The organism is Amycolatopsis sp. EV170708-02-1 (assembly GCF_022479115.1).
In the GTDB taxonomy this organism is placed as follows: domain Bacteria; phylum Actinomycetota; class Actinomycetes; order Mycobacteriales; family Pseudonocardiaceae; genus Amycolatopsis.
Genome location: NZ_CP092497.1, coordinates 2,802,081 through 2,859,217 on the forward strand (window position 1 = coordinate 2,802,081; position 57,137 = coordinate 2,859,217).

The following is a 57,137-nucleotide window of genomic DNA, read 5'->3' on the forward strand; positions in this document are numbered from 1 at the left end:
GTCGAACCATTCGGCGAGCTTGCGCGCGGCCGTTTCGGAGCCGGCGAGATCCGACAGGGGAGGCACGGTTTCCTCGGCCGCCTCTTCGATCCGCTCGTCTTCGACGATCTCGGCGTCGATGAAGTCTTCGTGCGGGGTGGAGGGCGTGCTGCGCACCAGCGTCGTCCCGGCGCGGGCCGGGGCCGCGGCGGGCGCGGCCTCGCCGGTGCGGGCGCCGTCACGCCAGCTGACCACAGTGGACGGTCCGACGGCGACCGGGCCCGACGGCTCGGTGGCGGTGACGGTGAGAAGCTCGTTGGTCCACGTCATCCCGATGGCGCGGGACAACTGACCGCGGACCGCGGAGACGTCGGAACCCGGCGCGGGCGCGAGATCTTGGGGGAGCAGGGAAACCGCGTCGCCGACGGTCAGCACCTTGCCGATCAGGGCGAGCCGCAGGGTGTGCGGGGAGAGCGACACGCTCGCGATACGCGAGCCCGCCACGGTGACCGTTTTCGCGGCCGACACCTCCGCCGGCGCGACGACCACCTCCGAGCCTTCGGTCACGCCGAGGTTCGACATCGTGACGTCGTCGAGGAGGATGACGCCCGGGATCCCCTCGGCGTCCGACGGGGCGGCCAGCGCCGAGCTGACCCTGGCGCCGGTGACGCGGACGGCGTCCCAGGCCATCAGGCCGAGCGCGTCGAGGACTTCGGGGTGCAGCCGGACGACGCCGCGGCGGGAATCCAAGGCGGACGGGGTGTGCCGGACGGTCAGCGTGATCTGGGGTGCGCTCACCCCGCCACCCTATCTACGCGGACCGTGTCCAGCGGTCGAAGGACAGGATCTCCCCGGCGGGTCGCCGGGCGGCCGGGGAGAAGTCGCGCTGGGTCGTGTACCCGACGGCGAGCAGGCTGATCTGCGCGACGTCTTCCGGGATTCCGAGCAGCTTCGCGACCTCGGCCTCGCGCGCGGGCAGGTGGTAGGCGCAGATCGAACTGCCGAGCCCCTTCGACCGCAGCGCGAGCTGGAAACTCCAGATCGCCGGGTACACCGAGCCGTAGTACCCGTTCTGGACGACGGGATCCTCCGGCGGACGGCCGACCATGCACGGGATCGCGAGGGCCGGGACGCGGCCGAGGTTGTCGACGAGGTGCCGGGCCGACCGCATGACGGCCTCGCTCGCCAGGTGCCCGTACTTCGCCATGGTCGGAATGGCCTCCGCCCGGACGATCTTCGCGATCTCCGCGCGCAGCTCCGGGTCCCGGACGATCACCCAGCGCTGGGCGTCGAGCAGCATCCCCGCGGCGGGTGCCTGCTGCGCGATGCGGACGCAGTCTTCGAGAAGTCCTTCCTCGACCGGCCGCTCCAGGTCGAGTTTGCGGCGGACCGAGCGGGTGGTGGTGAGCAGCGTTTCGGTGTCCATGACCTATCCCTCCAGGTGGCTTACGGCGTAAGCATACGATGTAAGTACTTACGGCGTAAGGGGGTGCCGGTAAACTGGAAGGCATGGCGCTGAGCAGGGAGAAGGTGCTCGACGCCGCGTTGCGGCTGGCGGGCGAACACGGACTGGCCGGATTGTCGATGCGGAAGCTGGCCGCCGACGTCGGCGTGGAGGCGATGTCGCTCTACAACCACGTCGCGAACAAGGGCGACCTGCTCGACGGGCTGACCGCGCGGGTCTTCGAGAGTGTGCCGCTGCCCGGGCCCGGACCTTGGGACGAGCGGCTGCGGGCGCTGACCCATGGGCTGTACACGGCCTTTTCGCGGCATCCGGTGGTGGTGCGCGCGCTGGCGACCGACGCGGCGAATCCGCGTTCGGCGGGCGCGCTGAAGTTCATCGACGCGATGTTCTCGGCGCTGCTGGACGCCGGGTTCGACGAACGCGGCGCCGCGCGGGGCTACCGGTCGCTGATCGGGCTGGTGTTCGGCGCGGTACTGACCGAGACGGTGGGGCTTTCCGGTGTCCCGGACCCGTCGGAGCGGGCCGAGCCGGTGGTGGCGTGGTTCCAGCGGTCGGTGACCGCGGACGGGCTGCCCTCGCTGCACCGGGCGCTGCCGTCACTGCTGGAGGGCGACTGCCTGCGGGACTTCGAGTTCCAGCTGGACCTGGTGATCGGCGGGCTGCGCGCTTCGGCCGGGTGACCTTCGCTTGGCTCGCGCTGGGCTGGCGCGGGTGTCGCGAAAGCCACTTTCGCGACATCTGATGTCCCGAAAGTGGCTTTCGCGACACCCGCCACGGGCAGCGACCCCCAAGTTGCCCAGGGACGGGCGGGGGCGGTCACCCGAGGTTTTCGGCTGTCCTTAAAGGACGTCAGGCGGGGTCCTTCACGGACCTCGCGGCGGCAACCCCTCAAACCGGAAGGCATTCGGGCCCAGGGGCGATCAAGGCCGAAGCATGGCCTCGCGGTCGGGGCGAATCAGCGTTTCCGCAGGCCGATCCGCCGCCATGAGCGGCGCCGCGGGCCCCGGCCGTTGTCGCGGTCCTTGTCGGTGCTGATGGTGCGCGGAGCGCGCGCGACATGCTGTTCGCCGCGCTGCAGCCGCACGCGCTGAGCGGCGCCCGCCACCACGCGCCGCAGCGGCGGCCGCAGGCCCAGACGGCGACGGCTCGAACGCCGCCGGATCGCGCGCCGTTCCCGCGGCGGCGCCATCCACGCCTCCGGATGGTTCGCCAGCCAGCGGTGCCGGTACACCGAGTACGGGATGTGCGCCAGGTACAGGATCAGCGCGATCGCCAGCGCCACCAGCGGGAACTGGATGATCGCGGCGGCCAGCAGGCCCACCCCGACCAGCAGCGGCGCGATCGCCTTCGGCGGCGCCTTCACGGTCTTCAGCGAGAGTGTCGGGATCCGGCTGATCAGCAGCGCGGCGACGGCGATCGTCCACACCCACACCACGTACTGGTGCGACCACCAGCCCTGCCCGAACTGCAGCTCCAGGATCAGCGGCAGCATCGCCAGCAGGCCACCGGCGGGCGCGGGCACGCCGACGAAGAACTCGCCCGCGTACGGCGGCTGCTCGGTATCCTCGATCAGCGTGTTGAACCGCGCCAGCCGCAGGATCATGCAGACCGCGAAGATCAGCGACGCCACCCAGCCGATCCGCTCGCCCTCCGCGTGCCAGACGTACAGCACCAGCGCGGGCGCGACACCGAACGAGATGCCGTCGGACAGCGAGTCGAGCTCCTGGCCCATCTTCGACGTCGCGTCCAGCAGCCGCGCGATCCGGCCGTCGAGACTGTCGAGCACCGCGGCGATCCCGATCGACGCGATCGCCATCGGATAGTTGCCGATCAGCGCGAACTGCACCGACGACAGGCCGGCGCACAGGGCGAGCACCGTGATGGCGTTCGGCAGCAGCCGCACGCCGGGAGTGGTCACGCGGACCATGGATCAGCCTTCCGGGTGCGGCGCCGTGGGCAGCTCGGCGATCGGCGTCTCGCCGCCGATCGTGCGCTGGCCCTTCGAGACGAGAACCTTGCTGCCCGGCGGCAGGTACAGGTCGACTCGCGAGCCGAAGCGGATGATGCCGTACGTCGCGCCGACGCCGACCTTGTCACCCTCGCGGATCTCACAGAGGATGCGCCGGGCCACCAGGCCTGCGATCTGCACCACGACGAGCTCGTGACCGTCGTCGGTGCGCATGAGCACGGAGTTGCGCTCGTTGTCCTCGCTCGCCTTGTCCAGGTCCGCGGACAGGAACTTCCCGGGCCGGTACGCGACCCGCTCGATCACCCCCGACGCCGGGACCCGCTGGACGTGCACGTCGAACACCGACAGGAACACGCTCACCCGCATCCGCGGTTCGGCGGGCAGCCCCAGCTCGGGCGGCGGCACGGCCTCTTCGATCAGCGACACCAGACCGTCCGCCGACGCGACCGCGAGGCCGGGCTGAGCGGGCGGGACACGCTTGGGCTCACGGAAGAACGCGGCCGTGGCGGCCGTCGCGAGCGCGCCGACGACGCCGAGGCGCTTGGAGAACCTCCGCAGCACCAGCGTCGCGGCGAGACCGCCGAACACGAACGGCCTGCCGGCCGGGTGCATCGGCGGAACGGTCTCGCGGGCCAGCTTCACGGCGTGCGCGAGGGGGTTACCAGTGGCTTCCGGCCGGTTGCCGCTCATTGGTCGGGTTCACCGCAGTTCGTGTCGGGGGGTCGGGACAGGAAGAGCCACCACGCTACCGCCCTGTCCGGAGACGGGCCGTGGCCTCCCCCGGAAGGGTTTCCCCGCGCCGGGTGGGAGGGGCCACATCCCGGTAACGGAAGGTCGAAATACGCGATAACTCTAGGTAATTGACGCCGATAGCAGACCTTGAGGACTCTCGAATGCCCGCCAGCCCGGACCCCGCAGGCGAGCGACTCGCCGAGCTGTTCCGCGCCTGGAAGAGGGACATTTCGGCGGCGCCGATGCCTCCGCTCGTCGATCCCGTCCGCGCCGTCTCGGTCATCGCCGAAGCACGCGCGTCCGGGCGCATATGCCCCCCGACGGCACATGCGACCGGACGCGGCCACTGGAACCGATCGAACAGCCCACTTTAGTTCGTCGCGCGCCGGTGATCACCGGTCGCGAGAAAACCGTTACCAACGGTTACTCCGTTGATCACCGCCGATACGAGTCGCTCCGCCCGGAGCCGCGCACCAGCCGCAGCAGGGCGAGCAGCACGATCGAGCCGAGGATGGCGACGCCGAAGCTGGGGAAGTCGAACTCGAAGGTCCGTTCGGTGCCGGTGGCGAGGCGGTAGATGAAACCACCGAGGGCCGCGCCGAGTACGCCGATCAGGATGCTGAACAGGCAGCCGCCCCGCCGGTCCGGGCCGCCCACCACGACATTGGCCAGCCATCCCGCGATGGCGCCGAACACGATCCACGAGAAGAAACCCATGCCATCGAGGTTACCGACCCGGATGGAGTAGCACACAAGGGGACTTGTACAAGAACTCTTGTGCAACTACTGTTGTGCTTTATGTCCGACAGTGCTGATCGTGAAGTGCGTGAAGTCCACGATTCGAAGGTGCTCGCCGCGATGTCGCATCCGCTGCGGCGCCGTCTGCTCGACGTCCTCCGCCTCGACGGCCCGTGCACGGCATCCGTGCTCGCCGAGCGGACCGGGCAGGCGGTCGGGAACGTCAGTCACCACCTGAAGGTGCTGGCCGCCAGCGATCTGGTCGAGGAAGCGCCGGAACTCGCCCGCGACCGCCGTGAGCGCTGGTGGCGCCGCGTGGGCTACGCGGTTTCCTGGTCGCCTTCGGACTTCCCCGACGACCCGGTCGCGGCCGCCGCCGAATCCCTCGCCCTCGAACGTCAGGTTTCCATGGCGCGCCAATGGTTCGCCGAACGCGACACCTATCCGGAGGAATGGCATCGCGCCGCTTTCGCCACCGACAGCTGGGCGAAGATGTCGGTCGCCGAACTGGCCGAGCTCGAAGAGAAGGTCCACGAGCTGATCAAGTCCTACAGCGGCCGTGAACTCCCGGACGACGGCCAGGAACGCCGTCCCGTCTTCATCTCCACCCGTGCCGTCCCGGCCCGCCCGTGACCACCCGCGAACGCGGCGGTCTGCTGCGCTCCAGGGACTTCCGGCTGCTGTGGACCGGCGAGACGACCAGCGTGCTCGGCAGTTCCATCGCCGTCGTCGCGCTGCCGCTGGTCGCGGTGGTCACCCTGCAGGCGAGCACGTTCGCGGTCGGGCTGCTGACCGCGGCCGCCTGGCTGCCGTGGCTGCTGATCGGCCTGCCCGCCGGCGCCTGGGTCGACCGGCGGCCGAAACGCCCGGTCATGCTGGTGTGCAACGGCATTTCCATGCTGGTGTTCCTGAGCGTCCCGGTCGCGGCATGGTCCGGTCTGCTCACGATGACCCAGCTGATCGTCGTCGCCTTGGCGGGTGGCGTGGCGAAGGTGTTCTTCAACGTCGCGTATCGCGCGTACTTGCCTTCGCTGGTCGAGAAGGACCAGCTGCAGGAAGCCAACGAGAAGCTGCAGGGCAGTGAATCCGCCGCGCAGATCGGCGGACCGGGGCTCGCGGGTCTGCTCGCGCACTGGTTCGGTGCCGTCTCCGGAGTGCTCGCCGACGCCGTCAGTTTCGGGATTTCCGTGCTGTGCCTGCGATCCATCCGGCACCGCGAACCCGAACGCCCGGCGAAGACGCGTTCACGGCTGCGGGACGAGATCCGCGACGGCCTCGTTTTCGTCGTCCACGACCCGTATCTGCGTGTCCTGGCGGTCTTCGGCGCGATCTCGAACGTCGCGCTCATGGGATACCAGTCGATCGAGGTCGTGTTCCTCGTCCGCGATCTCGGCGTCGGAGAAGGCGCCGCCGGGCTGGTGCTCGCGCTTGTCGGCGCGGGAGGCGTTTTCGGCGCCGCGCTGTCCGGCAAACTCGCCGCGCGCATCGGCACCGCACGCGCCTTCGTGCTCTGCGAGGCCTTCGGCGCGCTGATGATGCTGCTCGGCCCGCTGGCGAACGGCGGCTGGGGGCTCGCGTTCTTCGTCGCCGCCGGGTTCTCGGTCAGCGCGGGCGTCGTCGGCTCGAACGTCCTCAACGCCACCTTCAAACAGCGCTACGTCCCGGCGGCGATGTTCGGCCGGGTCACCGCGAGCATGTCCGTGCTCAGCTTCGGCGCGATCGCGCTCGGCGGCCTGCTCGGCGGGATCCTCGGCGAAACGGCAGGCGTGCGGCAGACGCTGGGCCTGATGGCCGGGCTGGAGGTCGTCGCCGTCTTCGCCCTGCTGTTCACGCCCGTCGGCCGGTGCCGCGACTTCCCGTCGGATCGCGTTTAGCCCGCGAAACGCAGGTCAGAGCAGGAGGACGTCCACCTCGTCGCCCTGCTCGGCCGAGTCCACCTCCTCCGGCAGCACGATCAGGCAGTTCGCCTGCGTGAACGACGCCAGCAGATGCGATCCCGGCCCGCCGCGCGGACCGACGATCCCGGTGACCTCGCCCTCGGAATGCGTGTAGAAGCCCCGCCGGAACTGGCGCCGTCCGGCGGGGGAGGTCATCGCCTCGGTCAGCCGGGCCCGCACCTTCTGCCGGTCGACCCCGGTGTGCCCCATCGCCGCGAGCAACGCCGGGCGCAGGAACGCTTCGAAGGACACGAGCACGCTCACCGGATTGCCCGGCAGCGTCACCACCGGCACGCCGTTCCAGCGTCCGCAGCCCTGCGGGCCGCCCGGCTGCATCGCGACCTTCCGGAACTCCACGCCCTGCCCGGTCAGCGCGTCCTTCACCACTTCGTACGCCCCCGCGCTCACCCCGCCCGAGGTCACCAGCAGATCGACGTCCGCCAGCCGTGGCTCGATCACCGAGCGGAACTCGTCCACGTCGTCGACCACACTGCGCACCACCTCGGCCTCGCAGCCGAGCGCGCGGATCGCGGACGCCAGCATGATGCTGTTCGACTCGTAGATCTGCCCGTGCCGCAACGGTTCCGGCGCGTCGACGAGTTCGGTCCCGGTGGACACCACGAGCACCTTCAACGGCCGGTACACGGGAACCTCGGCGAGCCCGACGGCCGCCGCGAGACCCAGCTGCGCCGGGCCCAGCACCGTCCCCGCGGAAAGCGCCACGGTGCCCTCGACGACGTCTTCGCCCTGACGGCGGATATGCGCACCTGGGACGGCTGTCCTGAGAATCCGGACGTCTGTCATACCGCCGTCCGTGTGCTCCACCATCACCACCGCGTCGGCGCCGGGCGGCAACGGGGCGCCGGTCATGATCCGGTGCGCGGTGCCCGGCTCCAGCTTCGTGATGTCGACCCGGCCCGCGGGGATGTCTTCGGCGACCGGCAGCGTCACCGGCGCCGTGCCGGCCGTCGCTATGTCCTCGGCGCGGACGGCGTATCCGTCCATCGCCGAGTTGTCGAACGGCGGCAGCGAGACCCCCGCGCGCACGTCCTCGGCAAGGACGAGCCCCGCGGCGGAGGCGAGCGGAAGGCGGATGACGGGGGCGTTTCCGAGCAGGCCGGTGACGGTCTGCCGGTGGGCGTCGACGGAGATCACCGGACCATCCTCCTCGGTCGGGGGTCGCATGCAAGACTCTGCGCGTCACAACCACCACCGGGGAGAAGAAGACATGCAGGTTCAGATCCGTCACCAGCCCTCGTTCGCGGTGGCGAGGCTCATGCTCGCCCCGGGTGAGCCGGCGCAGGTCGAGTCGGGCGCGATGATGGCGACGAGCTACGGCGTGCAGGTCCAGTCCCAGGCGCAGGGCGGGATCATGAAGGGGCTCGGCCGTGCCTTCCTGTCCGGCGAGTCGTTCTTCATCTCCACCTACACCGCCCCGCAGAACGGCGGCTGGGTCGACGTCGCCGCGAACCTGCCGGGCGACATGCAGATCATCAACCTCGACGGCCGCACCGGCTGGTGCGTCACCCGCGGTTCGTGGCTCGCGTCGTCGCACGGCGTGCAGACCGAGACCAAATGGGGCGGGCTCAAGAACCTCGTCGGCGGCGAGGGCGGCTTCCTGACCCACGCGACGGGACAGGGCCCGCTGGTCGTGGCCTGCTACGGCGCGCTGGAGACGGTGACCCTGCAACAGGGCGAGGTGATCACCATCGACACCGGGCACGTCGTCGCGTTCGCCGACACCCTGCAGTACCAGATCCGCAAGGTCGCCACCGGCGTCATCCAGTCGATGAAGAGCGGTGAAGGCCTCGTCTTCGACTTCGCCGGGCCTGGCCAGTTGCTCACCCAGACCCGCAACCCGTCGGCACTGTCCGCCTGGGTGATCGCCCAGGTCCCCTCCCGCTGACCGCATGCGGGTCCAGACGAGGCACACCCCGAACTTCGGGGTCGCACGAGTGCTGTTGTCCCCCGGCGAGGCCGTCCAGGCCGCCGGGGACACCATGCTGGCCAGCAGTTTCGGCATCACCGAAACCGTGCCGTCCCGCGGTGGTTCGCGGGCGGGCAAGGCCGCCCCGTCGGTGTTCAACGCGCCGGAGGGCGGCGGTTGGATCGACTTCGCGCCGCTGGCCGCGGGCGACGTCTACCCGCTGGAGTTCACCGGCGGCGGTGGCTGGTGCGTGAGCCGGGACGCGATCCTCGCGCGGCCGGCCACCGTCCGGCACGATCCGGGCTGGGCACCGCTGCAGAAGCTCTTCGGCGCCGATTCCGGTTTCCTGGAGCACTACAGCGGAAGCGGCCCGCTCGTACTGGCCGCGCAGGGCCCGGTCGACGCCTTCGAACTCACCGCGGGCGAACTCGTCACCGTGCGGCCGGACTTCCTGCTGGCCTACCCGGACACCGTGCAGTGCCGTCTCCGCGCGGTGGACCAGTCCGGCCCGCAGTCGGTCCGCACCGGCGAAGGGCTCGCGCTGGACTTCGCGGGACCAGGACGCGTCCTTGTGCAAGCGCGCAATAGGCGGCTTTCCCGCGGATGACCTTCGGACGAATTGAGCATTGCCGACGCCGGTAATTCGGGTAGCGTGAACTGCACTCGAAACCGCCGGCCGGGGCAGAGAAGGCCGACGGATCCTGTGCTGAGGGAGTGCGCCGTGGCAGTCGGCACCGTCAAGTGGTTCAACTCGGAAAAGGGCTACGGATTCATCGAATCCACCGAAGGGCCCGACGTCTTCGTCCACTACTCGGCCATTCAGGCCGACGGATTCCGGACGCTCGACGAGGGTGATCGCGTGGAATTCGAAGTCCAGTCCGGCCGCGACGGGCGGAGTCAGGCCGCGGACGTACGCAAGGTCTCGTAAGGGGACTTCGGGCGACCCCCGGCGGCGCCCGGAACTGGCGCGTTAGGCTTCGCGGCGTGACAGGCGATGAGTCGGGGGACCTGACGGGTCGCCGGCTGGGCAACTACCGCATCGACGGCGTGCTCGGCAAGGGCGGCATGAGCGTGACCTACAAGGCCACGGACGTGCGGCTCGGGCGCAAGGTGGCACTGAAGGTCATCGGTGATCACCTCGGGGCCGACGCCGAATTCCGCGAACGCTTCGTCGACGAGGCGCGGAACACGTCCGCGATCGACCATGCCAACGTCGTGCCCTTGTACGACTTCGGCGAGCTCGAAGGCATGCTCTACATCGCCATGCGGATGGTCGACGGCGGCGACCTCGCCGGGCTGATCTCCGGCGGCCCGATCGCGCCCGCCCGCGCGCTGAACATGCTCGACCAGGTCGCCGACGCGCTCGACACCCTGCACAACCGGGGACTCGTGCACCTCGACGTCAAACCGGCGAACGTCCTGGTCACCAGCAAGGAGACCTCGCGCGAGCACGTCTACGTCGCCGACTTCGGCCTGACCCGCCGCGGCGCCACCGGGCACCGGACCCGCGGTGGCGACTTCCTCGGCTCGCCGACGTACGCGGCGCCCGAGCACCTGCGCGGCGAGCCGCTCGACGGCCGCACCGACCAGTACGCGCTCACCTGCGTCCTCTACGCCTGCCTGACCGGCAGCCCGCCCTTCAAGGGTGACGTGCAGACGGTCATCAAGGGGCATCTGAACGGCGAGCCCCCGGCCATCTCGCGGATCGTCGGCCTGCCCGCCGGCATCGACGAGGTCGTCCGGAAGGGAATGGCGAAGAATCCCGCCGATCGCTACCCCAACTGTGTTGAGATGATCGCGGCCGCCAGGCGCGCGCTCGGCCCGCTCGCGACTTCGAACGAGCCTCCCGGCGCGCCCGGGCAGGCGGCGGCCGCGACCGTCCAGCAGCAGGCGCCACGGCAGAACACGCCGCCACAGGGAGAGGGGGGCCCCGTGCACCCGTACGGAGGACAGCAGCAGCCCGGCTACGGCCAGCAGGGACCCGGACCGCAGGGTCCCCGCCGCAGGGCCCGCCGCCCGGTTACGGCCCGCCGCCGCAGCAGGGTGGCTTCCAGCAAGGCGGGTTCCAGCAGGGGCCGCCCCCGGGTTACGGCCCGCCGCCGCAGCAGCAGGGCTTCCAGCAGGGTGGGTTCCAGCAGGGTCCGCCACCGGGCTACGGGCCGCCGCCGCAGCAGCAGGGCGGTTTCCAGCAGCAGCCCAAGAAGGGCGGCGGCGCGAAGTGGATCTGGATCATCGTCGGTGCCCTCGTGGTCGCCGGCGCGATCGTCGCCGCCATCTTCATCTTCGGTGATTCGAGCGGCGGAAACGGCCCGCAGACCACCGCGCCGAACATCCCGGTCGGCCCCGGCGGCTCCCAGTCGCAGGCTCCCGGCTCGTCGCTGAAGCCCCCGCCGTCGTCGATCCCCATCAAGCCGAGCAACTGACGAGCTGAGCCGAAGGGCGCTTTCACCGCATGAGACGTGGCGAAAGCGTCCTTCGCCGCGTCTTATGCGGGCATGGTCCCCTTCGGCCACGCCACCGCGCTGACCTGCGGTTCTTGCACTCTCCCCTGGGGAGTGCTAAACACGACATTGGCACTCGACGCCGTCGAGTGCCAGGCAGAGCGGTCACCGACCGCTCGCCTGAAGGTCGGGACGGTGAGGCCGCACCCTTGATCGGGTGGGTCGTCCGTCGCGGGCACCGAGCCTGGCCGAGGAAGAGTCCTGCCGCCGCGCTGTAGTAGGCGTGCGGCGGCGCCCAATACCGGAGGACCACACCGCAATGGCCAAACTGATCGCGTTCGACGAGGACGCCCGCCGCGGTCTTGAGCGCGGCTTGAACACCCTCGCCGAAGCCGTCAAGGTGACCCTCGGCCCGCGGGGCCGGAACGTCGTGCTCGAAAAGAAGTGGGGCGCGCCGACGATCACCAACGACGGTGTCTCCATCGCCAAGGAGATCGAGCTCGAGGACCCGTGGGAGAAGATCGGGGCCGAGCTCGTCAAGGAAGTTGCCAAGAAGACCGACGACGTCGCGGGTGACGGCACCACCACCGCCACCGTGCTCGCCCAGGCTCTCGTCCGCGAGGGTCTGCGCAACGTCGCCGCCGGGGCCGACCCCATCAGCCTGAAGCGCGGCATCGAGGCGGCCGTCGAGGCCATCACCGAGCAGCTGCACAAGGCCGCCGTCCAGATCGAGACCAAGGAGCAGATCGCCGCCACCGCGTCGATCTCCGCCGCGGACCGCACCATCGGCGAGCTCATCGCCGAGGCGCTGGACAAGGTCGGCAAGGAAGGCGTCGTCACCGTCGAGGAGAGCAACACCTTCGGCCTCGAGCTCGAGCTCACCGAGGGTATGCGCTTCGACAAGGGCTACATCTCCGGTTACTTCGTGACCGACCCGGAGCGTCAGGAAGCCGAGCTCGAGGACCCGTACGTCCTGCTCTTCGGCTCCAAGATCTCCACCGTCAAGGACGTCCTGCCGCTGCTGGAGAAGGTCATCCAGTCCGGCAAGCCGCTGCTGATCATCGCCGAGGACGTCGAGGGCGAGGCCCTGGCCACCCTCATCGTCAACAAGATGCGTGGCACCTTCAAGTCCGTCGCCGTCAAGGCCCCGGGCTTCGGTGACCGCCGCAAGGCGATCCTGCAGGACATCGCGATCCTGACCGGTGGCCAGGTCATCTCCGAGGACGTCGGCCTCAAGCTGGAGAACGCGGACCTTTCCCTGCTGGGCAAGGCGCGCAAGGCCGTCATCACCAAGGACGAGACCACCATCGTCGAGGGTGCGGGCGACGCCGACCAGATCCAGGGTCGCGTCAACCAGATCCGCGCCGAGATCGACAACTCGGACTCGGACTACGACCGCGAGAAGCTCCAGGAGCGTCTGGCGAAGCTGGCCGGCGGCGTGGCCGTCATCAAGGCCGGTGCCGCCACCGAGGTCGAGCTGAAGGAGCGCAAGCACCGCATCGAGGACGCGGTGCGCAACGCCAAGGCCGCCGTCGAAGAGGGCATCGTCGCCGGTGGTGGCGTCGCTCTCATCCAGGCCGCCGAGGCCGCCTTCGCCGGTCTGAAGCTCGAGGGCGACGAGGCCACTGGTGCCAACATCGTCAAGGTCGCCGTCGAGGCGCCGCTCAAGCAGATCGCGATCAACGCCGGCCTCGAGGGCGGCGTCGTGGCGGAGAAGGTCAAGTCCCTCCCGCAGGGCCACGGCCTCAACGCCGCCACGGGCGAGTACGAAGACCTTCTGGCGGCCGGCGTGCCGGACCCGACGAAGGTCACCCGCTCCGCGCTGCAGAACGCCGCTTCCATCGCGGCGCTGTTCCTGACCACCGAAGCCGTCGTGGCGGACAAGCCGGAGAAGGCCTCGGCCGCTCCCGCCGACCCGTCCGGTGGCATGGGCGGCATGGACTTCTGAGTTCGAGCCTGTAGCACCACCGGAAAGCCCGGACGCGCCTCGCGCGTCCGGGCTTTTCCTTTGCCGTTGGCGGCGGTGGCGTTTCCGGTCGAGGTGGTCGTGCTCGGCAGCGGTGCTTCGGGCGCGTTTGTGACGTGGCACCGAACTCGCGTGATCGAAGCCGTAACTCGCGTGATCAGCGGCGTAACACCCGAGTGCCGCGTCCAATCACGCGAGTTACGCGCCTGATCACGCGAGTTACGCCTTCGATCACGCCGCGCCTGTGTTCCCAGTCCCTCAAGGAGGCCTTCACGGACTTCGGACCAGTCGCTACGACTGCCCGTCCACCGCGTACTTGCCGCCTTGCTTCCGACGGTCCGTCTCGTACGGATTCGTGGAGTTCGGCTCCGCGGGCTTCCTCGGTTCGAGGCCCGTCCGGTCGGTGCCGCCCGCCTCCTTGCCCGGGTTTTCCCTTTCGACCGTCTCGGGGTTGGGGTCGATCTTCACCCGGTCCTTGTTGGCGCTTTCCCAGGCGTCGAACAGCTTCCGGAGGTCGTCCGAGAGTTCGCCGTCGACTCTCGCGTAGGCCTCGGCCGCCTTCCTGAGCTGCTCACCGGCGACGAGGAACCGAGCACAGCTCGTCCTCATGAACTGCTCGACGGCGTCACGGATCTCCAAAGTCGTGTCGTCGCCCGTGCACGTCTGCTCGTCTCGGCCCGCGAGGTGCCGGTCGGCGCCGTCGGCCTCGGCCAAGATCCGCAGTTGTGCCGAATAGGCTTCGGCGGCTTCGAAGCAGGTCTGCGCCACACGCAGCAAGAAGTGGACCTCGACCCTGATCCCCTTGTACTTCGCGCGGTCGGTCTGGTTCGGCAGCGTGTTCGCGGTGAGGTCGTAGAGCTCCAGCTCGTAGCTGTGCACCCCCGCGATCGCCTTCTGCAGGGCCAGCACGTTCGTGCCGAAGTCGGCTTCGAGACCGGACAAGGCGTTGTGCTCGTCTTGGATCGAGGTGGTGAGCTTCTGCAGGATGTCCTGGAGGGACATGGCGTCCTGTTCGACGGTGAGTCCCTTGATGATCCCGCCGGCGAAAACGGCCAGATCGAGGACGGCGCCGACCGGGCCGAGGACCTTCCCGCCCGCCTCGTCGACGGTCTTCACGACCTTGCTGAGTTTCGCTCCCGCGGACAGCAGATTGGTCGCGATCCCGTGGAGCGTTTTCGCCCCGTCGACCTTCTCCAGGATCGCGTCCGCGGTGAAGACCTTGAGGGTGACCTTTTCGTCCAGCTTCTTGGTGGCCCAGTTGAGCCGTTTGACGATGTTGAGCCGGGTCGCCTGGATCGTCGCGGCGCGGGCGGAGTAGAGCGTGGACAGGCTGGCGAGGATGAGCGACTGGTGCGCCATGGTCGGCGCGATCGACGCGAAGAACCCTTCACGGAAGGCCTTGGCGGCGAGTCCGGTCCACTCGATGAACCATTCCTCGTTCGCGCTGGTCGTACCGGCCAGCCATTCGACGTTCCGGACGACCGTGCCCTGGCCGAGAAGTTCGGCCACCCGCCCGTTCTTGTCCTGGAAGCCGAGGTTGCCGGCGACGTTCAGGAACGTGTTGTGGGCGGCCTCCAGCTTCGCGAGGTCGGGCCCTTCCAGCTGCGGGACGAACTTGGCGACCTCCTGCCGCCGGTTCCAGGCCAGCCGCTCGATCTGCGCCAGGTTCCGTTCGACATGGCACTCGACGTACTTCTGGGTCTGCGGGTTCCAGCCGTCGCAGTGGACGTCCTTGTAGTGGCCGTGCCTGCCGTCCATGACCCAGGTGAGGTATCCGCAGAAGTCGTCGGCGCCCGAGAGGTGGCCGTAGGATTCGGCGGGCCACTGCCAGGCCCAGGGCTCCGTGGAGCACGGGACGGCGGTCGAAAGCCCCGTCATGGCGTCGACGGCGTCTTCCATCCAGCGCTTGGTGAGCGCCTCGCAGAAGTCGTCCAGCGCGCCTTCGAGCATTCGCTTGTACTCGCTGAGGCTCAGATACCCGGCCATGGAGGCCCCCGCTTCCCACTCCCTGTGACAAAGTCAGGGGAAGTGTAACGGGGTGGCCGTGATCCCGCGTCCGAAAAGCGGAAAAGGGCCCGGACATCCCCATGTCCGGGCCCTTCTTCATCCCCCTGGTCCCCAGGCGGATCGCGTTTAGCGGGCTGAACGCGATCCGGCGGACGCCACGCCCCCTGCGCGCGGCGTCCGCCCCGATCAGGATTCGCCCGGCTGTTCCGGAGTCAGCAGCCACGCGGCGGCGTAGAGCGGGATCGCGAAACCGGCGGTGAAGAAGACGCCGGCCACGAGGGCGATGCGCAGGATCGCGGCGTCGACGCCGAGGTAGGCGGCCCAGCCGCCGGCGACGCCCGCGAGCATCTTGTCGGTGCGGCTGCGGTAGAGCTTCTTGGTGGCCTGGGGGGTGTACACGCTGTTCGTCATGGCTCCATGTTCGCGCCGGAACGACCCCCGGCACATCGGGGACCGGCCCCGACCCGACCCTGGAATCCGACCCTGAGGGGCCGGAAAACCGGATGCCCGGCGCCCCCGCCCGCGGGTATGACTTGTCCGGTGAAACACGACAGCCCCGCGTTCGCCGCCATCGCCGAGCAGGGCACGATCCTGCGCTGCCAGGTCGGGTCCGGGCTGCACGGCACCGCCGTGTCCGGCCAGGACGACCGGGACGAGCTCGGCATCTGCGTCGAGCCGCCGGACCACGTCATCGGCCTGAAGCGGTTCGAGCAGTACATCTTCCGCACGCAGCCCGAGGGCGTCCGATCCGGCCCCGGCGACCTCGATCTGACCGTCTATTCGCTGCGCAAGTGGCTGCGGCTCGCGCTCAGCGGGAACCCGACCGTCCTGCTGCCGTTGTTCGTACCCGAGTCCGAGATCGTGGTGATCGACGAGCTCGGCGCCGAACTGCGCGAGCACGCGCACCGGATCGTCTCGCGCCGGGCCGGGCTGCGGTTCCTCGGCTACTCCCGTGCCCAGCGCGAACGGATGCTCGGGCTGCGGGGCAAGGCGGGAAGGCCGGAGCTGATCGAGAAATACGGCTTCGACACGAAGTTCGCCATGCACATGGTGCGGCTCGGCGTGCAGGGCGTGGAGCTGCTGGAGACCGGCCGGATCACGTTGCCGGTCCCCGAGCCGTGGCTCGGCTGGCTCCGGGATCTGAGGCAGGGCAAGAAAACCCGCGAGGAAGCGCTGGAAGCGGCCGAGTCGTTGGAGCACCGTCTCGACGAGCTGGTGCGCGGGGCGTCGCCGCTGCCGGAGGAGCCGGACGCCGATTGGGCCGACGCTTGGCTGGTGCGGGCTTACCTCAAGGCGTGGAAGATGCCTTGATGACCATCAAGGCGAAAGCGCTCACGTTCGGGGTCGCGGTGCTGACCGTGCTGGGAATCGGCACGGCCAGCGCCGCGCCTGAAGGCCATGGCGCGCGAAGCAGGCTCGACGTCGTCCAGGCCCGCGGGGAGATCCGCGTGTGTTCGACGGGGGATTATCGCCCGTTCACCTATCGGGACGCCGACGGCGCGTGGAGCGGGATCGACATCGACCTCGCGGGCGACCTCGCCCGGCGGCTCGGCGTCCGGCTCCAGCTGGTCCAGACCACTTGGAAGGCGATCGCCGACGACGTCGGGCGGAAATGCGATCTGGCGATGGGCGGGGTGTCGGTGACCTTGGACCGCGCGAAGAAGGGCTTCTACACCGTTCCCTATCTTCGCGACGGCAAGACACCGATCACCTTGTGCGAGAACGAAAAGCGGTTCCAGACCCTGGAGCAGATCGACCAGCCGGGCGTGCGGGCGATCGTGAATCCGGGCGGTACCAACGAACAGTTCGCCGACGCCAACCTGAAGCGGGCGACCATCGTGCGCCATCCGGACAACAACACGATCTTCGCCGAGATCCTCGCGGGCCGGGCCGACCTGATGATCACCGACGCCACCGAGACCCGCTGGCAGGCGAAGCAGCATCCGCGGTTGTGCGCGGTGCATCCCGGCGAGCCGTTCACCTTCTCGGAAAAGGCGTACCTCCTGCCGCGCGACGTCGTGTTCAAGGAGTGGGCCGACCAGTGGCTGCATCTCGCCCTGAACGACGGCACGTACGCGCGTATCGCGAAACCCTGGCTCGGCTGAAATCGGTTTGAACCACTTTCGTTATCCGGCCGTATCCCTGGATGTGGGTGAGGAGGAACCAGACCGGAGGAAGACACCGATGATGAACAGCGCCGGGAAACACCGCAAACGCGCGACGATCGGCATCGCGTCCGTGCTCGGGGTGGCCGCCATCGCCGCGGCGATGTTCGCGATCAGCACTCCGGACGGACAGGCCGCGGAAAGCTGCCAGGGGCTCGACGCCGCCCTCCGCAACAACCTGAACTTCATCGCGGGTCAGCAGGCGGATCCGGACGCCCTTTCCGGTGCGCGGATCGCGAACAGGCAGGCCGTCGTCGACCTCATCCAGCAGCGCCGCGAAGCCGCCGGGTGCACCGAAGAAGTGCGGGCCGACGGCGGGAAACAGGCCGCGGACGACGCCATGGCGGTCGAGGACGAGGCGGCTCCGAAGGAAGCGGCTCCGCAAGACGAAGCAGCCCCGCAGGAGGAAGCGGCCGCGGGGGAGGGCGAGGTCGTCTGCCCGGGCTCCACGGTGACGCTGTCCGGCGAGGGCGGCGCTCCCGCGGCGTCCAGCAGCGAGTTCCCGGCGGGCACCAAGCTGAAGGTGACGAACCTGGACAACGACAAGTCCACGACCGTCGAGGTCACCGGCGTTTCGGGCAGTTGCGCGCTGCTGAACAACGCGGCCTTCGAACAGGTCCGCGAACCGGGCAAGTTCCTGATCCGCCGCGCCACCATCGAGCGGGTCGGCTGAAACACCCGCACCGGGGCGGGGAAGACGCGGACGGTCCCGGTGCGGAGGCGGCACGAGTCCTCCTGGTCCCCTCGGCCAGGAGGGCTCGTGGTCGTTTGTATCTCGCTTGTACGCCCTTTCGGGACGCTTCTCGCGAAACGCCGAGAAAGGACATCCGATGAGATTCAGACGAGTGCTCACGGCGGCCGCGACCGCCTTGCTGGGCATGGCCGGGCTGGCGATCACCGCGACGTCGGCCGAAGCCGCCGTCGGGCCGCGTCCCAACTTCCAGCTCCCGTTCCCCTGCAACCAGGTGTGGAACGGCGACAACGACAACAGCAGCGCGCACCGGGCCTACGAGATCGACTTCAACCGGGGCGGCTCCGCGGACGCGGACCTCGGCGACACCGTGGTCGCGGCGGCGGCGGGCAAGGTCGTCATCTCGGCGCACCAGGGTTCGGCGAACGGGTTCGGCAACCTGGTGAAGATCGACCACGGTGGGGGATGGTCGACCTACTACGCGCATCTGAAGGTCCGTTCGGTCGCGCTCAACGCGCAGGTCGCGCAGGGGCAGAAGATCGGCGAGGTCGGCAACACCTCCAAGCCGGGCAACAACATCAGCCCGCACCTGCACTACGAAGTCCGCACCAACGACTCGTCGTGGCCGAGCAACATCAAGCCCGCGTACTTCAACGGCGTGAAGTTCGGCTACCCCAACGCCAACGTGACCTCCAAGAACACCTGCAGCGGCACCGGGAACCCGAACCCGTACGACGCCGTCGAGGTGTGCGGCGACGGCTACAAGGTGATCGACTCGCAGGCCGTCGGCAGCGCCGCGACCGCGTACCTGCTGTACAACGCCACGAACAAGAACAACTGCGTCACCACCATCAAGTCCACCTCGGTCGGCACCGGCAGCGCGGTCTCGGCCTTCCTCGAAGTGCAGGGTTCGGCCAGGAAGACCGACTCCGGCAGCTTCGAGTACTACGCGGGTCCGGTGAGCGCGGCCGCCGGCGCGAAATGCGTCCGGTGGGGCGGCTCGGCGGGGTCCGCCAGCTACGAATCGCCTTTCGAGCACTGCAGCTGAACACCATGAAAGGTCCCTTCCTCGCGAAATTCACGAGGAAGGGACCTTTCATGACATCCGGAGGTGGGCGCGGACGCGGGTGAGACGGGCTTCCCAGGCCTCCCGGACGTCCGGAGCGGCGGCGTGGGCGGAGAACAGATCGGGAGCGGGAGGTTGCCGCGGCACCGGCAGTCGTCCGTCCACAGGGGACAGTGACTCGCCACAGACGTCCCCCGTGAGCAACGACATCGTGCCCAGCCCGCACGCGAAGTCCAAAGTGGGCAGTGCACCCGCGAGCGCCAGCCCGGCGGCGAGCCCGACGCTCGTCTCGACGGCGGACGAGACCACGCACGGCAGGCCGCACGCTTCGGCGACCTCCAGTGCGCGCCGCACCCCTCCCAGCGGCGCGACCTTCAGCACGGCGACGTCGGCGGCCCCCGCGACGGCCACCTTGAGCGGATCTTCGGCCCGGCGGATCGATTCGTCCGCGGCGATCCGCACCCCGACCCGGCGCCGGACGGCGGCCAGTTCGTCGATCGACGGGCAGGGCTGCTCGACGTATTCGAGCCCGCCGGCCGCGCGGTCCAGTTCGCCGATGGCCTTGACCGCGGTGTCCACGTCCCAGGCCATGTTCGCGTCGACGCGGACCGCGCCACGCGGGCCCAGCGCGGCCCGCACCGCCTCCACCCGGGCGCAGTCTTCGGCGAGGCTCACCCGAGGGTCGGCGACCTTCACCTTCGCCGTGCGGCAGCCCGAAGCGGAAACGAGCTCGAACGCCTTCTCCGGGGACACGACCGGCACGGTCGCGTTCACCTCGACGCTGTCCCGCACCGGCGGCGGCCAGCCGCGTTCGCTCGCCTCCAGCGCGGACGCGAGCCACGGTGCGCTCTCGGCGTCGGTGTAGTCGGAGAACGGGCAGAATTCGCCCCAGCCCGCTTCGCCGCGCATCAGCAGCCCTTCGCGGACCGTGATGCCGCGGAACCGCGTGCGCAGGGGGATAGCGTAGACGTCCATCGGCACCGATCATGCCACCGCGGGAATCGCGTGCCGTTTCCGTCGGTTCCGGACAGAATGAGCGACGTGGCACTCGACTTTCGCGTGCTGGGGCCCACCGAGGTCACGGCGGACGGGCTGCCGGTGCCCTTGGGCGGCAGCAGGCCGCTCATCGTGCTGGCAGGCCTGTTGCTGCGCGCGAACACGGTGGTGCCGGTCGGGGAACTGGGCCGCTGGCTGTGGCCGGACGACCGGCGGCGGTCCAAGGGGGCGCTGCAGACCTACGTCCTGCGGGTGCGCCGCGCGCTCGGCGACGAGGTGACCATCCGCACCGAACGGGGCGGCTACCTGCTCGAACTCGACGAAAGCCGGCTCGACCTCGCCCGCTTCCGCGCACACGCCGCGGCCGGGGCGGAGGCCGCGCGGGACGGCGACCTGCGCGGAGCCGCGGGCCGGTTCGCCGCGGCGTTGTCCGAATGGCGAGGCCCGGCGCTGCAGAACGTCCACTCCGAAGCGCTGCTTCGGGACGAAGCCGATCAGCTGGGCGAAGAGCGGTTGCGAGTGTGCGAGCAGTGGGCCGACGCGCTCATCGCGCTCGGCGAGCACCACGTCGTCGTTCCCGAGCTGACCAGGCTGTGCCGCGACAACCCGCTGCGGGAGCGGCTGCACGAACAGCTGATGATCGCGCTCTACCGCTCCGGCAGGCAGGCCGAGGCGCTGAACGTCTACCGCCGGATCGGCGCGGTGCTGGCCGAGGAGCTCGGCCTGGACCCCGGCGCGTCGCTGCAGCGGGCGCACCAGGCGATCTTGACCGGCGAAGAGTCCGTCGAGACCACATTGGACTCCGAACTGACCCGGTACCGGCTCGGCGCCGAGCCGCTGATCCCTCGCCAGCTTCCCGCCGATCTGCGGGTGTTCTCCGGCCGCCAACGCGACCTCAAGGCACTGCACGGGCTCGTCCCGGAGGCGCTGGACACCGAGCGGTCGACGTCCATCGCCTCGATCGAAGGCATGGGCGGGATCGGCAAGACAACGCTCGCAGTTCACTTCGCGCACGAGGTCGGAGACCGCTTCCCCGGTGGGCAGGTGTATCTCAACCTGCGTGGTTACGGCCCCGGCGAGCCGGTCGAAGCCGCGGCCGCGCTCGAAACCATGCTCGTCTCCGTCGGCGTCCCCGCCGACCGGATCCCCGCCGACGTCGACGGGCGCGCGGCCACCTGGCGCACGTACAGCGCGGGCCGCCGGATGCTGATCCTGCTCGACAACGCGGGGAGCACCGAGCAGATCCGGCCGCTGCTGCCCGGGCCCGGCTGCCTGGTGCTGGTGACCAGCCGATGGCAGCTCCACGCGCTCGTCGCGACCCACGGCGCGCGGCGTGTCGCGCTGGAGGAACTGCCGGACGAGGACGCGATCGCCCTCCTCGCGTCGACGATCGGGCTGGACCGGGTCGCCGAGGACCCCGAGGCCACCGAACGGTTCATCCGGTACTGCGGCGGGCTGCCGCTGGCCATCCGGATCCTCGCGGTGCGGGCGGCGCAGTTCCCGGATCTCGCGCTGGGAGAGTTCGTCCGGCTGCTGGAAGCCGAACAGGACAGGCTGGGCTCGTTCGACCTCGCCGACGGCGACGAGACGAACATCCGGGCCGTCTTCTCGTACTCGTACCGCGCGCTCGACCAGCGGGCCGCTCGGATGCTGCGGCTGCTCGGCCTGCCGACCGGCGGCGACTTCAGCGTGCCCGCGGCCGCGGCGGTCGCCGGCGTCGACATCGCCGAAGCACACGAGGATCTGGCGAAACTCGCTTCCGCGCATCTGATCGCCCGGTCCAAACCGGGCCGGTACCAGTTCCACGACCTGATCCGCGCGTACGCGGCCGAGCTCTCGGCGAAGCTCGACGGGCCCGAGGAGCGGACGGCCGTGCTGGACAGGCTGCTCCACGCGTCGCTCGCCTCCGCGCTGAACGCGTCGAGGCTCTTGCGCTCGGAACGGCACTACCGGCTCGTCGAGCCCGAGCGGTTCGACGGCGCGGGGCTGAAGTTCGGGCACTACGAACAGGCTCTCGACTGGTTCGACGAGGAGGCCGGGAACCTCATCGCCGCGGTGAACATCGCGTACCGGGAGCGGCGGTACCGGGAGTGCTGGCAGCTGGCGTGGCTGCTGCAGTCGTACTTCATCGTGCGGGCCCGGCTGGAGGACTGGCGTTCGGTGTTCGGCGTCGCGCTCCGCGCGGCCCGCGACCTCAGGGACCGGTCGGGCGAGGCCGCCATCCTCAGCGGACTGGGCGTGGCCTGCGGCGTCGCCCGCCAATACGAGGACAGCATCGCCTACCTGAAACAGGTCGTCGAGCTGCAGCGCCAGGTCGGGGACCGGCAGGGTGAGGCGCGGGCCCTCTACAACCTCACGCTGGCCAGCCAGGACCCCGACACGGGATGGGACTACGGGACGCGCGCGTTGCGGCTCATCCGGGAGAGCGGCGTCGGCGCCGGCATGGAGGCCAGCGCGCTGCAGGCCCTCGGCGACATCTGCGCCCAGGCCGGCCGCTTCGAGCAGGCACTCGACTTCGCCGACCAGGCCCTGGCACTGGAGGCGCACGCGCTCCCCGACGAAGCCCGCTTCACCCTGCACACCAAGGGAACCGCCCTGGTCGGGCTCGGCCGCGGCGACGAGGGCATCGCCTGCATGCGGCGCGCCGTCGAGATGTTCTTCGCGCACGGCGAGCTGTACGAGGCGGCCGACGTGCTGGCCCAGCTCGGCGGAATCCATCTGCGGCTCGGTGATCCCTCGTCGGCGCGTGAGTGCTGGCTGCGTTCGGTGCGGGTGCTGACCGAGCTCGCGCATCCCGACGCCGAGGACGTCCGCACCAAGCTGGCCTCGCTCGTGGGCGAAACGGTCAAGGCTGAGTGAGGCACGGGCGCCCGGCGTGCCGACCCCCAGGCACAGCACGCGAGTACGCCCGTGACCTCGAACGCCACTAAACCGGACACCGCTCACTGCGCGCTGACTGTGCAGCTTGCGCGGGTCACGCCAGGAGCTCCGCGAGGGTGATCGCGTTCTTCGGCGCCTCGACCTTGACGTCGTTGTCGAAGTAGACGTACGTGTCGCGGCCCCAGCCCTTGATCTTCCGTGCCCACTTCTCGAGGGCCTTGTCGCTGTATCCGCTGACGTACAGCTCCTCGTCGCCGTGCAGGCGGACGTACGCGAAGTCTTCGCTCGTCAGCTCTTCGACGAACGGGAACTTGCCCGCGGTGTCGGCGACGACGAGCGCGATGCCGTGTTTCCGGAACAGGTCCAGGCTTTCGGGCTCGGCGAAGCTCGGATGCCGCACCTCGACGGCGTGGCGGAGCTTCCGGCGAGGGCTCGGATCGGTGTGCGGTTCGGCTTTCAGCTTGTCGTCGTGGTGCTTCGCGAGCTTGGCGGCGGCGTGGCTGGTGCGCGGCAGCAGCTTGAAGAACGCTTCGACGCGCTCGGCGTCGAACGCCAGCCGCGGCGGCAGCTGCCAGAGGAACGGTCCCAGTTTCCGGCCGAGCGCCAGCACGCCGGAAGCGAAGAAGTTCGCCAGCGGCGTCTCGACGTCGCGCAGTTGCTTCAGATGCGTGATGAAGCGGCCGCCCTTGACGGCGAAGACGAAGTCGTCCGGTGTCTCCTCGGCCCACGCGCGGTAGCGCTCGGGACGCTGCAGCGAGTAGAACGAGCCGTTGATCTCGGCCGAGTTCATCCGGGACGACAGGTATTCCAGCTCGCGCCGCTGCACCAGGCCGCGGGGGTAGAAGTCCCCGCGCCACGGTGGGTAGCGCCAGCCCGAAGTGCCGATCCTCAGCTCCGCGACGTCGATCACCGCCTTCCCGTGCCGCCCTGATTCCCCCTCTCTCCGTGGGATAAACGCCCGCTCACGCCCACGAGAACCGCCACCGGCGGGTCTGGACCAGGCCGGACGCGAACTCGCGCAGATTCCCCGGCTGACCGGCGAACGACGGCAGGCAGAACGAGCGGTGCTCGGCGGCGACCGTGAGCGCGCGGCCCTGGGTCCGCGGCGGCGCGGCCACCGACAGTTCCATCGAATCGAAGCCCAGCACCGTGAGCGTCGCGCCGAAGCGGTCTTCCCAGCTGCGCAGGACGGCGGAAAGCTCATGGACCTGATCGGTCGCCTTGATCATGCCCGTCCAGCCGAGGATCGCCGGGATGTCGGCGGGCCGCTCCGTCTGCACCAGCGCCAGCCGGTGCTGCCCTCGCGCGGCCAGGATCGAGCCGGTGTTGCCCGCTTCGGCCAGCGGATCCGCCCGGCGCGACGGGCGGCGCGCGAGGCCGGGGAACTTCGCGCCGAACGGGCGCAGGCAGGCGCCGTCGCAGCACGACGTGTCCCACCAGCGGGCCAGCACCTCGGCCGGATCCACCGAGGCGATCCGGTGATCGGCGGGGGCGAGCCTGCCGCGGTCGTCGATCCAGTCCTCGCCGTTGGCCGCGAAGCGCTGGTCGTGCGGGATCAGCACCGGCCACAGGCCGGACCGATCGAATTCGGCGACGCAGCCGGTGTAGCGCTCCGGCCTGGCCAACGGCAGGTCGGAAACCCAGATCCGGCTGTGCCAGCGGCCGGGCGGCAGGGTCTGGACTGGTGGTGTACCCGGTCGGAACGGTGCGATGGTCATCGGCTTCCCCTCGAACTGGTGTTCGGTCAACTCTACCGAACACTAGTTCGAAGCACCGACAGTTTTCGATACCCCGTTTGCGGGATCCGGAGGTGGTCGCCTCAGGCGTCGCTGGAGTCACACGTGCACCATGAGATGTCCACAGTGGACGATCGGTGGCGCTTTCCGGCCAGGGAGGGCCCCGAGTGGTAGCAAAGGTCCCTTGCTCTCTTCCTGCGGGTCAGGGGGTGATCGGACGTCCTGAAGGTCCCCTTTGGGACGCTGAACGTCTCAAAGGCGACCTTCAGGACACCGCGGCCCGCCCCAATCCCGGCCGAAGTACCTGAAGGCCCCTTGCGGCGATAGACAGTCGTATGACTGCTGGTCGTGTCGCTGTCCGTGATTCGGACACCGCAATCGGGGTCACGCGCCGCCCTTGGCCCGTCCGGCCGCCGGTCATCTGACTGGGCCGGTAGCTGAAGGGGCCGTCACCTGCCGAAGCGAATCCCTAAAGAGGGCGCAGCAGGTCGTCCGCGTCCACGATCCGGTACGCGTACCCCTGTTCCGCCAGGAAGCGCTGCCGGTGCGCCGCGTACTCCGTGTCGACGGTGTCCCGCGAGACGACCGAGTAGAAATGCGCCTGCCGTCCGTCGCCCTTGGGCCGCAGCAGCCTTCCGAGCCGCTGCGCCTCCTCCTGCCGCGAGCCGAACGTCCCGGAGATCTGGATCGCGACCGACGCCTCCGGCAGGTCGATCGAGAAGTTCGCGACCTTCGAAACGACCAGTGTCCTGATCTCGCCGCGCCGGAACGCGTCGAACAGTTCCTCGCGTTCCTTGTTCCGTGTCGCGCCCTGGATCACCGGCGCGTCGAGTTCGTCGCCGATCATCTCCAGCTGGTCGAGGTAGGCGCCGATGACCAGCGTCGGCTCGCCGGGATGCCGGTCGACCAGCGATTTGATCACCTTGGTCTTGGTGTCCGCGGTCGCCGCCAGCTTGTACCGCTCCTCGGCCTCGGCCGTCGCGTACGCGAGCCTCTCGGCGTCCGTCAGTGTCACGCGGACCTCGGTGCACTCGGCCGGCGCGATCCAGCCCTGGGCCTCGATGTCGCGCCACGGGACGTCGTAACGCTTCGGGCCGATCAGGGAGAACACGTCGCCTTCGCGCCCGTCTTCGCGCACGAGCGTCGCGGTGAGCCCGAGCCGCCGCCGCGACTGCAGGTCCGCGGTCATCCGGAAGACCGGTGCGGGCAGCAGGTGGACCTCGTCGTAGACCACCAGGCCCCAGTCCCGCGAATCGAACAGGTCCAGATGTTTGTACTCGCCCTTGGTCTTGCGCGTGACCACCTGGTACGTCGCGATGGTGACCGGCCGGATCTCCTTCTTCTCGCCGGAGTATTCGCCGATCTCCTCCTCGGTGAGCGAGGTCCGCGCGACCAGCTCCCGCTTCCACTGCCGACCGGCGACGGTGTTCGTCACCAGGATCAGCGTGGTCGCCTTCGCGTGAGCCATCGCCGCGGCGCCGACCAGGGTCTTGCCCGCGCCGCACGGCAGCACGACGACGCCGGATCCGCCGGCCCAGAACGCCTCGGCGGCCTTGCGCTGGTAGTCGCGCAGCTCCCAGTCGTCTTCGGCCAGGTCGATCGGGTGTGCTTCGCCGTCGACGTAACCGGCGAGGTCTTCCGCGGGCCAGCCGACCTTCAGCAGCGCCTGCTTGAGCCGCCCGCGTTCGGACGGGTGCACGACGACGGTGTCCTCGTCGATGCGCGCGCCCAGCATCGGGCTGATCTTCTTGTGCCGGAGGATCTCCTCCAGCACCGCGCGGTCGATGGTCGACATGACCAGGCCATGCGCCGGGTGGTTGGCGATCTGGAGCCGCCCGAAGCGGCCCATCGTGTCCACGATGTCGATGAGCAGCGGTTGGGGCACGGGGAACCGCGAGTACGTGGTCAGCGCGTCGACGACCTGTTCGGCGTCGTGGCCGGCGGCGCGGGCGTTCCACAACGCGAGCGGCGTGATCCGGTAGGTGTGGACGTGCTCGGGCGCGCGTTCCAGTTCGGCGAACGGCGCGATGGCGATCCGCGCGTCGTCGGCCTGGCTGTTGTCGACCTCGAGGAGCACGGTCTTGTCGGATTGGACGATCAGCGGGCCATCGGTCACATCCTCCTTTATACGTTCCGGCCACACCGGCTCCCGCCGCGGCACCGCTGGTGGAAGGATGTACGGAAGGTGACTGGAGGGGACCTTGACGACTACACCGACCGGCGGGACACCCGAGTACGACCCGTTCGACGCGCCCGCGCCCCTGCCGCCGATGCCGGAAGCGGCACCGCCGACCCCGTTCCCGAAACCGGCACCGCTGAGCGTGCTCGCGAGGGTCTCGATCGTGCTGGGTGTGGTCCTCGCGCTGGGCCTGGGGAGCCTGGCCGCCTGGGGGATCTCGCAGTCAAGCAGGTTCGCCACGGTCGAGGCGGGCAAGTGCCTGTACCTGACCGACGAGGCGGGCGGCAACCAGAGCTACACGACGGCCAGTTGCAGTTCGAACCGCGCGACCTTCCGCATCGACGAGGTGAGGACGGGTTCGTCCGGCTGCCGCGACGCGGACTACATCCAGTTCGAGGTGTACGGGACTTCGTCCAGCCGCACGGCCAAGAAGACGCTCTGTCTCGCGCTGAACGTCGAGACCGGGGATTGCCTGCGCGACGTCGTGCACGAGACGCGGATCGCGAAGGTCCGCTGCACCGACATCAGCGCGGAGGCGCGGGCGGTCGTCACGCGGGGATCGTCGGAGACCGCCTGTTCGTCGGAGGACACCGCCCTGCACTACACCGGGCCTCCCGAGCGCACGGTATGCCTCAGGCCGACCGGCGAAAATATCTAGCAGCCAGGCAAAGCCTGTCCGTTGAGGGTGGTGGCGGGGCGGGGTCCGGGTTAAGGCCGCGCCACCATCGACTGCACGTCCAGCCGGGCACCGAGAATGCCCGAGTTGTGCATCAGGTCGGCGACGCGCTGCAGCCGGATGCCGTTGAGGGAGACCGGGTACGTCCCGAGCGAGATCAGCGAAGCCGTCGTCCGGTCGATGTCGGAGAACGACGGCAGCGCGTCGCGGACGACGGCGGTGTCGGCCGCCCGCACCTGCGCTTCGCCGAGCACCTTCCGGAACACCGCGAGGGTGCGGGCGTTGGCCTGGCCGAACGCTCCCATCGAAACGTAGGACGACATCGGGAAGTCCAGGGTCGCGCCGCGGGCGCCGTCGGCGAGGATGCTCGCCCCGAGCTCCTTCTCGGCCCTGGTGATGTACGGCTCGACCATCCACGCGGCGTCGGCCTCGCCCGCCTGCAGCGCCTGCGGCATCCGGTCGAACGGGTTCTGTTTGAACTGGATCCGGTTCACGTCGACGCCCGCGGTCCCCAGTACCGACCTGGCCGCCAGCACGCCGACGTCGTCGAGCATGTTCACCGCGATCTTCGGTGACTTCTTGAGCGTCGGTTCGGTGTAGTCGGAGCCCGGGAGTGTGACGAGCGCCATGGTGTTGCGGCCGGCGGTGTAGGCCTCGCCCTGCAGTTGCAGCGCCGTCCCGGCCGCGGCGGCGCGGAAGATCGACACGTCGCTCGCGAACGCCAGGTCGACCTCGCCGGCGGAGAGCTTGCCGATCGCCTGGTCGGCGGGAACCTCGACGAGCGTCACGGAAAGGCCGGCCGCGGTGAACCTCCCGTCGGCGACGGCGATCCGCAAGGGTGCCGTGTCGATGGGGCTTCCGACGCCGATGCGCAGTTCCGTCCGTTCGAGTGGCGCGTCGGTGCTTGCGTCACCACCGGAAAACACTCCGCAACCGGTGGTCGCCAGCAGAGCCGCTACCAGCGGAATCGCCAAGACACGCATCTTCGTCACCGCTCACCTACCGAGAGAATGTGCTCCTCCTTCTGGATCGTATGGTCCGTGCCCCATACGATCGCGTGCGGGAGACGCCGGATGGCGCGGCTTTCGATCGTTCTCGAACCTTGTTACTCTACAGTAGGTTCGGGCTCTCGTCCCCGATGTCAGCCATGGGAAAGGGTCCCGTGGTGGGAAAAGGAAACCAGGTGGCCCGTCGCGACAAGCGTCCCCGTGGGGGCGACGCGGCGGAACGGCATCCCCATGTCGGCGGCCGCTGGCGGCTGCGGAACTGGCACCTGCGTACCAAACTCTTCGTGGTACTCCTGATTCCCGCGCTCGCGGTGGTCGCCCTCGTCGGGCTCCGGGTCAACTCGGATCTGCGGGACGCGCGGCAGCTGGCCGAATTCGCCACCCGCGGCCGTGTCGACAGCACCGTCGCCGAAGCGGTGCACCAGCTTCAGCGCGAACGCGACCTCACCGTCCGGTTCGTCGCGGGCGACCGCAAGGGCGACCTGTCCGAATTGACCGAGCAGCGCAAGCGTGCCGACGAGGCCATCGGCACGTTCGACCGCACGCTCGGCGAGAGCAAGAGCAGGCTCGGCGGCAAGGCCGCGACGAGCCTGCAGCAGACCAGCGACCGGCTGCGCGTGCTGACCGGACTCCGCTTTTCCGCGGAACACTCCGCTTTTCCCGCCGACGCGGTGCTGCGGTCCTACAGCGAGCTGATCTCCGGCCTGCTCGACATCAGCGACGCCACCGCGGCCGACGTCTCCGACCCGGATCTGGGGAAGCTCCGCCTAGCGGGCAACGCGCTCGCGCGGGTCAAGGATCAGATGTCGGTCAAACGCGCGATCATGGCGGCCGCGCTCGCGCAGGGCGGGCTCAACCGGGACCGGACCCGCGCGCTGCTCGGCGCGGAGGCCGAACTCGCCGCCGCCCGCAGCGACTACCGCACCTTCGCGACGCCCGAACAGCAACGCATGTACGACGACACGGTCATCGGCCTGATCGTCGACATCGGCAACGACATGGTGGAATCGGCGCTCATCCGCGCCGAGAACGACCAGGGGCTCGGCGGGCTGGACCCGAACCAGTGGGACACCTCGGCCACGTACACGGTCAATCTCGCCCATCAGGTGCAGCAGGCGCTGCTCGTCCAGCTCCAGGAACGCACCGACGCCCTCGCGGCGCGCGCGAGGACGTCCGCGATCTGGGACGGCGGCATCGTGCTGGCCGTGCTGATCGTCGCCGGGGTGCTCTCGGTGATCATCGCGCGGTCGCTGCTGCGGCCGTTGCGGATCCTGCGCCGCAGCGCGCTCCAGGTCGCCGAGCATCAGCTGCCCGCGGCCGTCGAGGGCCTGCTCAGCGATCCCGAACCGCAGCCGGAGAACCTGCGGCGGCGGCTGGCCGTCGCGCCGGTCCCGGTGTTCAGTCGCGAGGAACTCGGCCAGGTGGCGCGGGCCTTCGACGCGGTGCACGGCGAGGCCGTCCGGCTCGCGGGCGAACAGGCCATGCTGCGGGAGAACATCAACGCGATGTTCGTGAACTTGTCGCAGCGGAGCCAGGATCTCGTCGAGCGGCAGTTGTCCGTCCTGGACCGCATGGAGGCCGACGAACAGGATCCCGACACCCTCGCCGGCCTCTTCGAACTCGACCACCTCGCCACCCGGATGCGCCGCAACAGCGAGAACCTGCTGGTGCTGTCGGGAACCGACGTCGTCCGCGAGGACGGCGGCGCCGTGGTCGCCGACGAGATCATCGGCGCCGCGCTGTCGGAGGTCGAGCACTACCAGCGGATCGAACTCGGTGCGGCGCCGCGGATCGCGGTACGCGGCGAGGCCGTCAACGACCTCGTGCACGTGGTCTCCGAGCTGTTGGAGAACGCGACCCGCTATTCGGATCAGAGCACGATGGTGCAGGTCGAGGGGCACGAGACCGACCGCGGCGAATGGCAGATCGAGATCACCGACCACGGCGCGGGCATGCCGCAGGCGGAGATCGACCGGACCAACACGCGGCTGGCGAACCCGCCGGACGTCGACGTCGAGGTGTCCCGGCGGATGGGCCTGTTCGTGGTCGCGACGCTGGCCGTCCGGCACCATATCGACGTCCGCCTGCGGTCCGCCGCCGGCGGCGGGATCACCGCGGTCGTCGTCGTGCCCGCCGAGCTCATCGTCGAAGCGCCCCGGCCCGCCCCGCTGCCGGAACCTCCGCCCGTCACCGTCGTCGTGCCGGAGCCGGAACCCGAACCGCCGCTGGAAGTCCCGCCGCTGCCCGAACCCCAGGAGAGCCCCGAGGAGTCGCGGTTCGCGCCCGTGCTGGACCCCGGGCCGCTGCGGCGCGCCCCGGTCGTCGAGCGCGAGACCACGCCGGAGTGGCCGTCTTCCGACGACGACGCCGTCGACCATCTCGAACTCGACGCGCCGACCGAGCGGATGCCCAAGTACCAGAGCGTGCTGTCGCAGTGGTTCGACCACGGAGGCCCACGCGAAGGGCCTTCGCCCGCCGAACCCGGCCCGCCCTCCTTGCCGTCGTTCGAACCGGTGAAGAACGCCGTGCCCGAGGAGCCCGCGCGGGATCCGGACGAGCCGACCGAACCGACGCTGAAGCCGCTGGAACAGAAGGCTCCGGAGCCGAAGGAAAAGGCGCCGGAACCCGAGCCCGCTTGGCCCACGCCCGCCGAACTGGAACAGGAGGACGGGGCGGAGGAGACCTGGCCGGTGCTGCCCGCCGTCGTCCCCGAGGCCCGGTCCCAGGACGACAGGCCGGAGAAACCGCGGGGGGAGAGGCCGATACTCTCACTTTCCCCCGAAGCGGTCCGCGAACGGATGACCAGCCTGCAAGGCGGTTTCCGGCGCGGTCGCCACGCCAGGGGTGACGACAACCCCTCGGCTTGAGCGAATTGGATGGTCCATGAGCCCGAAAACCGGCCTGCTGGAAGTGATCGCGCTGACCGCGGTGGACGCGGAGCGCGCACAGGAGGGCGGGGCCGATCGCCTCGAACTGGTCAGTGACATGGCCAGCGACGGTCTCACTCCGTCGGTCGAGACGCTGCGCGACGTACTGTCCGCCACCGATCTCCCGGTGCGGGTGATGCTGCGTGACAACATGTCCTTCGCCGCCGGCGACCTCGACGGGCTGCGCGCGGACGCCGGGCGCCTGATCGACGCGGGCGCGCGGGAGTTCGTCTTCGGTTTCCTCGACCTGGAAAGCGAAGTCGACGTGGACGCCTGCGAGACGCTGGTCAAGGAACTCGACGGGCTGCCGTGGACCTTCCACCGCGCCATCGACCGCGCGCGGGATCCGTTGCGCGCCTACGACCAGCTGACCGCGCTCGGCTGCGACACGGTGCTCGCGGCCGGGCATCCGCACGGGGTGGCGCACGGGCTTTCGGTCCTGCAGCGGCTCGCGCGCCGTGAGGGCGGGCCGCGGCTGCTGGTCGGCGGAGGCCTGCGGGCGCAGCAGGTGCATCTGCTCAGGGCGGGCGGGGTCGGCGCGTTCCACGTCGGCAGCGCGGTCCGGCCGGGTGGCTGGGAGTCTGATGTAGACGTCGCGGCCGTGCGCGAATGGGCGGCGCTGGTCAAGGAGTAGGCCGTACGCGTCGGGTCAGGTCCAGACCACACACGGTGATACGAGGTTGCATCTTCAACTATCCGGTATCGACCAGATAGCGTGTGCCCATGGCTACCCGCACCGTACGTGACGCGACCAGGGAACTGCTGCGCGATCTGGGCCTGACCACCGTTTTCGGCAATCCCGGAACGACCGAGATCGCCTTCCTCACGGAGTGGCCGGACGACTTCACCTACGTGCTCGCGCTCCACGAGGCGTCCGTCGTCGCGATGGCCGACGGGTACGCCCGCGCGAGCAGGCGGGCGGCGCTGGTGAACCTGCATTCCGCCGGCGGGGTCGGGCACGCGCTCGGGCATATCTTCACCGCGTACCGCAACAACGCCCCGCTGATCATCCTGGCCGGCCAGCAGACCAGGTCGCTGCTGCCGGACGATCCCTTCCTCGGCGCCGTCGAGGCGGCGAACTTCCCCAAGCCGTACGTGAAGTGGAGCTGCGAGCCCGCCAGGGCGGAGGACGTCCCGGCGGCGCTGGCGCGGGCGTATCACATCGCGACGCAGGCGCCCATGGGTCCGGTGTTCGTGTCGGTGCCCGTGGACGACTGGGACGTCGAGACCACGAAGCCGATCGTCTCCCGGCCGCCGATCCGCGGCTTCGCGCCCGATCCGTCCGCTTTGGACGAACTGGTGTCGGCGCTGGACGCCGCCGAGCACCCGGCGATCGTGGTCGGCCCCGGGATCGACGGCGAAGGTGCCGTGCCGGACGTCGTCGAGCTGGCCGAGAAGGTGGGCGCCGGGGTCTGGGCGCCGCCGATGGGGGCGCGCTGCTCCTTCCCCGAGGACCACCCGCAGTTCTTCGGATTCCTTCAGCCGGAACGGAAAGCCCTCGCGAGCGCGCTGGCGGACCACGATCTCGTGGTCGTCATCGGCGCCCCGGCGTTCACCTACCACGTGTACCGCGGCGAGTCGGAAACCGCGCTGCCGCCGCTGTTCCTGGTCAGCGACGACGAGCAGATCCTCGCCAGGGCGGCGGAAGGCACCGGGATCCGCGCGACACCGAAGCTCACCATCCGCGCGCTGCTGGACCGGGCCGCGCCGCGGGAGGCGCCGAAACCCCGCACCCGGCTGGAAAAGCCCGCCGCGGTCACGCCGATCACGCCCGGCTTCGCCTACTCGGTGATCTCGGAAGTCCTGCCGGACGACGCGATCGTCGTCGAGGAGACGCCGAGCCACCGCAACGAACTGCACGACCACCTGCCGATCAGGTCCACCGACACCGGCTTCCTGACCGTCGCCAGCGGCACCCTCGGCTACGGTCTCCCGGCCGCCGTCGGCGCCGCGCTGGCTCGCCCGGACCGCAAGGTCGTCGCGATCCTCGGTGACGGGTCGAGCATGTACTGCGTCCAGGCACTGTGGACGGCGGCGCAGCACAATCTGCCGGTGACGTTCGTGATCTTCGACAACTCGCAGTACGCCGCCGTGCGCATCCTCGGCGAGGCGGCGGGCGGCGAGAAGGTGCCGGGCGTCGACCTCGGCGGCATCGATTTCCCCGCGCTGGCGAAGAGCATGGGCTCAACACGTCGGTCGTCGAGAAGGCCGAGGACCTCAAGCCGGCACTGGAGGCCGCGCTGCCGGACGAGCGGCCGCATCTGGTGCACGTCCGCATCGACGCGAATCCGCGCACGCTGTACTGAGAGCGCTGAAGGGCGCTTTCCCCGCATGCGATGCGGGGAAAGCGCCCTTCATGGCGTCAGATGCGGGGAAAGTCCCCTTCAGCCCTTGGCGCGCACCTCGGACTCGGATTCGGAGGCGGCCGCCTCCTGCTGCGCCAGCTCGTACTCGGCCGCGTCGGAGGCCGCGGTGACGGCTTCCGGAGCGCCGCCGTGCAGCAGCCGTGCCACCTCACCGCGCAGCGTCACGAACTCGGCGGACTCGCGCGTGGTGATCTGGTCCCGTTCCGCGGGCAGCCCGACCGGCAGGTCCGCGACGATCTTCGCGGGCGACTTCGACAGCACCAGCACCCGGTCCGACAGGTAGACGCTCTCGTCGATGTCGTGCGTGACGACGAGGACGGTGCTCCCGTTCTCACGCTGCACGCGCCGCGTCAGGTCTTCGAGCTCGAACCGCGTCTGCGCGTCGACCGACGCGAACGGCTCGTCCATCAGCAGCAGCGCGGGACGGCTGGCCAGCGCCCGCGCGATCGACACCCGCTGCTGCATACCGCCCGAGAGCTGCCACGGGAACTTCGAGCCGACGCCGGACAGGCCGACCGACTCCAGCGCCTCCTGCGCCCGCGTGCGGCGCTCCGTGCGGCTCAAATTGCGCCACCGCAAGGGGAACTCGACGTTCTTCGCGACCGAGAGCCACGGGAACAACGAGCGGCTGTAGTCCTGGAACACGACGGCCAGATCCTCCGGCACGCCGGAGACGTCGTCGCCGTGCAGGCTGACGCGGCCGGACGTCGGCTTGATCAGCCCGGCGATGCAGCGCAGGAGCGTGGACTTGCCGCAGCCCGACGGGCCCACGATGCTCGCGAGCTGCCCCGCTTCGACGGTGAACGACAGGTCGTTGACCGCGACGTGCGCCTTTTCTCCCGCGCCGTACCGGTGGTTCAGCCCGGAGACTTCGAGCATGGTTGACATCTTGCTGACCCTTCGAAAGCTAGATACGGCCGTTGCGGGTGGGCTGCCAGCGAAGCACTCTCTGCTCCACCGCGAGGAAGGCCGCGTTGAACCCGAAGCCGAGCAGTCCGAGCAGGACCAGCCACGACCACATGAGCGGGAAGTCGAACGCCTGCTGGGCGTCCATCAGGGACCGGCCGATGCCGTTGTAGGAGCCGACCAGTTCCGAGATCACCATGAGCAGCAGGGAAATGGACAGGCTCAGCCGCAGACCGGCGAAGATCTTCGGCCCGGCGGCGGGCAGCACGATCGAGCGCACCCAGTACGACCGCGGCGTCCGGAACGATTTCGCGGTGTCGATCTTCACCTGGTCCACCGAGCGGACCCCGTCCACGGTGTTGAGCAGCACCGGCCAGATCGCGCCGAAGATGATCGACCCGGTCTGCATCCCCGGCCCGAGTCCGAAAAGGACGATGAACACCGGGATCAGCGCGGGCGGCGGCACCGAGCGGAAGAACGCGAACAGCGGCCCGACGTAGTCCATCCCGTGCTTGGACCGTCCCAAGAGGACACCCAGTGCGACACCGAGCGCACCGGCCAGCAGCCAGCCGCCGAGCGTCCGGCCGAGGCTCGGGAGGACGTTGTCGAACACGGTGTCGGTCAGGAACAGCTGCGACGCCGGACCGGTGAACCACAGTTTCACCGAGGCGTTCAGGATCTCGGTCGGCGGCGGGAAGAACGGGCTTTCCGCGAGCCGGGTCGCGAGCTCCCAGATCCCGAGCAGGGCGAAGAAGAGCAGCCAGTTGCGGACGAGGATGCCGATACCCCGGCCCACGCGCCTGCCGACGCGGCTGGTCAGCGTGAGGGTCGTCACGAGACCGCCTCCCGGTCGACCGTGCTCCAGCGGAACGCCCGCCTGCCGATCATCTCGAGCCCGCCGTTGATGAGGAAGCCGAGCGCGCCGACCACCACGGTGCCGGCGAGCACGAGGTCGAACCTGGTGGAGCCGGTGCTGGCCTGCATGATGAAGTTGCCGATGCCGAGTTTGGCCCCGGCCAGGAACTCGGTACTGACCACCGCGATCAGCGCGATGTTGGCGGACAGCCGCACCCCGGTGAACACGAACGGCGCGGTATGCGGCAGCGCCACCGACGTCAGCGTCCGGAACTTGCTGGTGCCGCAGGCCTTCGCGGTCTCCAGCAGCACGGGGTCGATCTCGCCGAGCGCGTAGATCGTGTTGAACATGATGGGCCACAACGACGCGTACACGGCCAGCGTGATCTTCGCCTCGGGCCCGCCGCCGATCAGCAGGAGCACCAGCGGGATCAGCGCGACCGCGGGGATGGGCCGCAGGAACTCGATGACCACCGCGGTCGCGGTGCGCAGGCCGGGGATGCTGCCCAGCAGCAGCCCGGACGGCACCGCGATGGCGACCGCGATGAGCAGGGCGATCGCCCACGCGAGGAACGTGGCGATCAGGTCCCGGACGAACTGGGTCTCGCCGAACTGTTCGAAGATCGTCACGAGGACGACGGACGGCGGGGGGAGGAACTCTTTACGGACCAGGCCGGCCTGGACGATCACTTCCCAGACGAGGAAGAAACCGGCCAGACCGGCAAGGGCACGGAGAAGTCGTGGCACCTTTACCTTTATCCAGCTTGAGGGGCGAGCATCGGAGCGGCGTCGAGCTTGGCCGTGATCACTCCGGTCTGCAGCAGCAGGTCCGGCACCCGCTGCAGGCGGCGGGCGTCCAGCGTGGACCCGAACGTCGGCAGCGTGAGCAGTGAGGCGGTTTCCGCGTCGACCTTGGCGTACTTGACGATCAGGGGTTCGATCTTGGAGCGGTCGGCCGAGTCGCGCACGGCCTTGCCCAGCGCGCGCTGGAACGCGGCCAGCGTCTTGGGGTTCTTGTCCACGAAGGAGCCGAGCGCGCCGAAGCCCGCCAGGGGGAAGTCCTGCGTGGCGCCGGTCGAGATGTCGACGACCGGGGTCGCGCCGACGACCTTCGAGGCCTGGGTCAGGAACGGCTCGGGCAGGTAGCCCGCGTCGACCTGGCCGGACGAGAGCGCCGCGGCGATGTTCGGCAGCGCCATCGGCACCCACTGGACCTTGCTGGTGTCGACGCCGTGGTCCTTCATCACCGAGACGGTGAGCAGGTGGGAGGCGGTGTTCTTGTCGGTGATCGCGATCTTCTTGCCCGCGAGGTCGTTGATCGTCTTGACCGGCGAGGTCGGCACGGTGACGACCGCGTTGCTCTTGGGGCTGGCGGAAACCGAGTCGGCGACGAGCCGGATGTCGGCCGCGCCCTTGCTCTTCGCGACGAAGAACGGCATGTAGGTGGAGAAGGCGATGTCGACCTCGCCACCGATCATCTTGGTCATCGCCTGCTGGCCGCTGGGCGCGTCGACCGCTTCGACCTCGAGGCCTTCGGCCTTGAAGTAGCCGCCCTCCTGCGCCAGCCGCAGCGGCGCGAGGTCGACGACGGGCAGCAGGGCCACCTTGATCTTCGTCTTCTCCAGGCCGCCTTCGCCACCCGACGCCTTGGACGTGTCCTCGCCGCCGAGTGCGCCGCAGGCGCCCAACGTGGCCAGCATGAGCGCGCTCAGGGCGACGCCGACGGCGGCCCGTCCTCTACGTGCACCGCTCCTGCTCATGGCGTTTCGAAACAAAGCCAGCTCCTCGGAAACAATGAATCACCGTTGGGTTTTTTCATCCGTGTCGTGGCTTCATTTCGCCAGGCACGCGGTCACCTTAGAGATTTGCCCACCTGCTCACAATGGGTGTCGTGAGCGGGTGATCATTTTAGGCCATTCGCCCGATCACCTGATCACCCGCTTGGACATCATTACTTTCAGTGATCGAATTCCGAGAAATGTGACTATTCGGCGTAACGGCGCGTCATCAACTGGTGGTCTGCGCCGCGATCATCGGGCCGACGTCGATCTTGGACTGGATCGCGCCCATCTGCAGGAGCAGGTCCGGGACCCGCTGGATGCGGCGGGGGTCCAGGGTGGACTGGAAGGTCAGCAGCGTGGTCAGCGCGGCGGTGTCCTGGTCGATCTTGGCGTACTTGACCAGCAGCGGCTCGATCTTGGAGCGGTCCGCCGCGTCCCGGGTGGCCTTCTGCATGGCGCGCTGGAAGGCGGCCACGGTCTTCGGGTTCTCCGAGACGAACTTGCCGAGCGAGCCGTAGCCCGCGGTGGGGAAGTCCTGGGTGGCGCCGGTGGCGGTGTCCACGACCGGGACGGTGCCCGCCTGCTTGGCGGTCTGGGTGATGAACGGCTCGGTCAGGAAGCCGGCGTCGATGTCGCCGTTCTTGAGCGCGGCGCCGACGTTCGGCAGCTGGATGGGCACCCACTGGACCTTGCTGGCGTCGACGCCGTGGTCCTTCATGACCGATTTGGACAGGGTGTCCGAGACGGTGTTCGGCGCGGTGATGCCGATCTTCTTGCCCGCCAGGTCGCTGACGCTCTTGACCGACGACGTCGGCAGCGTGACCAGCATCGTGCTCTTCGGGCCGGCGGAGGAGGCGTCCGCGACCAGCTTGATGTCGGCCGTGTTCTTGCTCATCGCGATGAAGAACGGCGTGTAGCTCGCGTACGCGATGTCGACCTCGCCGCCGATCAGCTTGGTCAGCGAGATCTGGCCGGTGCCCGCCTCGATGGCCTCGACGTCGAGGCCCTCGTTCTTGAAGTAGCCGCCGTCCTGGGCGAGGCGCAGCGGGGCCAGGTCGATGGTCGACATCACGGCGACCTTGATCTTCGACTTCTCGAGGTTCCCCGAGCCGCCGGAGGAGGACGAATCGTCACCGCCGAGCAGGCCGCAGCCACCGACCGACGTCGTGACGACGGCCGCCATCGCGAACGCGATCGCCTTCGCCATTCCACGAGACGGCCGCCCGAGGCGGGCGCTCAAGGCCTTCTTCGAAAGCAAGTGGTGCTCCTGATCGAGGGGGAGGACACGTGATGACGTGGCCTGATGTGGAATTCGGAAGTGACTCTTTGTCGAGTCACGGGCCCACTGTAGAGAACACACACTGTGCTCACAATGGGTGGTCATCCCATGATCCCAAGTGGTAACGATCACCCGAACAGGTTGTTTGTCAGAAGTGAACACAACTGGGCGTGTTCGAGGCGGGGACTTGTTGACGATTGAGCGCCAACGGGTCAAGACCCGTCCGGGGCTTACTTGCAGGTCTTGACCGAAGGGTTACATCTGGGCCGCCCGTTCGCTACCCTCATGCACCGGTAGTGAGGTGTGGACCACTGATGTAGTGAAAGAGAGTGCCTTGGATGGCCGAACGCTCTGGACCTTTCCCGAGGTGCAAGGCACTCTGTGTCGAACTGGACCCTGATGTCGGACACGTCGAACACGACCGTGCTTCACTGGTGTGCGCCCGCGCACTGGCGGGTTAGGCCGAATAGACCAATGACGTCAGGCGGGATTTCGGCCAAGTGCACTTGAGAGACTGCGTCAAAGACGACTTCCTCATTCGTCAGAGTGAGCACTCGCGTCCTACGTCTCCCTGCCGGGTGGCAGGAGCGTGCGGGTAGTGGTCTCCGACAACCGACCCAGGCAGCAGCAGAACGGCATGTCCAAAATGGGCTTTCCCGGCCCGAATGAAGATGATGGTGGTGCGGCGGTGCCGAACGAAGACACCGCGGGGGTGGGAGGGACCCCTGCGCGGGAAACCGGAGACGGTCCTGGTGGGAAGGCCGGGTCGTTCCTGGGCCTGCGTAACTGGCGTCTGCGATCGAAGCTCGCGGCCGTCCTGATCATCCCGACGCTGACCGCGCTCGCGCTCGGCACGCTGCGCGTGATCGACGACAGCGGCGAGGCGGCCCGGTTCCAGGACACGGCCGATCAGGTCGCGTTCGCCGACAAGATCACCCTCGTGGTGCACGAGCTGCAGAGCGAGCGCGCGCTCGCCGTCGCCCGGATCGCCTCGCAGGACGCGTCGCGCCAGAACGGCCTCGACGCGCAGATCGCGAAGGTCGACCGCGCCGTCGACGACCTGCGGGCCTCGGCGAACCAGATCAACCCGGACGATCAGGACACGAGGGACCGCTATTCGCGTGGTCTGCAGCGGCTCGACGCCCTGCGCCCGCTGCGCGGCGCGATGAACACCTCGCTGCTGGGCGACACCCCGGTCCTCATCGCCTACTCCGGCATCCTCGACTCGCTGGTCCAGCTCGGCCGCGAGGTGACCACCGCGGTGGCGAACCGCGACGTGCTCCGGCTCGGCGTCACCGTGCAGGCCATCAGTGAGAGCAAGGAGTTCATCGCCCGCGGCGACGCGGCGCTGCTGATCGCCTCCTTCCGCTCCGGTTTCCCCGGTGACCTGTTCGACCAGGCCCGTTCGGCGGTCGCGAGCGGTGACGCCTCGACGGCGGCCTTCGTCGCCAACGCCAGCCCCGAGCAGCGGCAGCTTTATTCGGACACCTTCTCCGGGCCCGAGGTCGACGACCGCCGCCGGATCACCACGATGGCGTTCTCGCTGCACCAGCAGAACGAGCCGCCGGCGATCGACAACGTCGCCCTCGGCAACGACAGCCGGGTCGCGCTCGACAAGCTGCGCGCGGTCGAGACCAACCTGCTCGGCCAGCTGCGGGCACAGGCCGACGGCCTGGCCACCGACGCGATCAACTCGGCCTGGATCGGCGGCGCGGTCGTGCTGCTGGCCCTGCTCGCGGCGCTGTTCCTGATGCTCGTCATCGCCCGCCTGATGCTGCGCCCGCTGCGGGTGCTGCGGAAGACGGCGCTCGACGTGGCCTACACACGACTGCCGGAAACCGTGCAAGCGATCCTGGACGACCCGGACCCGGTCAACGCCTCGAAGCGGTCGGTCGAGCCGGTGCCCGTCACGTCGCGTGACGAGATCGGTGAAGTGGCGCGTTCGTTCGACGTCGTCCACGAACAGGCCGTCAAGATGGCCGCCGAGCAGGCCCTGCTGCGCGAGAACGTCAACGGCATCTTCGTGAACCTGTCCCGCCGGTCGCAGCGGCTGGTGGAACGCCAGCTGGGCGTCATCGACCGGCTCGAGGCCGACGAGCAGGACCCGGACCACTTGGCCAGCCTGTTCGAGCTCGACCACCTCGCCACCCGGCTGCGCCGCAACGGTGAAAGCCTCCTGGTGCTCTCGGGCGCCGGTCTCGCGAAGTCGGTGCCCAAGCCGGTGCCCGCCGCCGACGTCATCGGCGCCGCGGTGTCGGAGATCGAGCAGTACGCCCGGATCGAGATCGGGATCGTCCCCGAGGTCGCCGTCCAGGGCCTGACGATCCACGACCTCGTGCACGTGCTCGCGGAACTGCTGGACAACGCCACCTACTTCTCCGAGCCGGAGACGAAGGTGACCGTCCGCGCGGTGATCACCCGCAAGAAGGCGCTCGCCATCCAGGTCACCGACCACGGTGTCGGCATGACCGAGGAGCGGCTCGCCGAGGTCAACCAGCGGCTGGCCGACCCGCCGGACCTGGACGTCTCGGTGACCCGGCGGATGGGCCTGTACGTGGTCGCGCGCCTGGCGCGCCGCCACGGCATCGAGGTCCGGCTCCGGGAGAACGAGGACATCGAGGGCGGCGTGATCGCGCGGGTCGTCGTGCCCGCCGAGCTGCTCACGCAGATGCGGCCCGGCGTGCGCAACACCCCGCCGCCGGCGAACCGCTCGGAGACGTCGATGCCTTCGATGCCGTCGGTGTCCGAGATGTCGAGTTCGCTGCCGAACGTCCCCGCCTCCGACCGCGGCCTGGAGATGACCCCGCCGCCGCCGTCGAAGCCCCCGGCTCCGCAACCGGTCGCGCAGCAGGGCGGGCTCGTCCCGCTCGACCAGCCGATCAGCCTCGACGACCTGGTCGCGGGCAAGAACGCGGCAGGCCCGTTCCTCAGCCCCGCGTCCCCCGCCGAAGAGACCCCGGCGTGGCCGACGGCCGAGGACATCTCGCCGACGAACGGCGACGGCGCCTCGAGCGGCACCGAAACCCAGTTCGCGTCGCTGGTGCTGCCGAAACGGGAGCCGAAGTACACGCCGGTCGAGCCGAAGAACAAGCCCGAGGAGACCGCCGAGTCTTCGGACGCGGGCAAGTCGGCGCTCGACGACGACGTCCCCACCCGGCGGCTGCCGATCTACCAGTCGGTGCTCTCGCGCTGGTTCAGCGAAGGTGACGAGGCCGGGGGCGACACCCCGACGACCTACACCGAGCCGGTCGAGTCCGAACTGCCCGTGCGGACCCCCGACGGTGGCGCCGGCGTGGCGGAATCCGAGGGCGGGGACACTGGCGACACCGCCGGAGAGGTCTTGCCCACTCGGACCCCGCGGAGTGTTCCGCCGGAGACGGTGCTCCAGGACAATGGCTGGCGCAGCGCGTCGGACGACGGCTGGCAGGCGGCGCAGGTCCTGTACGAAGACCGGAACGACGAGATCACCCCGGCGGGCCTGCCCAAACGGGTGCCGAACCAGTACCTCGTCCCCGGCTCGATCGGCGGGAACGAGCCGAAGAAGGAAGACTCGTTCGCCGACAAGACCTCCGGAATGCCGGGTACGGGCGCGATCGCCCGCTCGGCGACGGCGGCGCGGAGTCGGATGGCAAGCTTCCAGAAGGGCTACACGTCGGGACGGCACGCGTTGAAGGAACGCCCGCTCGATGCGCTGGATGACAACGGCGTTCCGGTGACCGGCAGGGATACCCCTGCCGATGACAGCAGTAAGGAGTGACAGTGACACGGGCGGGTGCGATGCAGCCGGGTGGTCCGGCGCAGCCTGGCGGCCAGGCGCAGGGTAAAGGACACACGAGCAGCTTTGCCTGGCTGATCACGGATTTCGTGCACCGGGTCCCGGGCGCGGCGCATGCCGTGGTGGTGTCGGCGGACGGTTTGCTGCTGGCATCCTCGAAGGGACTTCCCAAGGACAGGGCCGATCAGCTGGCCGCGGTCGCGTCGGGGCTCACGAGCCTCGCGCGCGGTGCGGCGAAGGTGTTCGAGGGCGGCACGGTCGCGCAGACGGTGGTCGAGATGGCCAACGGCTTCCTCTTCCTGATGTCGGTGTCCGACGGTTCCTGCTTGGCGGTCCTCGGATCGCCGGAGAGCGACATCGGCTTGGTCGTCTACGAGATGACCCTGCTGGTGGAACGGGTGGGGCAACAGCTGACACCGGAGATGCGCGCGCAGCTGCAGGGCGCGTCGGTCCGCCGCTGAGCGACCGGGAACCGAGGAGAATGCCGTGGACGACGGGCGCTTGAGGGGCGATGGCCGGCTCGGTGACGACTTCTCCGGCGGGTGGTCGGAACGAGACGACGGCCGGGAGGACTGGACGTCCTTCCGGGACCGGGTCGACCGCGAATGGCGATCGCGACGGGCACAGGGGTCGGACAACGACCCCGTGTCCCCGGACGAGGCCTCCCGCTGGCTGACCGATTCGAACGCGGGCCAGGGACCCGCCGACTTCAGCGTCTCGGACTACCGGGAACGCCTGCTCGGCGGGCCGGGCGCGGAGCTGTTCGGTGGTGGCAGCGGTCCGCTCTACGACTCGGGCGAGTTCGCCAAGTTCTCCTTCGACAAGGAGGAGGAGCGCCGGGCGGCGGCCGCCGCGGCCGATCCGCTCGCCGCGGCCCTGCCGCAGCAGGCGCAGAACGAGTTCGTCGACGAGCAGTACACCACCGACGTCGAATCCTCCGGCCTGGTCCGGCCGTACTTCCGTACGCGGGGCCGGACCAAGCCGACGTACGACCTTGCCATCGAGGCGTTGATCTCGACCAGCGAACAGGGACGCGTGCTCGACCGGGTGCGCGTCCCCGAACACCGGTCGATCTGCGACCTTTGCCTGGACACCCGGTCCGTCGCCGAAGTCGCGGCGCTGTTGCGCCTGCCGCTCGGCGTGGTCCGGGTGCTGATCGGAGACGTGGCCGGCCTCGGTCTGGTCCTGGTGCACACCGCCAGCCAGAACGTCGGTGACCGGCCGAGTATCGAGTTCATGGAGAGGGTGCTCAGTGGGCTTCGGAGAATTTGACTCCGACGCGAATGCGCCGCAGGTGACCGGACCGACTTCGTCGGCCAAGATCGTGGTCGCTGGCGGATTCGGCTCGGGGAAGACCACGCTGGTCGGAGCGGTTTCGGAGATCGATCCGCTGACCACCGAGGCCATGATGACCGAGGCCAGTACCGGCGTCGACGACAATTCGGCCACCCCGAACAAGTCGACGACGACCGTGGCCATGGACTTCGGCCGGATTTCGCTGGACTCGGACCTGGTGCTGTACGTGTTCGGTACGCCGGGCCAGCACCGGTTCTGGTTCATGTGGGACGACCTGGCGGTCGGCGCCATCGGTGCCGTCGTGCTGGTCGACACGCGACGGCTCGCCGACGCGTTCCCCTCGATCGACTTCTTCGAGAACCGGAAGCTGCCGTACGTCGTGGCGATCAACTGCTTCGACCGGCTGCTGCACCACCAGATCGAGGACGTCCGGCACGCGCTGACGATCTCGCCGTCCGTGCCGATCATGGCCTGTGACGCCCGGGAACGTGAGTCCGCCAAGCAGGTGTTGATCTCGGTCGTGCAGCACGCCATCGCGCACGATTCGGCGTTGCGCGCGGGCTAAAGGGACGAAAGCCCGGAGCGGATGCGGCCGTTGGAGTGAACTCGGCAGGCTTCACCCGCTTCGGGGAGTGGCGTCACCGGTCGGATCGAACGCGAGGCGACCCCTTTCCCGCGATCCGGCGTCGCCGCCACTCGATCGAGTGGCCGCACCGCCGGTGACCTGCGCGGACGCCGGTTCACACCTGGTCGCGCCAGGTCACCACAGGGTGACCCACGAATGCGTGGTTCGCGATGGGTCGACGCGGTGAGCGGCTGGACGTTTACGTTCGGTTAACGCCGTCGGCCGGGTGGCGGGCTCGACACGATCGACGGGACGAATACGCTGGGTGGAGGCGTCTTTCGGCTGGTCATCGGGAGACGCCCGGACCACGCCGCCCAGGTGGTCTTGACGCAGCGAGGAGGGACTTGTGACGGCATCCGGGCAGCAAAGCTCGTTCGGCTGGCTCATCACGGATTTCGCGCGCCGGGTTCCCGGTGCGGCACACGCCGTGCTGGTCTCCGCGGACGGGCTTCTCCTCGCGCCGTCGGACGGGCTGCCGCAGGAACGGGCCGAACAGCTCTCCGCGGTCGCCTCCGGGCTGATCAGCCTCACCGCCGGCGCGGCCCGCTGCTTCGACGCGGGCGGGGTCAACCAGACCGTCGTCGAGATGGAACGCGGCTACCTCTTCCTCATGTCGGTCGCCGACGGCTCGTCACTCGCCGTGCTGGCCGCGCCGACCTGCGACATCGGCACCGTGGCCTACGAGATGACGCTGCTCGTCGAGCGGGTCGGCCAGCAGATCACCCCTGAGCTGCGGGCGCAGCTGCAGGGCGGCGTACGTGGGTGACCGATGAAGATCAGCGGATTCACCGAACCGGACCCCTCCGGCTGGGACTCCCTCTATCAGGGCACCGAACGCGAGGCCTTCGATTCGCCGAGCCGGTTCGAGCTGAGCTCGATCAGCACGATCATGCCGCGGCGCCCGGCCGCGCCGCCGGAGCCGCCTCCCGCGCCGGCGCCCTCACCGATCCGCCAGTCGCCTCCGCGGCCCGCGGCCGCTGACGTCGCGCCCGCTTCCGTCTACCTGCCGCCGGCTTCGGGCTCCAGGGTCCGGCCCTACACCCGCACCGGCGGGCGCACCCGCACCGCGCACGACCTGGCGCTGGAGGCGCTGGTGTCGACCAGCGAGGACGGCCGCCGGTACCGCGGCGTGCGGACCCCCGAACACCGGCAGATCTGCGATCTCTGCCTGGACACCCGCTCGATCGCGGAGATCGCCGCGCATCTGCGGCTGCCGCTGGGCGTGGTGAAGGTGCTCGTGGGCGACATGGCGGACGCCGGTCTGGTGCTGATCCACCAGACGGAGCTGATCCTCGGCGACTCCTCTTCGCGCGCCTTCATGGAACGGGTGCTTCAGGGCCTTCGCGCCCTCTGACGCCTGCCGCGTTTAGTCCTCTAAATGCGCTCCGTCCGGGGTTGTTCTTGCTTGGCGGAGCGTCCTGAAGGCCACCTTCAGGACGTTAGATGTCTCAAGGGTGACCTTCGGGACATCGTGTCTGTCCAGGCATGTGTCACGCCGCATTCAGACCTCTAAATGTGCGGCGGGAACACTCGAGACCTAGTGCCTCCAGTGCAAGGCGCCCTCAAGCTGACTACTTTGCGGTGATGTATCAGTGCTGTCGGTAGCTTCCTGGGCCGCTTCTCGATAGAACCACGGTCGTCCGTGAACGGGATCTCAGCGTGACGCCGGTCCTCTCGATCTGCGTTAACCTGGTCAAGGAGTAGCCGGTGGGGTACTGGAGAAAGCATCCTAGGAAGGATCTGGAAGCTGTTCTGGAGCACTTCCATCGGGCAGGGTGGAGGATCTTGGATCCGCCGACCTACTACACCGTCCGATGTCCTTGCGGCCAGCACCAGCGTTGGATCCATCTGACGCCGAGCGGGGCCAACTACGGAAAGAACGCGGTGTCCTGGCTGCTTCGTCAACCTTGCTACCAGATCGAGGGGGGTTACTGATGGGTGTGACGGTTCACGCGCATTGGGTGTTCATCGCCGATGGCGATGGTGATCTCTTCGGTTACTGCGACAAGGTGATGCGAGCGCTGCTCGAACAAGAACGTTGTCTCGACGGTTTCGTGGACAGTGCCGTTTCCGCGGATGCTGGACGAGCGGCCATGGAGATCGAGGCCGACAGTTCGGGGGACGACCTGTCCCATGCGATCGCGAAGGCCCATGCCGCCGTCCGGTCCGCTCTGCATTCGGTCGGTATCGGGACGCCGGACTGGCCGACGCACGGCGAGGCCATGTCGATGGTGCTGAAGGACCTCCGCACCGAGCAGCTCGCGTAGCTGCCGGACCGCATTTAGAGGACTAAACGCGGCGTCGGTCAGTCCTCCACCAGGGCGGCCGACGTGATCCGGTGCAGCGGGTAGCGCTCGTTGTCGGTCCCTTCGAGCACCCCGCCGCCGACCCGCAGCGGCCGCACCACGCGCTGGCTCGCCGTCCCGCGTGAGTCGACGAACCCGATCCACACCTCGCGGCGTTCGATGGTCGCCTGGGACAGCAACGCCAGGGTCGCGGAGGTGTCCCCGGCGCCGCCTCCCTGCGGCGCGCGCACCGTCTCGCCCCGGCGGCGCGCCGAAGCTGCGTCGCCGGCCCGTACGTGCGCGACGATCTTGCCGACCTGATCGTCGGTCAGCCCGGCGGGTTCTCCAGGCGCGCGACGCGCGGCACGCGCCTTCGCGGGCAGACGACGTCCTGACGGCCTGATGTCCATGACGCGTCCGTCGGGCCCTTCGGCGGCCGGAGCGAACCCGGCGGCGCGGAGCGCGTCGAGGACTTCGGCGAGTGGGTACGCGCTGATCAGCACTGTCGGCGCGATCATGCGCAAGCCGTATTCCGTCGCGACGGGGCTGCCCATGACCTCGGCGAGCAGGGACGCGTCGTCGCAGCGCAGGAACGACTCGGCGGCCCCGCCGCGCAGCCGTCCGTGCCGCCGGGCGACGTCGTCGATGAGGTAGCTCAGCGATTGGGGCACCGGCGTCGCCGACTTCGACGTGAACAGCTGGTGCAGTTCGCCCGCGGTCCGCCCGGTGTCGAGCGCGCGGCGCACGGACGTCTCGGTGATCCGGTAGACGGTCGCGTGCCCGGCCGATTCGATGTCGGCGACGGCGGCCATGTCGGCCGCGAGTTCGGTTTCCAGCGGTCCCGGCGCGACCACGGTCAGGTCGGCCTGCACCAGGACGTGGTCCACCGGACGTGGCAGCGCGTCGAGCATCGCCTCGACCGCTCCTGGACGATCCTCGGCCAGGAGCGCCCGGGTCGCCGAGGTGAGCCCGCCGAGGCCGATCAGGCCGAGCGCGGCCCCTTCGGCCATCGTCCAGCGCACGGTCTCGTCCCGCAGCCGCCCGCCCCGCCGCGGCGCGCGCCAGGCGAGCGCGGCGACCAGTTCGTCGGTGCTCTTCACACCGGAGCCTTCGGGCAACGCCGCCAGCGCGAGGAGGATCCGGCGCCGCGAAGTGGGCGCCAGCGGACGGCGCAGGTCTTCCGACAGCGGCGCGATCGGCTTGTCCTTCGCGTCCCGTCCGCCGGCGAGGCCGGGCAGCCGGGGCAGCTCGAGCCAGGCCTGCGCGACCGTCATCCAGCGTTGCGCGGTCGGCGAGGCGAGCCACGAATCCGTAAGCGTCGTCGGCACCCATTCCGGCGTGGTCGCTTCGCTGTCGGCCACCAGACCGGCGCCGACCGCGATCTCCGCGAGCAGCGTCACCCGCGTCTCGTCGACATCGAGATCCTTCGCGAGCTTCTTCAGCTCGCGCACTCCGAGCCCGCCGGACTTCAACACCGGCGGTGGCGTCTCGGACCAAGCCCGAAGCATGTTTTCGGTCTGGCGCAAGAATTCCATCGCCTCGCCGGCGGCCGTTGTGTCCACAGTGGACCGGCTGTGGGGATGCACGGGGAGTTCCGGTTCGCGCAGCGACGCCTGCTCGAACACCACCCCGCCGCGCAGCGCGATCCCGATCTCACGCGGCAGCTCGACGGTCTGGTCGTCCCGGCGCAGCAGCAGCCCCCTGGCGAGAAGGCGCTGGACGGGGTTCTGTGCCCGCTCCAGTGGGACGTCGGCCGACGCGTCGCGGGTGCGGCCGATCGGTGGCCCGGTGGCCAGCGTCGTCAGGAGGGCTCGTTCGTCCTCGCCGACCTCGGCGAGCGCGGTCTCGATATCCGTTCCGGCGAGCGCGGGCGACGACGACCCGAGCCCGGCGGGAAAGGGGCCGAGCGCGTCGCGGGCGGACGGCGGGACGCGCAGCGCGTCGTCCTCGCCCCAGACCAGGGCCCGCTTGCGCAGCACCGTCAGCGCCTCGCCGATCTCCGTGCCCGCGAGCCGCGCGACCTCGGCCGCCGGGACCGGGCCGGTGTCCGCCCCGGCCAGCAGCAGGGCATCGAGGACGGCGAGGGTGAAGGTGTCGAGGTCTTCGCAGGCACGCGCGACGGAGCCCGGCGTGCCGGCCCGGGTGGCGAGCACGATGGTGTCGGACGGGGGCGGCGTGGACAGGTCGCGACGCGTGCGCAGCAGTGCGGCGAGGGCGTCGTCGGACTCCTGGCGCAGCCAGTCCGCCAGGGATGGCGCGGGCATAGACGACCAGGATACCGGGCGGGTGGTGGCCCGGCAGCCGCGTTCGGGCAGACTGTCCCTCGAGAACGGCTTGACCATGCTCTGGAGGACGTTGTGGCGAAGGGCGATAACAAGAAGCGCGCGGGCATCGACCCCACGTGGCCCGGTGAAGACGGGGAGCACCCCGTCACCGAGCTCGCGTCCGATCGGCAGGGCGCCTTGTCCCCGTTCGGCGACGTGACCTTCCCCCTCGACACGGTGCCGTACGTGCACCCCGAGACCGAGATCAACCGGTAGAAGTTACTGGTCAGTCACCCCCTGCGAGGGTTCGTGGCTGTCGTCACGGGAGTAGGTTTTCGATCGACCTATTCGAGCGTTCCTCAGCGGGGGTAGTGCCATGCCGGTTCCCGGTCCCGGATATTCGATCACCGTCCGGGTGGAGGCCCCCGCGTCATCCACCGCGGCGGGTGATCTGACGACCGCCGTCGGCCGGGTCGGCGGTGTGCTGACCGCGTTCGACGTCGTCGAGTCGCACCCCGACTCGATCGTCGTCGACATCAGCGCCAACGCCCTGTCGGAGAACCACGCGCAGGACATCACGCAGACCCTGGACTCGTTGCCGGGCGTCCGCGTGCGCAAGGTCTCCGACCGGACGTTCCTGATCCACCTCGGCGGCAAGATCGAGGTCAGCCCCAAGGTGGCGCTCCGCAACCGTGACGACCTCTCCCGCGCGTACACGCCGGGTGTCGCCCGTGTCTGCCAGGCGATCGCGGCGAACCCCGAGGACGCGCGCCGCCTGACCATCAAGCGCAACACCGTCGCGGTGCTCACCGACGGTTCCGCGGTGCTGGGCCTGGGCAACATCGGCCCGGCCGCCGCGCTGCCGGTGATGGAGGGCAAGGCGGCGCTGTTCAAGAAGTTCGCCGACGTCGACGCGTGGCCGGTCTGCCTGGACACCCAGGACACCGAAGAGATCATCATGATCGCGAAGGCGCTCGCGCCGGTGTACGCGGGCATCAACCTGGAGGACATCGCCGCGCCGCGCTGCTTCGAGATCGAGAAGCGCCTGCGTGAGCAGCTCGACATCCCGGTGTTCCACGACGACCAGCACGGCACCGCGATCGTCGTGGTCGCCGCGCTGCGCAACGCCCTGCGCGTGGTCGGGAAGAACATCGAAGACTGCAAGATCGTCGTCAGCGGCGTCGGCGCGGCGGGTTCGGCGATCATCCGCCTGCTGCTGCGCAAGAACCCGGGTGACATCGTGGCCGCCGACATCGACGGCATCGTGCACTCCGCGCGCGGCAACCTCGACGAGAACCTGACCTGGATCGCGGGGCACACGAACAAGGAGCAGCAGGCGGGAACGCTGCACGAGGCGCTCGTCGGCGCCGACGTGTTCATCGGGGTCTCCGCGCCGAACCTGTTCGGGGCCGAGCAGGTCGCCACCATGAAGTCCGACGCCGTCGTGTTCGCGTTGGCCAACCCGGACCCGGAGATCGACCCGCTGGAAGCGCAGAAGCACGCCGCCGTGGTCGCCACCGGCCGCAGCGACTTCCCGAATCAGATCAACAACGTGCTCGCGTTCCCCGGCGTCTTCCGCGGGCTGCTCGACGCGCAGGCGCACCACATCGACGACTCGATGCTCCTCGCGGCCGCCGACGCCATCGCGGACGTCGTGGACAACGGCAAGCTGAACGCCTCGTTCATCGTGCCGAGCGTGTTCGACAACGCCGTCGCCCCCGCGGTGGCCGAGGCCGTGAAGAAGGCCGCGAAAGCCGCAAAGACCGCTCAGTCGTAGGAACTGGTAGCAAAGGTCCCTTGCTCCATTCGGCGGCGCCGTCATCACTGAGACCGACCTCGAGGCCGACTTCAGGGTGACGACTCCGCCGATGGCCCGCCCATAGGCTCGACTCCGACCAGGAAGTCGATCATGAACGGGGGCTGGGATGACTCGCTCTGTCCTGAGCAGGATCGGGGCACTCACCGCCGCGGCGGTCACCATGGCGGTACTCGTACCGGCCACGGCGTCCGCCGCGGTTTCGTCTGTCGGCTGGGGGCCGTGTCCGGAGGACGTGGCCGCGCCCGGCGTGCAATGCGCCACCTTGAAGGTCCCGCTCGACTACCGGAACCCGGGCGGGAAGACCATCGACATCGCCGTTTCCAGGCTCGCCAGCACCAAGCCGGCGAAGCGGCGGGGCATCATGCTCACCAACCCGGGCGGCCCCGGCGGGCCAGGGCTGACCATGCCCGCCGGGTTGCGGTCGGCGGGTATGCCGTCGAGCGTGCTCGACGCGTACGACATCATCGGCTTCGATCCGCGCGGGATCGGCCGCAGCACGCCGGTCACCTGCGACCTCAAGCCCGAACAGCAGGTCAGCAACGTCCCGCCGTACGCGCGTGACGCGGCGGCGGTGGCGGAACGCGCGAAGGATGTCGAGGGCGTCGCGAAGCAGTGCGGTGACTCGGCGACGGCCGCCAACCTGCCGTACATCACCACGGCCAACACCGCCCGCGACATGGATCGCATCCGGGAGGCCTTGGGCGAGGAGAAGCTCTCGTACTACGGCGTCTCGTACGGCACGTATCTGGGCGCCGTGTATTCGACGCTGTTCCCGCGGCGGACCGATCGCGTCGTGCTCGACAGCGCGACCGGGCCGGGCGGGCTCGACACGACCGGGTCCCGCCGGCTGGCGGAGGGGTTCCAGGACCGCTTCCCGGACTTCGCGAAGTGGGCGGCCGCGCGGCACGCGAGCTACGGGCTCGGCCGCACGCCGCAGCAGGTGACGGCCAAGTTCTACGAACTCGTCGCCAAGCTCGACGGCGGCGCGGTCCCCGGGGTGGACGGCGCGGCCTTCCGGGCGGGCACGTTCGGTTCGCTGTATTCGACCACCTCCTTCCCGGTGCTGGCACAGCAGTGGCAGGCGCTCGACACCGAGGGCGTCGCGAAGCAGACCGCTCAGGCTCAGCAGCTCGACGTGGGGCAGCTGCTGTCCGCGCAGCTGCACGTGGTGTGCAACGACGTGAACTGGCCGGAGAACGTCGCGGCCTACCAGCGCAACGTCGAGAAGGACCGGGTGCGGTACCCGATGTTCGGCGCCGCCGCGGCGAATATCTGGGCGTGCGCCTACTGGCCGTCCGAGCCGATCGAGCCGCAGGTGCGGATCGGCGACCGCGGGCCGTCGAACATCCTGGTGGTGCAGAACCTCCGTGACCCGGCGACCCCGCTGAGCGGGGCCAGGGAGATGCGGCGCGCGCTGGGCGACCGGGCGCGGATGGTGTCCGTCGACGACGGCGGGCACGGGGTCTGGCTGAGCTCGGAGAACGCCTGCGGCAACAACGCCGTCAACCGGTTCTTCGTGGAAGGCAAGCGTCCCGGGCACGACACGGCCTGCGCCGCGGACAACGGCGGGCTCTTCGCTTCGATGACACCGGAGCAGCGGCAGGAACGGGAGAAGGCCCTCGGCGAGGTTCGCTCGAAGCAGCGGATGTTCTGAGGACTAGCCTGCTGGGCGTGAGTGAACTCAGCCACGTCGACCATACGGGCGCCGCCCGTATGGTCGACGTTTCCGGCAAGACGCCCACCGCCCGCATCGCGCTGGCGGGCGGCACCGTGCACACCACGGCCGAGGTGCTCGGCCTGCTCGCGACGGACGGGCTACCCAAGGGCGACGCGCTCGCGACCGCCCGGATCGCGGGCATCATGGGCGCGAAGAAGGTGCCCGAGCTGATCCCGCTCTGCCACCAGATCGCGTTGTCCGGGGTGAAGGTCGAGTTCGTCCTCGACGAGACCGCCGTGCACATCACCGCGACCGCGAAGACGAACGACCGGACCGGCGTCGAGATGGAGGCGCTGACCGCCGTCGCCGTCGCCGGGCTGACCCTGCACGACATGATCAAGGCCGTCGATCCGGCCGCGACCCTCGACGACGTCCGCCTGATCCGCAAGGACGGCGGCAAGACCGGGACCTGGGAGCGGCCGTGAACCGGGTCGCGAGGGTGATCGTGGCGTCCAACCGCGCCGCGAAGGGCGTCTACGAGGACACGACCGGCCCGGTCATCACGGACTGGCTCGCTTCACGGGGCTGGGAAGTGCCCGCGCCCGTCGTCGTCGAAGACGGGGAACCGGTCGGCGAAGCCCTGCGTGCCGCCGTCGCGGCCGGGGTTCAGGTGATCGTGACGACCGGCGGAACCGGCATCTCGCCGACGGACCGCACTCCGGACGTCACCCGCGCCGTCCTCGACTACGAACTCCCCGGCGTCGCGGACGCGATCCGCGCCGCCGGACTGCCCAAGGTGCCCACCGCCGTGCTCTCGCGCGGCGTCGCCGGTGTCGCGGGCCGGACCCTCGTGGTGAACCTTCCCGGTTCACGCGGCGGGGTGAAGGACGGACTGGGCGTACTGGACGGGATCCTCGACCATGCCGTCGACCAGCTGGCGGGCGGCGACCACCCACGGGAGGTACAGCAGTGAGCGTTCGGGTCGCACGGATCGCGGTGGTCGACGAGCCGCTTTCGGTCGAAGAACACGCCCGGCTGGTCGACGACGCCGCCGCGGGCGCCGTCGTCACCTTCGGCGGGGTCGTGCGGGACCACGACGGCGGACGGTCGGTGGAGAGGCTCGCCTACGAAGGACACCCCAGCGCCGCCGACGTGCTCGCGGAGGTCGTCACGGACCTCTCGGGGAAATGGGAAGGCGTGCGGGCGGTCGCCGTCAGCCACCGGCTGGGCGCGCTGGCCATCGGCGACGTCGCGCTGGCGTGCGCCGTGGCGGCCGAGCACCGCGGGCAGGCCTTCGCCGCCTGCTCGGAGCTGGTCGACGAGGTCAAGGCGCGGCTGCCGGTGTGGAAGCACCAGCACTTCAGCGACGGCAGCGACGAATGGGTCAACTCGCCGTAGCCGCCAAGTGGCTACGGCGCCGGTTCGGGCCCCATGTACTGGGCAAGGTGTGAAGGTCGAGTTTCCTCGGCTGAGCCGGAGGAAGAGGGCCTTCACGGACCCGGGCGCCGACCCGAATCGTCACTCACGAACCACCCCGGAACACGACAAAGCCCCACCGCCGGGGGAATGGCGCGGTGGGGCCTTGTCAGTCGTGACGTGGCCGCGCGGGGATCCCGCGGGCATCACGACTTACTGGTGCTCAAGAGCTCACTTGGTGGCGAGCTTCTGGCCGACGACGATGAAGTCGGCGTTCGGCACGTATTCCTTGTTCAGCTCCTGCAGCTTCTGGTAGCCGCCCTGGACGTTGAACTTGGAAGCGATCTTCGACAGCGTGTCGCCCGCCACGACGGTGTAGTCACCGGCCGGGTTCGAGTTGGCGACGTTCGCGGCCGGGGCCGGGGCCTGCTTCTGGACCGGCGCGGTCGACTTCTTCGGGGTCACCTTCTTGGTGGCCTTCGGGGCGCTCGACTTGGCCTTGGCGGGGCTGGCGGAGCCGCCCTTCTTGCCACAGTGCGGCCACGCGCCGATGCCCTGGCCCTGGAGGACCCGCTCGGCGACGGCGATCTGCTGCTCACGCGTGGCGTTGTGCGCGCTGCCGGTGCCGCCGTAGGCGCGCCAGGTGCTCTGCGAGAACTGCAGACCACCGTAGTAGCCGTTACCGGTGTTGGTGCTCCAGTTGCCGCTGCTCTCGCACTGCGCGATGGCGTCCCAGTTGGTCGCCGACGCGGGGGTCGCGGCGATTGCGAGGGGAGCGCCGACCGCGACACCCGCAATGGCGACGCGGGCGATGTGACGGGTGGCGGCGGACATCTTGCGGTGCTTGCCTCGGTAAGACATGTGAGTAAATCTCGCTCCCTGCGCCTACGAGCCTGTGCTGAGGGAAGGACCCGTGGGTCCTGGCCGGCCGTCTCAGGCCGGCTGACTTCGCCTGACGCACGACGCGTCGGCTCGGTCCCCTCGTCCCTGTCCGGAAATGCTTTCGCTCGGGGTTGGGTCCGGGAATCCGTTGGACAGGGCTCGGCGCTACGGGTTCCCGGTGTTGCGTGGTCGGTCGGGGCCAACCGAAAAGCGACGGTACGTAACGAACGGCCGGGACGGAAATTATTCGAGCTGTGACCTACATCACAGTAACAGCACGCAACCCATAACGATTCGGCCGTTTTCGCAGGTCAGCGGGCCGTTATCTGGCCGTTTCCTGACCGAGATAATTCACGGATCGTGAGGCTTGCATCACGTGGATTAAGGGATGACTGGCCCATTCGTGCGCCTTCGCGCGCGAATGGGCCGCGCACTTTAGCGAGACCTCAAGAAGTTCGCCAGCCCTGGCAGGTCATCCGTATTCAGGTGGTCGACCCCGGCGGCGACCAGCTCTTTCCACAACGCGTCACGGCCGGGTCCGGCGGCGTCGGGCGTGGCCCAGAAGCGCACGCGCTGACCCGCCGCGTGGGCGCGCTTCACCAGGTCGTGGAGCTTCGCCCGCTCCTCGGCGGGGAAGGGGCCTTCGCCGGTCCAGGTGAACAGCCCCGTCCAGGAGTCCGAGACCAGCGGGGTGACCCGCGGGTCCGAGCCGATGCCGAGGTCGTTCTGGTCCTTGATCCGGCCGTCGTAGAAGGCGAGCCGGAACTTCTGCCCGAGCATCACATCCTTGGGGCGCCCGCCGGAGATGACGGCGGTGACGGCCCGCTTCTTGACGTGTCCGAACGCGTACACAGAGAAGAGGAAGGAGTAGCGCGGGTCGTACAGCCGCTTCTCCAGTGCCGCGTAGGTGCTGTTCGCGTCGCCCTTGACGTCGATCAGCAGCTGGAACTCCGCACGCTGCCGGTAGACGCCGACACCGTGGTTGGCCAGCACGCGCTTGCGCAGCGGCTCCAGGTAGAGCGACTCCAGGGTGCGGTCCGGGCGGGTGTCCGCGAGGTCGTGGGCGACCAGCAGCTGCCCGTCCACCAGGAAGATGTCGGCCTCGACACTGGTGAAGCCCTGATCGAGCGCGTCCTGCAGCGGACGGGTGTGCTCGTAGTCGTTGTGGCTGTGCGCCTGCGCCAGCGGCTTGACGCCGCGTTCATGGGCGGAGGCCGGCGCGGTCGCGAGGCTCGTGGCGGCGACCGCGGCGAGCAGCGCGGCGAGGATACGGCGGGGAGTGATCACTGGCGCATCCTCGGCTGCTTCGGCGACCGGACGGTGAACTCGAGACGGCGAGCAAGGGACCTTTGCTACCACTTTCGAGGTTCGCGCAGGTCAGCGGCCTTCGGTGGGCGGCCGACACGCACTGGCCGGCGACGTACCCCGGGGTGGGCTGCCCGTCGCGCACGGCTGCGGCGACCGGGACGGCGGGCAGGTCAGCCGCCCGCGAACGGGGGCAGGACGTCCAGCTCGGCCGCGTCGGTCAGCGGCCGCGTGAGATCCCGCACCGCGACGCCGTCCAGAAGATAGGACACCGCGTCGAGCAGCTTCGCCAGCTTCTCCGGGTGGAGTTCGCGCAGGCGGGCGACGGCGTCGGCGACGCGGGCGCCGTCCGGCAGGGTCACCTTCTCCTCGTCGAGGCCGACGGCCGCGCGGGCCGACGCGAAGTACCGCACCACGATGGTCACCATGTCAGCCGCCGATCGCGCTCATCGGCCGGATCGGCTGCGCGAACCCGGCCTCGTTGATCTCGTGTCCGGCGAGCTTGCCCCACATGGTCGCCCGCCAGGCGTCCGCCACCTCTTCTTCGCGCGCGCCCGCGCGCACGAGGGCGCGCAGGTCCGTCTCGTCGTTGCTGAACAGGCACGAGCGCACCGCGCCGTCCGCGGTCAGCCGGGTCCGCTCGCAGGCGCCGCAGAAGGGACGGGTCACCGACGCGATCACGCCGACGTCGCCCGGCCCGCCGTCGACCAGCCAGCGTTCGGCGGGCGCCCCGCCACGCGCGGCGGGGAACGGCGACAGCGAGAACTCCTCGCCGAGCATGCCGAGGATCTCCTCGGCGGTGATCATGTCGCCGCGGTTCCAGCCGTGCTGCGCGTCCAGCGGCATCTGCTCGATGAACCGCAGGTGGTACCCCTCGGCGAGACAGAACTTCAGCAGCGGCACGGCCTGGTCGTCGTTCAGCCCGCGCATGAGCACCGCGTTGACCTTCACCGGGTCCAGCCCGGCTTCGCGCGCGGCGGCCATGCCGGCGAGCACGTGCGAAAGCCGGTCGCGACGCGTGATCGTCTCGAACAGCGCGCGGTCGACGGTGTCCAGCGACACGTTGATGCGGTCCAGCCCGGCGTCGGCGAGCGGCTTCGCGCGCTTCGCGAGCCCGATCCCGTTGGTGGTCATGGAAAGCC

Annotated in this window: 49 protein-coding genes and 3 pseudogenes (2 of these 52 cut by a window edge); 29 read left to right on the plus strand and 23 right to left on the minus strand. The window is 69.5% G+C overall.

Annotated features, from left to right (window positions below; translation table 11 throughout):
• Both MJQ72_RS12875 and MJQ72_RS12880 read right to left on the minus strand, forming a co-directional pair.
• A protein-coding gene (locus tag MJQ72_RS12875; protein ID WP_240599412.1) for an AAA family ATPase crosses the window boundary here: on the minus strand, positions 1-777 show its 5' end (the start). Its footprint begins 1,503 nt before the window's first position; 777 of the gene's 2,280 nt are visible here — the first part of the coding sequence; its start codon is at positions 775-777; the stop codon falls past the left edge of the window.
• 13 nt (positions 778-790) lie between these two features.
• The gene (locus MJQ72_RS12880) at positions 791-1,405 is read right to left on the minus strand and encodes a nitroreductase family protein (RefSeq protein ID WP_240599413.1); all 615 of its coding nucleotides are present in this window, start codon (positions 1,403-1,405) and stop codon (positions 791-793) included.
• A gap of 83 nt (positions 1,406-1,488) precedes the next feature.
• Between MJQ72_RS12880 and MJQ72_RS12885 the strand changes: the two genes are divergently transcribed.
• Positions 1,489-2,124, plus strand: a complete 636-nt coding sequence (locus tag MJQ72_RS12885) for a TetR/AcrR family transcriptional regulator C-terminal domain-containing protein (protein WP_240599414.1) — start codon at positions 1,489-1,491, stop codon at positions 2,122-2,124.
• A 275-nt stretch (positions 2,125-2,399) separates the two neighbouring features.
• Here MJQ72_RS12885 and pssA read toward each other — a convergent pair whose 3' ends face one another.
• The 3 genes from pssA to MJQ72_RS12900 all read right to left on the minus strand — a co-directional run bounded on the left by pssA (position 2,400) and on the right by MJQ72_RS12900 (position 4,862).
• Positions 2,400-3,371 carry a CDP-diacylglycerol--serine O-phosphatidyltransferase gene (pssA, locus tag MJQ72_RS12890; RefSeq protein ID WP_240599415.1) on the minus strand — a complete coding sequence of 324 codons (972 nt, stop codon included), beginning with the start codon at positions 3,369-3,371 and terminating at the stop codon, positions 2,400-2,402.
• 3 nt (positions 3,372-3,374) lie between these two features.
• Entirely contained in the window at positions 3,375-4,103 is a 729-nt protein-coding gene (locus MJQ72_RS12895; RefSeq protein WP_240599416.1) for a phosphatidylserine decarboxylase, read from the minus strand.
• 477 nt (positions 4,104-4,580) lie between these two features.
• Entirely contained in the window at positions 4,581-4,862 is a 282-nt protein-coding gene (locus tag MJQ72_RS12900) for a GlsB/YeaQ/YmgE family stress response membrane protein (RefSeq protein ID WP_039923570.1), read from the minus strand.
• 81 nt (positions 4,863-4,943) lie between these two features.
• Here MJQ72_RS12900 and MJQ72_RS12905 point away from each other — a divergent pair, with 81 nt between their 5' ends.
• Together MJQ72_RS12905 and MJQ72_RS12910 are read left to right on the plus strand one after the other, a co-directional pair.
• Positions 4,944-5,516: a helix-turn-helix transcriptional regulator gene (locus tag MJQ72_RS12905; RefSeq protein WP_240599417.1), complete on the plus strand. Its 573-nt coding sequence runs from the start codon at positions 4,944-4,946 to the stop codon at positions 5,514-5,516.
• Entirely contained in the window at positions 5,513-6,757 is a 1,245-nt protein-coding gene (locus MJQ72_RS12910; protein ID WP_240599418.1) for an MFS transporter, read from the plus strand. Before MJQ72_RS12905 ends, MJQ72_RS12910 begins: the two co-directional genes overlap by 4 nt.
• Positions 6,758-6,772: 15 nt before the next feature.
• On the opposite strand, the gene glp is transcribed toward MJQ72_RS12910, so the two are convergent.
• Complete coding sequence (gene glp / locus MJQ72_RS12915; RefSeq protein ID WP_240599419.1) at positions 6,773-7,975, minus strand: gephyrin-like molybdotransferase Glp; 1,203 nt, start codon at positions 7,973-7,975, stop codon at positions 6,773-6,775.
• A gap of 73 nt (positions 7,976-8,048) precedes the next feature.
• Between glp and MJQ72_RS12920 the strand changes: the two genes are divergently transcribed.
• The 5 genes and pseudogenes from MJQ72_RS12920 (at position 8,049) to groL (ending at position 13,136) form a co-directional block, all read left to right on the plus strand.
• Positions 8,049-8,726 (plus strand): TIGR00266 family protein, encoded by a 678-nt coding sequence (locus MJQ72_RS12920; protein WP_034308282.1) that lies wholly within the window; start codon positions 8,049-8,051, stop codon positions 8,724-8,726.
• Between the two features lie 4 nt (positions 8,727-8,730).
• Positions 8,731-9,354, plus strand: a complete 624-nt coding sequence (locus MJQ72_RS12925) for an AIM24 family protein (protein WP_016337605.1) — start codon at positions 8,731-8,733, stop codon at positions 9,352-9,354.
• Positions 9,355-9,468: 114 nt separating this feature from the next.
• Entirely contained in the window at positions 9,469-9,675 is a 207-nt protein-coding gene (locus MJQ72_RS12930) for a cold-shock protein (RefSeq protein WP_005164266.1), read from the plus strand.
• A gap of 56 nt (positions 9,676-9,731) precedes the next feature.
• A pseudogene (locus MJQ72_RS12935) lies at positions 9,732-11,170 on the plus strand (serine/threonine-protein kinase).
• 337 nt (positions 11,171-11,507) lie between these two features.
• Positions 11,508-13,136, plus strand: a complete 1,629-nt coding sequence (gene groL / locus MJQ72_RS12940; RefSeq protein ID WP_037335595.1) for a chaperonin GroEL — start codon at positions 11,508-11,510, stop codon at positions 13,134-13,136.
• Between the two features lie 309 nt (positions 13,137-13,445).
• Here groL and MJQ72_RS12945 read toward each other — a convergent pair whose 3' ends face one another.
• Together MJQ72_RS12945 and MJQ72_RS12950 are read right to left on the minus strand one after the other, a co-directional pair.
• Complete coding sequence (locus tag MJQ72_RS12945) at positions 13,446-15,140, minus strand: hypothetical protein (RefSeq protein ID WP_240599420.1); 1,695 nt, start codon at positions 15,138-15,140, stop codon at positions 13,446-13,448.
• A gap of 207 nt (positions 15,141-15,347) precedes the next feature.
• Positions 15,348-15,572: a PspC domain-containing protein gene (locus tag MJQ72_RS12950; protein ID WP_007033414.1), complete on the minus strand. Its 225-nt coding sequence runs from the start codon at positions 15,570-15,572 to the stop codon at positions 15,348-15,350.
• Positions 15,573-15,701: 129 nt separating this feature from the next.
• On the opposite strand from MJQ72_RS12950, the gene MJQ72_RS12955 reads away from it, so the two are divergent.
• From MJQ72_RS12955 to MJQ72_RS12970, 4 genes are all read left to right on the plus strand, one after another.
• A complete protein-coding gene (locus MJQ72_RS12955) occupies positions 15,702-16,472 on the plus strand; it encodes a DNA polymerase beta superfamily protein (protein ID WP_240599421.1) in 771 nt (256 codons plus the stop codon).
• Positions 16,472-17,266 (plus strand): transporter substrate-binding domain-containing protein, encoded by a 795-nt coding sequence (locus tag MJQ72_RS12960; protein ID WP_240599422.1) that lies wholly within the window; start codon positions 16,472-16,474, stop codon positions 17,264-17,266. Before MJQ72_RS12955 ends, MJQ72_RS12960 begins: the two co-directional genes overlap by 1 nt.
• A 79-nt stretch (positions 17,267-17,345) precedes the next feature.
• A complete protein-coding gene (locus MJQ72_RS12965; RefSeq protein ID WP_240599423.1) occupies positions 17,346-17,999 on the plus strand; it encodes a septal ring lytic transglycosylase RlpA family protein in 654 nt (217 codons plus the stop codon).
• A 157-nt stretch (positions 18,000-18,156) separates the two neighbouring features.
• Positions 18,157-19,065 carry a M23 family metallopeptidase gene (locus MJQ72_RS12970; protein WP_240599424.1) on the plus strand — a complete coding sequence of 303 codons (909 nt, stop codon included), beginning with the start codon at positions 18,157-18,159 and terminating at the stop codon, positions 19,063-19,065.
• 48 nt (positions 19,066-19,113) lie between these two features.
• Here the strand turns inward: MJQ72_RS12970 and MJQ72_RS12975 are convergent, their stop codons facing one another.
• Positions 19,114-20,058, minus strand: a complete 945-nt coding sequence (locus MJQ72_RS12975; protein ID WP_240599425.1) for an o-succinylbenzoate synthase — start codon at positions 20,056-20,058, stop codon at positions 19,114-19,116.
• Between the two features lie 57 nt (positions 20,059-20,115).
• Here MJQ72_RS12975 and MJQ72_RS12980 point away from each other — a divergent pair, with 57 nt between their 5' ends.
• Complete coding sequence (locus MJQ72_RS12980; protein WP_240599426.1) at positions 20,116-22,938, plus strand: BTAD domain-containing putative transcriptional regulator; 2,823 nt, start codon at positions 20,116-20,118, stop codon at positions 22,936-22,938.
• Positions 22,939-23,053: 115 nt separating this feature from the next.
• Here the strand turns inward: MJQ72_RS12980 and MJQ72_RS12985 are convergent, their stop codons facing one another.
• The 3 genes from MJQ72_RS12985 to MJQ72_RS12995 form a co-directional block, all read right to left on the minus strand.
• Entirely contained in the window at positions 23,054-23,869 is an 816-nt protein-coding gene (locus MJQ72_RS12985; protein ID WP_240599427.1) for a DUF72 domain-containing protein, read from the minus strand.
• Positions 23,870-23,921: 52 nt separating this feature from the next.
• On the minus strand, positions 23,922-24,677 hold the full coding sequence (locus MJQ72_RS12990; RefSeq protein ID WP_240599428.1) for a DUF4253 domain-containing protein: 756 nt from the start codon (positions 24,675-24,677) through the stop codon (positions 23,922-23,924).
• 487 nt (positions 24,678-25,164) lie between these two features.
• Complete coding sequence (locus MJQ72_RS12995) at positions 25,165-26,811, minus strand: DNA repair helicase XPB (RefSeq protein WP_240599429.1); 1,647 nt, start codon at positions 26,809-26,811, stop codon at positions 25,165-25,167.
• An 85-nt stretch (positions 26,812-26,896) separates the two neighbouring features.
• Between MJQ72_RS12995 and MJQ72_RS13000 the strand changes: the two genes are divergently transcribed.
• Positions 26,897-27,532 (plus strand): hypothetical protein, encoded by a 636-nt coding sequence (locus tag MJQ72_RS13000; RefSeq protein ID WP_240599430.1) that lies wholly within the window; start codon positions 26,897-26,899, stop codon positions 27,530-27,532.
• A gap of 50 nt (positions 27,533-27,582) precedes the next feature.
• Here the strand turns inward: MJQ72_RS13000 and MJQ72_RS13005 are convergent, their stop codons facing one another.
• Entirely contained in the window at positions 27,583-28,542 is a 960-nt protein-coding gene (locus MJQ72_RS13005; RefSeq protein ID WP_240599431.1) for an ABC transporter substrate-binding protein, read from the minus strand.
• A gap of 191 nt (positions 28,543-28,733) precedes the next feature.
• Here MJQ72_RS13005 and MJQ72_RS13010 point away from each other — a divergent pair, with 191 nt between their 5' ends.
• From MJQ72_RS13010 to mdlC, 3 genes and pseudogenes are all read left to right on the plus strand, one after another.
• Complete coding sequence (locus MJQ72_RS13010) at positions 28,734-31,424, plus strand: nitrate- and nitrite sensing domain-containing protein (RefSeq protein ID WP_240599432.1); 2,691 nt, start codon at positions 28,734-28,736, stop codon at positions 31,422-31,424.
• Positions 31,425-31,440: 16 nt separating this feature from the next.
• Positions 31,441-32,118, plus strand: coding sequence for a copper homeostasis protein CutC (locus tag MJQ72_RS13015; protein ID WP_240599433.1), 678 nt, complete (start codon positions 31,441-31,443; stop codon positions 32,116-32,118).
• A gap of 89 nt (positions 32,119-32,207) precedes the next feature.
• Positions 32,208-33,790 (plus strand): annotated as a pseudogene (gene mdlC, locus MJQ72_RS13020) (benzoylformate decarboxylase).
• A 78-nt stretch (positions 33,791-33,868) separates the two neighbouring features.
• Here the strand turns inward: mdlC and MJQ72_RS13025 are convergent.
• The 5 genes from MJQ72_RS13025 to MJQ72_RS13045 all read right to left on the minus strand — a co-directional run bounded on the left by MJQ72_RS13025 (position 33,869) and on the right by MJQ72_RS13045 (position 38,650).
• On the minus strand, positions 33,869-34,738 hold the full coding sequence (locus tag MJQ72_RS13025) for an ABC transporter ATP-binding protein (protein ID WP_240599434.1): 870 nt from the start codon (positions 34,736-34,738) through the stop codon (positions 33,869-33,871).
• A gap of 19 nt (positions 34,739-34,757) precedes the next feature.
• Positions 34,758-35,591 (minus strand): ABC transporter permease, encoded by an 834-nt coding sequence (locus MJQ72_RS13030; RefSeq protein ID WP_240599435.1) that lies wholly within the window; start codon positions 35,589-35,591, stop codon positions 34,758-34,760.
• Entirely contained in the window at positions 35,588-36,358 is a 771-nt protein-coding gene (locus MJQ72_RS13035) for an ABC transporter permease (RefSeq protein WP_240599436.1), read from the minus strand. The genes MJQ72_RS13030 and MJQ72_RS13035 overlap by 4 nt, the downstream gene beginning before the upstream one ends.
• Before the next feature lie 8 nt (positions 36,359-36,366).
• On the minus strand, positions 36,367-37,371 hold the full coding sequence (locus MJQ72_RS13040) for an ABC transporter substrate-binding protein (protein ID WP_396426941.1): 1,005 nt from the start codon (positions 37,369-37,371) through the stop codon (positions 36,367-36,369).
• Between the two features lie 247 nt (positions 37,372-37,618).
• The gene (locus MJQ72_RS13045) at positions 37,619-38,650 is read right to left on the minus strand and encodes an ABC transporter substrate-binding protein (RefSeq protein ID WP_240599437.1); all 1,032 of its coding nucleotides are present in this window, start codon (positions 38,648-38,650) and stop codon (positions 37,619-37,621) included.
• Positions 38,651-39,308: 658 nt separating this feature from the next.
• Between MJQ72_RS13045 and MJQ72_RS13050 the strand changes: the two genes are divergently transcribed.
• The 7 genes from MJQ72_RS13050 to MJQ72_RS13080 all read left to right on the plus strand — a co-directional run bounded on the left by MJQ72_RS13050 (position 39,309) and on the right by MJQ72_RS13080 (position 46,634).
• Positions 39,309-42,428, plus strand: coding sequence for a nitrate- and nitrite sensing domain-containing protein (locus MJQ72_RS13050; RefSeq protein ID WP_240601313.1), 3,120 nt, complete (start codon positions 39,309-39,311; stop codon positions 42,426-42,428).
• A 20-nt stretch (positions 42,429-42,448) separates the two neighbouring features.
• Positions 42,449-42,907 carry a roadblock/LC7 domain-containing protein gene (locus MJQ72_RS13055; protein ID WP_085939650.1) on the plus strand — a complete coding sequence of 153 codons (459 nt, stop codon included), beginning with the start codon at positions 42,449-42,451 and terminating at the stop codon, positions 42,905-42,907.
• A 25-nt stretch (positions 42,908-42,932) separates the two neighbouring features.
• Positions 42,933-43,718, plus strand: a complete 786-nt coding sequence (locus MJQ72_RS13060) for a DUF742 domain-containing protein (protein ID WP_016337580.1) — start codon at positions 42,933-42,935, stop codon at positions 43,716-43,718.
• A complete protein-coding gene (locus MJQ72_RS13065) occupies positions 43,699-44,307 on the plus strand; it encodes an ATP/GTP-binding protein (protein ID WP_007033392.1) in 609 nt (202 codons plus the stop codon). The genes MJQ72_RS13060 and MJQ72_RS13065 overlap by 20 nt, the downstream gene beginning before the upstream one ends.
• 406 nt (positions 44,308-44,713) lie before the next feature.
• Positions 44,714-45,133, plus strand: a complete 420-nt coding sequence (locus MJQ72_RS13070) for a roadblock/LC7 domain-containing protein (protein WP_005156190.1) — start codon at positions 44,714-44,716, stop codon at positions 45,131-45,133.
• Positions 45,134-45,136: 3 nt separating this feature from the next.
• Positions 45,137-45,721: a DUF742 domain-containing protein gene (locus tag MJQ72_RS13075; protein WP_240599438.1), complete on the plus strand. Its 585-nt coding sequence runs from the start codon at positions 45,137-45,139 to the stop codon at positions 45,719-45,721.
• A gap of 580 nt (positions 45,722-46,301) precedes the next feature.
• On the plus strand, positions 46,302-46,634 hold the full coding sequence (locus MJQ72_RS13080) for a hypothetical protein (RefSeq protein WP_240599439.1): 333 nt from the start codon (positions 46,302-46,304) through the stop codon (positions 46,632-46,634).
• Between the two features lie 38 nt (positions 46,635-46,672).
• On the opposite strand, the gene MJQ72_RS13085 is transcribed toward MJQ72_RS13080, so the two are convergent.
• Complete coding sequence (locus MJQ72_RS13085; RefSeq protein ID WP_240599440.1) at positions 46,673-48,916, minus strand: helicase-associated domain-containing protein; 2,244 nt, start codon at positions 48,914-48,916, stop codon at positions 46,673-46,675.
• A gap of 93 nt (positions 48,917-49,009) precedes the next feature.
• On the opposite strand from MJQ72_RS13085, the gene MJQ72_RS13090 reads away from it, so the two are divergent.
• From MJQ72_RS13090 to MJQ72_RS44815, 5 genes and pseudogenes are all read left to right on the plus strand, one after another.
• Entirely contained in the window at positions 49,010-49,192 is a 183-nt protein-coding gene (locus tag MJQ72_RS13090) for a hypothetical protein (protein ID WP_016337576.1), read from the plus strand.
• A 100-nt stretch (positions 49,193-49,292) separates the two neighbouring features.
• The gene (locus MJQ72_RS13095) at positions 49,293-50,693 is read left to right on the plus strand and encodes an NAD-dependent malic enzyme (RefSeq protein WP_240599441.1); all 1,401 of its coding nucleotides are present in this window, start codon (positions 49,293-49,295) and stop codon (positions 50,691-50,693) included.
• A gap of 148 nt (positions 50,694-50,841) precedes the next feature.
• Complete coding sequence (locus MJQ72_RS13100) at positions 50,842-52,389, plus strand: alpha/beta hydrolase (RefSeq protein ID WP_240599442.1); 1,548 nt, start codon at positions 50,842-50,844, stop codon at positions 52,387-52,389.
• 17 nt (positions 52,390-52,406) lie between these two features.
• Entirely contained in the window at positions 52,407-52,877 is a 471-nt protein-coding gene (gene moaC, locus MJQ72_RS13105) for a cyclic pyranopterin monophosphate synthase MoaC (RefSeq protein ID WP_240599443.1), read from the plus strand.
• A pseudogene (locus MJQ72_RS44815) lies at positions 52,874-53,790 on the plus strand (molybdenum cofactor biosynthesis protein MoaE). The gene moaC and the pseudogene MJQ72_RS44815 overlap by 4 nt, the downstream one beginning before the upstream one ends.
• A gap of 249 nt (positions 53,791-54,039) precedes the next feature.
• On the opposite strand, the gene MJQ72_RS13120 reads toward MJQ72_RS44815, so the two are convergent.
• The 4 genes from MJQ72_RS13120 to moaA all read right to left on the minus strand — a co-directional run.
• Positions 54,040-54,669, minus strand: coding sequence for a transglycosylase family protein (locus MJQ72_RS13120; RefSeq protein WP_240599445.1), 630 nt, complete (start codon positions 54,667-54,669; stop codon positions 54,040-54,042).
• A 456-nt stretch (positions 54,670-55,125) separates the two neighbouring features.
• Positions 55,126-55,977: a phosphatidylinositol-specific phospholipase C/glycerophosphodiester phosphodiesterase family protein gene (locus tag MJQ72_RS13125; protein ID WP_240599446.1), complete on the minus strand. Its 852-nt coding sequence runs from the start codon at positions 55,975-55,977 to the stop codon at positions 55,126-55,128.
• Positions 55,978-56,168: 191 nt separating this feature from the next.
• Entirely contained in the window at positions 56,169-56,423 is a 255-nt protein-coding gene (locus tag MJQ72_RS13130; protein WP_007033383.1) for a MoaD/ThiS family protein, read from the minus strand.
• A gap of 1 nt (position 56,424) precedes the next feature.
• Positions 56,425-57,137 carry the 3' portion of a GTP 3',8-cyclase MoaA gene (gene moaA, locus MJQ72_RS13135; protein ID WP_240599447.1) on the minus strand. 352 nt of this gene lie beyond the right edge of the window, so 713 of the gene's 1,065 nt are visible here — the last part of the coding sequence; its start codon lies beyond the right edge, outside the window; its stop codon occupies positions 56,425-56,427.

Coding starts and splice junctions, on each gene's coding strand:
- MJQ72_RS12880 (WP_240599413.1), bottom strand. CDS start 1,405: ATGGACACCGAAACGCTGCTCACCACCACCCGCTCGGTCCGCCGCAAA.
- MJQ72_RS12885 (WP_240599414.1), top strand. CDS start 1,489: ATGGCGCTGAGCAGGGAGAAGGTGCTCGACGCCGCGTTGCGGCTGGCG.
- pssA (WP_240599415.1), bottom strand. CDS start 3,371: ATGGTCCGCGTGACCACTCCCGGCGTGCGGCTGCTGCCGAACGCCATC.
- MJQ72_RS12895 (WP_240599416.1), bottom strand. CDS start 4,103: ATGAGCGGCAACCGGCCGGAAGCCACTGGTAACCCCCTCGCGCACGCC.
- MJQ72_RS12900 (WP_039923570.1), bottom strand. CDS start 4,862: ATGGGTTTCTTCTCGTGGATCGTGTTCGGCGCCATCGCGGGATGGCTG.
- MJQ72_RS12905 (WP_240599417.1), top strand. CDS start 4,944: ATGTCCGACAGTGCTGATCGTGAAGTGCGTGAAGTCCACGATTCGAAG.
- MJQ72_RS12920 (WP_034308282.1), top strand. CDS start 8,049: ATGCAGGTTCAGATCCGTCACCAGCCCTCGTTCGCGGTGGCGAGGCTC.
- MJQ72_RS12925 (WP_016337605.1), top strand. CDS start 8,731: ATGCGGGTCCAGACGAGGCACACCCCGAACTTCGGGGTCGCACGAGTG.
- groL (WP_037335595.1), top strand. CDS start 11,508: ATGGCCAAACTGATCGCGTTCGACGAGGACGCCCGCCGCGGTCTTGAG.
- MJQ72_RS12945 (WP_240599420.1), bottom strand. CDS start 15,140: ATGGCCGGGTATCTGAGCCTCAGCGAGTACAAGCGAATGCTCGAAGGC.
- MJQ72_RS12950 (WP_007033414.1), bottom strand. CDS start 15,572: ATGACGAACAGCGTGTACACCCCCCAGGCCACCAAGAAGCTCTACCGC.
- MJQ72_RS12960 (WP_240599422.1), top strand. CDS start 16,472: ATGACCATCAAGGCGAAAGCGCTCACGTTCGGGGTCGCGGTGCTGACC.
- MJQ72_RS12965 (WP_240599423.1), top strand. CDS start 17,346: ATGATGAACAGCGCCGGGAAACACCGCAAACGCGCGACGATCGGCATC.
- MJQ72_RS12970 (WP_240599424.1), top strand. CDS start 18,157: ATGAGATTCAGACGAGTGCTCACGGCGGCCGCGACCGCCTTGCTGGGC.
- MJQ72_RS12975 (WP_240599425.1), bottom strand. CDS start 20,058: ATGGACGTCTACGCTATCCCCCTGCGCACGCGGTTCCGCGGCATCACG.
- MJQ72_RS12980 (WP_240599426.1), top strand. CDS start 20,116: ATGAGCGACGTGGCACTCGACTTTCGCGTGCTGGGGCCCACCGAGGTC.
- MJQ72_RS12990 (WP_240599428.1), bottom strand. CDS start 24,677: ATGACCATCGCACCGTTCCGACCGGGTACACCACCAGTCCAGACCCTG.
- MJQ72_RS13015 (WP_240599433.1), top strand. CDS start 31,441: ATGAGCCCGAAAACCGGCCTGCTGGAAGTGATCGCGCTGACCGCGGTG.
- MJQ72_RS13025 (WP_240599434.1), bottom strand. CDS start 34,738: ATGTCAACCATGCTCGAAGTCTCCGGGCTGAACCACCGGTACGGCGCG.
- MJQ72_RS13040 (WP_396426941.1), bottom strand. CDS start 37,371: ATGAGCAGGAGCGGTGCACGTAGAGGACGGGCCGCCGTCGGCGTCGCC.
- MJQ72_RS13050 (WP_240601313.1), top strand. CDS start 39,309: ATGTCCAAAATGGGCTTTCCCGGCCCGAATGAAGATGATGGTGGTGCG.
- MJQ72_RS13055 (WP_085939650.1), top strand. CDS start 42,449: ATGCAGCCGGGTGGTCCGGCGCAGCCTGGCGGCCAGGCGCAGGGTAAA.
- MJQ72_RS13075 (WP_240599438.1), top strand. CDS start 45,137: ATGAAGATCAGCGGATTCACCGAACCGGACCCCTCCGGCTGGGACTCC.
- MJQ72_RS13080 (WP_240599439.1), top strand. CDS start 46,302: ATGGGTGTGACGGTTCACGCGCATTGGGTGTTCATCGCCGATGGCGAT.
- MJQ72_RS13085 (WP_240599440.1), bottom strand. CDS start 48,916: ATGCCCGCGCCATCCCTGGCGGACTGGCTGCGCCAGGAGTCCGACGAC.
- MJQ72_RS13095 (WP_240599441.1), top strand. CDS start 49,293: ATGCCGGTTCCCGGTCCCGGATATTCGATCACCGTCCGGGTGGAGGCC.
- MJQ72_RS13100 (WP_240599442.1), top strand. CDS start 50,842: ATGACTCGCTCTGTCCTGAGCAGGATCGGGGCACTCACCGCCGCGGCG.
- MJQ72_RS13120 (WP_240599445.1), bottom strand. CDS start 54,669: ATGTCTTACCGAGGCAAGCACCGCAAGATGTCCGCCGCCACCCGTCAC.
- MJQ72_RS13130 (WP_007033383.1), bottom strand. CDS start 56,423: ATGGTGACCATCGTGGTGCGGTACTTCGCGTCGGCCCGCGCGGCCGTC.